Annotated in this window: 49 protein-coding genes and 2 pseudogenes (2 of these 51 cut by a window edge); 28 read left to right on the forward strand and 23 right to left on the reverse strand. The window is 62.7% G+C overall.

The genetic code is table 11. The features are described from left to right. Nucleotides 1–552, reverse strand: the 5' portion of a protein-coding gene (locus CJD35_RS18340; protein ID WP_174703671.1) for an RES family NAD+ phosphorylase. It extends 204 nt beyond the left edge of the window; only the first 552 of its 756 coding nucleotides appear in the window; its start codon is at nt 550–552; the stop codon falls past the left edge of the window. After that, nucleotides 545–1,225: a hypothetical protein gene (locus tag CJD35_RS18345; protein WP_036530429.1), complete on the reverse strand. Its 681-nt coding sequence runs from the start codon at nt 1,223–1,225 to the stop codon at nt 545–547. The genes CJD35_RS18340 and CJD35_RS18345 overlap by 8 nt, the downstream gene beginning before the upstream one ends. Before the next feature lie 228 nt (nt 1,226–1,453). Here CJD35_RS18345 and ctrA point away from each other — a divergent pair, with 228 nt between their 5' ends. After that, on the forward strand, nt 1,454–2,155 hold the full coding sequence (gene ctrA / locus CJD35_RS18350; protein ID WP_095687359.1) for a response regulator transcription factor CtrA: 702 nt from the start codon (nt 1,454–1,456) through the stop codon (nt 2,153–2,155). Nucleotides 2,156–2,293: 138 nt separating this feature from the next. On the opposite strand, the gene mreB is transcribed toward ctrA, so the two are convergent. The 5 genes from mreB to rnk form a co-directional block, all read right to left on the reverse strand. Then, complete coding sequence (gene mreB, locus CJD35_RS18355) at nt 2,294–3,295, reverse strand: rod shape-determining protein (RefSeq protein ID WP_095687360.1); 1,002 nt, start codon at nt 3,293–3,295, stop codon at nt 2,294–2,296. Between the two features lie 232 nt (nt 3,296–3,527). Then, nucleotides 3,528–4,877 carry an NADP-specific glutamate dehydrogenase gene (gdhA, locus tag CJD35_RS18360; protein ID WP_095687361.1) on the reverse strand — a complete coding sequence of 450 codons (1,350 nt, stop codon included), beginning with the start codon at nt 4,875–4,877 and terminating at the stop codon, nt 3,528–3,530. A 153-nt stretch (nt 4,878–5,030) separates the two neighbouring features. Next, nucleotides 5,031–5,510, reverse strand: a complete 480-nt coding sequence (locus CJD35_RS18365) for a hypothetical protein (protein WP_095687362.1) — start codon at nt 5,508–5,510, stop codon at nt 5,031–5,033. Nucleotides 5,511–5,710: 200 nt separating this feature from the next. Continuing rightward, the gene (locus tag CJD35_RS22765) at nt 5,711–5,884 is read right to left on the reverse strand and encodes a hypothetical protein (protein ID WP_174703672.1); all 174 of its coding nucleotides are present in this window, start codon (nt 5,882–5,884) and stop codon (nt 5,711–5,713) included. 53 nt (nt 5,885–5,937) lie between these two features. Beyond that, nucleotides 5,938–6,363: a nucleoside diphosphate kinase regulator gene (rnk, locus tag CJD35_RS18370; RefSeq protein ID WP_095687363.1), complete on the reverse strand. Its 426-nt coding sequence runs from the start codon at nt 6,361–6,363 to the stop codon at nt 5,938–5,940. A 334-nt stretch (nt 6,364–6,697) separates the two neighbouring features. Here rnk and CJD35_RS18375 point away from each other — a divergent pair, with 334 nt between their 5' ends. From CJD35_RS18375 to CJD35_RS23665, 8 genes and pseudogenes are all read left to right on the forward strand, one after another. Continuing rightward, on the forward strand, nt 6,698–12,262 hold the full coding sequence (locus tag CJD35_RS18375; protein ID WP_244917338.1) for a protein NO VEIN domain-containing protein: 5,565 nt from the start codon (nt 6,698–6,700) through the stop codon (nt 12,260–12,262). Nucleotides 12,263–12,466: 204 nt separating this feature from the next. Further along, on the forward strand, nt 12,467–12,682 hold the full coding sequence (locus CJD35_RS18380; RefSeq protein WP_011950600.1) for a cold-shock protein: 216 nt from the start codon (nt 12,467–12,469) through the stop codon (nt 12,680–12,682). Nucleotides 12,683–12,738: 56 nt separating this feature from the next. Further along, nucleotides 12,739–12,960 (forward strand): hypothetical protein, encoded by a 222-nt coding sequence (locus CJD35_RS18385; protein WP_095687365.1) that lies wholly within the window; start codon nt 12,739–12,741, stop codon nt 12,958–12,960. A 597-nt stretch (nt 12,961–13,557) separates the two neighbouring features. Next, the gene (locus CJD35_RS23175; protein ID WP_244917339.1) at nt 13,558–13,896 is read left to right on the forward strand and encodes a hypothetical protein; all 339 of its coding nucleotides are present in this window, start codon (nt 13,558–13,560) and stop codon (nt 13,894–13,896) included. Between the two features lie 193 nt (nt 13,897–14,089). Further along, on the forward strand, nt 14,090–15,925 hold the full coding sequence (locus tag CJD35_RS18395; protein WP_244917340.1) for a hypothetical protein: 1,836 nt from the start codon (nt 14,090–14,092) through the stop codon (nt 15,923–15,925). 2 nt (nt 15,926–15,927) lie between these two features. Then, nucleotides 15,928–17,469: a methylation-associated defense system protein MAD7 family protein gene (locus tag CJD35_RS18400; RefSeq protein WP_095687367.1), complete on the forward strand. Its 1,542-nt coding sequence runs from the start codon at nt 15,928–15,930 to the stop codon at nt 17,467–17,469. Then, nucleotides 17,466–21,434, forward strand: coding sequence for an FtsK/SpoIIIE domain-containing protein (locus CJD35_RS18405; RefSeq protein ID WP_478219206.1), 3,969 nt, complete (start codon nt 17,466–17,468; stop codon nt 21,432–21,434). The genes CJD35_RS18400 and CJD35_RS18405 overlap by 4 nt, the downstream gene beginning before the upstream one ends. Before the next feature lie 314 nt (nt 21,435–21,748). After that, nucleotides 21,749–22,882: pseudogene (locus CJD35_RS23665) on the forward strand (FtsK/SpoIIIE domain-containing protein); the annotation flags it as partial. A 99-nt stretch (nt 22,883–22,981) separates the two neighbouring features. Here CJD35_RS23665 and CJD35_RS18410 read toward each other — a convergent pair. Genes CJD35_RS18410 through CJD35_RS18425 form a run of 4 tightly spaced genes read right to left on the reverse strand, consistent with a single transcriptional unit; the run spans nt 22,982 to nt 29,225 of the window. After that, the gene (locus CJD35_RS18410) at nt 22,982–23,821 is read right to left on the reverse strand and encodes a phosphoadenosine phosphosulfate reductase family protein (protein WP_095687368.1); all 840 of its coding nucleotides are present in this window, start codon (nt 23,819–23,821) and stop codon (nt 22,982–22,984) included. Beyond that, nucleotides 23,818–27,126: an ATP-binding protein gene (locus CJD35_RS18415; protein WP_095687369.1), complete on the reverse strand. Its 3,309-nt coding sequence runs from the start codon at nt 27,124–27,126 to the stop codon at nt 23,818–23,820. The genes CJD35_RS18410 and CJD35_RS18415 overlap by 4 nt, the downstream gene beginning before the upstream one ends. Further along, nucleotides 27,123–28,046 carry a DUF4007 family protein gene (locus CJD35_RS18420; RefSeq protein ID WP_244917341.1) on the reverse strand — a complete coding sequence of 308 codons (924 nt, stop codon included), beginning with the start codon at nt 28,044–28,046 and terminating at the stop codon, nt 27,123–27,125. Before CJD35_RS18420 ends, CJD35_RS18415 begins: the two co-directional genes overlap by 4 nt. Before the next feature lie 9 nt (nt 28,047–28,055). Further along, a complete protein-coding gene (locus CJD35_RS18425) occupies nt 28,056–29,225 on the reverse strand; it encodes a cysteine desulfurase family protein (RefSeq protein WP_095687371.1) in 1,170 nt (389 codons plus the stop codon). Nucleotides 29,226–29,423: 198 nt separating this feature from the next. On the opposite strand from CJD35_RS18425, the gene CJD35_RS18430 reads away from it, so the two are divergent. Continuing rightward, a complete protein-coding gene (locus CJD35_RS18430) occupies nt 29,424–31,754 on the forward strand; it encodes a DUF262 domain-containing protein (protein WP_244917348.1) in 2,331 nt (776 codons plus the stop codon). A gap of 103 nt (nt 31,755–31,857) precedes the next feature. Here CJD35_RS18430 and CJD35_RS18435 read toward each other — a convergent pair whose 3' ends face one another. From CJD35_RS18435 to CJD35_RS18450, 4 genes are all read right to left on the reverse strand, one after another. After that, nucleotides 31,858–32,409, reverse strand: a complete 552-nt coding sequence (locus CJD35_RS18435; RefSeq protein ID WP_095687373.1) for a DUF1003 domain-containing protein — start codon at nt 32,407–32,409, stop codon at nt 31,858–31,860. Between the two features lie 156 nt (nt 32,410–32,565). Beyond that, nucleotides 32,566–32,715, reverse strand: coding sequence for a hypothetical protein (locus CJD35_RS18440; RefSeq protein ID WP_244917342.1), 150 nt, complete (start codon nt 32,713–32,715; stop codon nt 32,566–32,568). A gap of 561 nt (nt 32,716–33,276) precedes the next feature. Further along, nucleotides 33,277–34,164 carry a hypothetical protein gene (locus tag CJD35_RS18445; RefSeq protein ID WP_095687488.1) on the reverse strand — a complete coding sequence of 296 codons (888 nt, stop codon included), beginning with the start codon at nt 34,162–34,164 and terminating at the stop codon, nt 33,277–33,279. Nucleotides 34,165–34,264: 100 nt separating this feature from the next. After that, nucleotides 34,265–34,825 (reverse strand): PRC-barrel domain containing protein, encoded by a 561-nt coding sequence (locus CJD35_RS18450; RefSeq protein ID WP_095687374.1) that lies wholly within the window; start codon nt 34,823–34,825, stop codon nt 34,265–34,267. Nucleotides 34,826–34,982: 157 nt separating this feature from the next. Between CJD35_RS18450 and CJD35_RS18455 the strand changes: the two genes are divergently transcribed. Together CJD35_RS18455 and CJD35_RS18460 are read left to right on the forward strand one after the other, a co-directional pair. Continuing rightward, entirely contained in the window at nt 34,983–35,546 is a 564-nt protein-coding gene (locus tag CJD35_RS18455) for an SRPBCC family protein (RefSeq protein ID WP_008832003.1), read from the forward strand. A 5-nt stretch (nt 35,547–35,551) separates the two neighbouring features. Further along, on the forward strand, nt 35,552–36,751 hold the full coding sequence (locus CJD35_RS18460; protein ID WP_095687375.1) for a zinc-dependent alcohol dehydrogenase: 1,200 nt from the start codon (nt 35,552–35,554) through the stop codon (nt 36,749–36,751). A 19-nt stretch (nt 36,752–36,770) separates the two neighbouring features. Here the strand turns inward: CJD35_RS18460 and CJD35_RS18465 are convergent, their stop codons facing one another. Both CJD35_RS18465 and CJD35_RS18470 read right to left on the reverse strand, forming a co-directional pair. After that, nucleotides 36,771–37,127, reverse strand: a complete 357-nt coding sequence (locus CJD35_RS18465) for a response regulator (RefSeq protein ID WP_008832005.1) — start codon at nt 37,125–37,127, stop codon at nt 36,771–36,773. Between the two features lie 145 nt (nt 37,128–37,272). Beyond that, the gene (locus CJD35_RS18470) at nt 37,273–37,695 is read right to left on the reverse strand and encodes a DUF3597 domain-containing protein (RefSeq protein ID WP_095687376.1); all 423 of its coding nucleotides are present in this window, start codon (nt 37,693–37,695) and stop codon (nt 37,273–37,275) included. A gap of 138 nt (nt 37,696–37,833) precedes the next feature. On the opposite strand from CJD35_RS18470, the gene CJD35_RS18475 reads away from it, so the two are divergent. Further along, nucleotides 37,834–38,388 (forward strand): DUF4142 domain-containing protein, encoded by a 555-nt coding sequence (locus CJD35_RS18475; protein ID WP_095687377.1) that lies wholly within the window; start codon nt 37,834–37,836, stop codon nt 38,386–38,388. Between the two features lie 91 nt (nt 38,389–38,479). Here the strand turns inward: CJD35_RS18475 and CJD35_RS18480 are convergent, their stop codons facing one another. Next, a complete protein-coding gene (locus CJD35_RS18480; RefSeq protein WP_095687378.1) occupies nt 38,480–38,896 on the reverse strand; it encodes a low affinity iron permease family protein in 417 nt (138 codons plus the stop codon). A 208-nt stretch (nt 38,897–39,104) separates the two neighbouring features. Between CJD35_RS18480 and CJD35_RS18485 the strand changes: the two genes are divergently transcribed. The 8 genes from CJD35_RS18485 (at nt 39,105) to CJD35_RS18515 (ending at nt 48,735) form a co-directional block, all read left to right on the forward strand. Continuing rightward, the gene (locus tag CJD35_RS18485) at nt 39,105–39,290 is read left to right on the forward strand and encodes a YdcH family protein (RefSeq protein WP_095687489.1); all 186 of its coding nucleotides are present in this window, start codon (nt 39,105–39,107) and stop codon (nt 39,288–39,290) included. A 623-nt stretch (nt 39,291–39,913) separates the two neighbouring features. Further along, nucleotides 39,914–41,806 carry a molecular chaperone HtpG gene (gene htpG / locus CJD35_RS18490; RefSeq protein ID WP_095687379.1) on the forward strand — a complete coding sequence of 631 codons (1,893 nt, stop codon included), beginning with the start codon at nt 39,914–39,916 and terminating at the stop codon, nt 41,804–41,806. A gap of 259 nt (nt 41,807–42,065) precedes the next feature. Next, entirely contained in the window at nt 42,066–42,221 is a 156-nt protein-coding gene (locus tag CJD35_RS22520; protein WP_157742339.1) for a hypothetical protein, read from the forward strand. 140 nt (nt 42,222–42,361) lie between these two features. Next, nucleotides 42,362–42,646 (forward strand): DUF167 domain-containing protein, encoded by a 285-nt coding sequence (locus tag CJD35_RS18495; protein WP_095687380.1) that lies wholly within the window; start codon nt 42,362–42,364, stop codon nt 42,644–42,646. A gap of 123 nt (nt 42,647–42,769) precedes the next feature. Further along, entirely contained in the window at nt 42,770–46,198 is a 3,429-nt protein-coding gene (locus tag CJD35_RS18500) for a response regulator (protein WP_095687490.1), read from the forward strand. A gap of 10 nt (nt 46,199–46,208) precedes the next feature. Then, complete coding sequence (locus CJD35_RS18505; protein WP_095687381.1) at nt 46,209–47,033, forward strand: CheR family methyltransferase; 825 nt, start codon at nt 46,209–46,211, stop codon at nt 47,031–47,033. Continuing rightward, nucleotides 47,030–47,605: a chemotaxis protein CheB gene (locus tag CJD35_RS18510; protein WP_095687382.1), complete on the forward strand. Its 576-nt coding sequence runs from the start codon at nt 47,030–47,032 to the stop codon at nt 47,603–47,605. The genes CJD35_RS18505 and CJD35_RS18510 overlap by 4 nt, the downstream gene beginning before the upstream one ends. Continuing rightward, complete coding sequence (locus tag CJD35_RS18515) at nt 47,602–48,735, forward strand: hybrid sensor histidine kinase/response regulator (RefSeq protein ID WP_095687383.1); 1,134 nt, start codon at nt 47,602–47,604, stop codon at nt 48,733–48,735. Before CJD35_RS18510 ends, CJD35_RS18515 begins: the two co-directional genes overlap by 4 nt. 15 nt (nt 48,736–48,750) lie before the next feature. Here the strand turns inward: CJD35_RS18515 and CJD35_RS18520 are convergent, their stop codons facing one another. Both CJD35_RS18520 and CJD35_RS18525 read right to left on the reverse strand, forming a co-directional pair. Further along, nucleotides 48,751–49,254, reverse strand: coding sequence for a DUF983 domain-containing protein (locus tag CJD35_RS18520; protein WP_244917343.1), 504 nt, complete (start codon nt 49,252–49,254; stop codon nt 48,751–48,753). 139 nt (nt 49,255–49,393) lie between these two features. After that, a complete protein-coding gene (locus CJD35_RS18525; protein ID WP_244917344.1) occupies nt 49,394–49,732 on the reverse strand; it encodes a hypothetical protein in 339 nt (112 codons plus the stop codon). A 166-nt stretch (nt 49,733–49,898) separates the two neighbouring features. On the opposite strand from CJD35_RS18525, the gene CJD35_RS18530 reads away from it, so the two are divergent. Then, on the forward strand, nt 49,899–50,168 hold the full coding sequence (locus CJD35_RS18530; RefSeq protein WP_095687384.1) for a hypothetical protein: 270 nt from the start codon (nt 49,899–49,901) through the stop codon (nt 50,166–50,168). Between the two features lie 46 nt (nt 50,169–50,214). On the opposite strand, the pseudogene CJD35_RS18535 reads toward CJD35_RS18530, so the two are convergent. Next, nucleotides 50,215–51,509: pseudogene (locus tag CJD35_RS18535) on the reverse strand (hypothetical protein). A 110-nt stretch (nt 51,510–51,619) separates the two neighbouring features. On the opposite strand from CJD35_RS18535, the gene CJD35_RS18540 reads away from it, so the two are divergent. Beyond that, nucleotides 51,620–52,621, forward strand: coding sequence for a lytic transglycosylase domain-containing protein (locus tag CJD35_RS18540; RefSeq protein WP_095687385.1), 1,002 nt, complete (start codon nt 51,620–51,622; stop codon nt 52,619–52,621). 54 nt (nt 52,622–52,675) lie between these two features. On the opposite strand, the gene CJD35_RS18545 is transcribed toward CJD35_RS18540, so the two are convergent. Both CJD35_RS18545 and CJD35_RS18550 read right to left on the reverse strand, forming a co-directional pair. Continuing rightward, a complete protein-coding gene (locus CJD35_RS18545; protein WP_008832024.1) occupies nt 52,676–53,224 on the reverse strand; it encodes a hypothetical protein in 549 nt (182 codons plus the stop codon). Nucleotides 53,225–53,319: 95 nt separating this feature from the next. Then, nucleotides 53,320–53,832 carry a hypothetical protein gene (locus tag CJD35_RS18550; protein ID WP_095687386.1) on the reverse strand — a complete coding sequence of 171 codons (513 nt, stop codon included), beginning with the start codon at nt 53,830–53,832 and terminating at the stop codon, nt 53,320–53,322. A 360-nt stretch (nt 53,833–54,192) separates the two neighbouring features. On the opposite strand from CJD35_RS18550, the gene CJD35_RS18555 reads away from it, so the two are divergent. The 5 genes in view from CJD35_RS18555 to CJD35_RS18575 are tightly spaced (at most 55 nt apart) and all read left to right on the forward strand, a layout consistent with a single transcriptional unit that may run on beyond the window. Then, the gene (locus tag CJD35_RS18555; protein ID WP_041380237.1) at nt 54,193–54,513 is read left to right on the forward strand and encodes a TrbC/VirB2 family protein; all 321 of its coding nucleotides are present in this window, start codon (nt 54,193–54,195) and stop codon (nt 54,511–54,513) included. Between the two features lie 55 nt (nt 54,514–54,568). Continuing rightward, complete coding sequence (traL, locus tag CJD35_RS18560) at nt 54,569–54,859, forward strand: type IV conjugative transfer system protein TraL (protein WP_008832027.1); 291 nt, start codon at nt 54,569–54,571, stop codon at nt 54,857–54,859. A gap of 1 nt (nt 54,860) precedes the next feature. Beyond that, nucleotides 54,861–55,427: a type IV conjugative transfer system protein TraE gene (locus CJD35_RS18565; RefSeq protein ID WP_095687387.1), complete on the forward strand. Its 567-nt coding sequence runs from the start codon at nt 54,861–54,863 to the stop codon at nt 55,425–55,427. Further along, nucleotides 55,424–56,227, forward strand: a complete 804-nt coding sequence (locus tag CJD35_RS18570) for a type-F conjugative transfer system secretin TraK (RefSeq protein WP_095687388.1) — start codon at nt 55,424–55,426, stop codon at nt 56,225–56,227. Before CJD35_RS18565 ends, CJD35_RS18570 begins: the two co-directional genes overlap by 4 nt. Nucleotides 56,228–56,231: 4 nt before the next feature. Next, a protein-coding gene (locus tag CJD35_RS18575) for a TraB/VirB10 family protein (protein ID WP_095687389.1) crosses the window boundary here: on the forward strand, nt 56,232–57,008 show its 5' portion. The gene runs 555 nt beyond the window's last position; the window shows 777 of its 1,332 coding nt (coding positions 1–777); it begins with the start codon at nt 56,232–56,234; its stop codon lies off the right edge, out of view.

Raw genomic sequence — 57,008 nt, forward strand, 5'->3', positions numbered from 1 at the left:
ATGGATGGCCTCCGCCCAGGCGCGGGTCTGTGGATAGATATCCTTGTCGCTCTCGATGAGATCGACCCGCGGAATGCCAAGCTTGCGCAGCGCTGTGCTGCTGAGATCGGCAAGCCTGAGGTCCGCGGCGGGTTGCAATCTGGAATAATGATGCTTCCTGAGCTTGCGTTTCGCGACGGTCTTCAGTCCCGGCGCATGAGGCACATCGTGGAAGACCGTTTCCATGGCGGCGCATTCGAGCGTCGTGCCACCATAGAGGGTAGGGATCGCATTGCCGGCGGCATTGCGGAGCGGACTGAAACGCGCGTTGCCGTGTGGACCGGGGTTGAAGGCATCCGGGGCATATTCATCGGGGTGAATGCGATGGATGGTCTGGCTCGCTGACCAGCTCGTTCGTTTAACGAGCGCATCGAGGTTGTCGGGCGGCGAGGCGATCGTGCGCGAAGGGATCGCTCCGGCAGGGGCGGGAGCCGGAGCGACAGGCGCCTTCTTGCGCGTTCGTGGCTTAGCTGGATCGGCACCTGCGTCGCGGGGTTTGGCTCGTTTAGCCATGACGCACGCCGGCGACCTCGTCGTGCGCGGCCGCGAGTACGCGCTCGGGATCGCTGACGAGGAGATCCTGTGGCAGAGCGCCGCCCAGGAACCCGTTGGCGGACGCGAACCAGATCGCGATGTCCCAGGCATCGAGCTCATCCCCGAAAACCTGGAGAATGGGAGTGAGACCCTTTACCGGCCGATATTGCGCCTCCGGGTCGAGCGCATAAGCTGGGTAGAGATCATTGCCATCATGGCGCAGCGCGAAGATCCTACCTTCGCGCTTCCATTTATTTGGCTGGGCGCTCGAGTTCAGCCCAGTAAACCCTGCGATTCCGGACAATTTGGCCGCAGTGAGCCATTCCGCGCTTTCCAGCACAGCCTTGCGGGCTTCGGCGTTCATACGAGCCTGGGTGAGCAGATGTTCGGGCGGCGAAACGGCGGGGACGAGCGCGTCGACCAGCTTTTCGAGAGTTGCGGTCTCACGGTCCGCGAGGTTGCGAAGGATCATCGGCGCGATCAGACGCACCGCCTCCGCGAAGGCCGTGGCTGCCGCTTCTCCAGCATGTTCCAGCTGAAAGGCGATGATGGGGCCGTCCTTGTCCTTCAGACGCGCGCGCACGTCCCGCGCGGAGCCGGTAAGAGGTTTGATACGGACGTCCGAAAAATCCGGCGCTGTTGCGGTGGCCATGATCGCCTCACTGGATATGATGGATATCCATATAGCATGATATCCTAAATAATCAATGAGAGGTCGAATTCAATCAACATGTGCCGCGCTTTGTGCCGCGCGGCACATTCTCGCTTCGACAAGTGAGTTGATCGCCAGCATGCCCGCCTCGAAAGAAGGGCGGAGCGAAGCTTGTTAACCAAGCCATGTCATAGCGCTTTAACCAGGCTATCGAGGTAGGGACATTGCATGCGGGTTTTGTTGATCGAAGACGACACTACGGTCGCGAGTGCCCTCGAGCTGATGCTGAGTGCCGAGGGGTTCAATGTCTACTCGACCGACTTGGGCGAGGAGGGCCTCGATCTCGGCAAATCCTATGATTACGATCTCATCTGTCTCGACCTCAACCTGCCGGACGTGCACGGGTTCGACGTCCTCAAGAAGCTGCGGATGGGCCGAGTCGACACTCCGGTGCTGATCCTCTCGGGGATTTCGGAACTGGATTCCAAGGTCCGTGCCTTCGCCATGGGCGCGGACGAGTATCTGACCAAACCCTTCCATAAGATCGAGCTGGTCGCGCGGATCAACGCTGTCGTCCGCCGGTCGAAGGGTCATGCCGAGTCCGTCATACGTATCGGCAAGATTGCCGTGAACCTTGATGGGAAGGTCGCCGAAGTCGACGGGGCCCGCATACATCTGACAGGCAAGGAATATGCGATGCTCGAGCTGCTGGCCCTGCGCCAAGGCTCAACGCTCACCAAGGAAATGTTCCTGAACCATCTTTATGGCGGCATTGACGAACCGGAGCTCAAGATCATCGATGTTTTCATCTGCAAGCTACGAAAGAAACTGACCCTCGCATGCGGCGGCGAAAACTATATCGAAACGGTGTGGGGCCGCGGCTACATGCTCCGGGCGCCAGGCGAAGAGGCCTTTGAGCAAGCGGCCTAAAGCTTTGGGTGCTCCACACGCCTCGTATCTTTCGGCAGGGTGGATGTGCTGATGCCGTCCCTTTGAGCGCGGCAGTCCGCGCTTTCCCCTTGGGTGCTCCGCTCGGCTCTGACTAGATCGGCCTCAGGCTTCGTCCCATCAAGCTTCGAGCAGTCGTTCGAGGCCCTTGGCGACGCATTGCGCGGGCTCATCGGCCGTCATGACCTCAAGACCCGTTGCGTCTGCGATCATGGTGCGCATCAAGGGCACCAACGCGCTGCCGCCGGTCAGCAGGATGCCCTTGTCGTGGATGTCCTGACTGAGGTCTGGCGCGGTCTGCCCGAGCACGTCGCGCACGACCTTTACGATCTGGGCCACATGTTTTTCGACGACCCGGTCGAGATCGGCCATGTTGATCGCAATCGTCTTGGGCAGGCCGGTGCGCAGGCAGCGTCCGCTGACGGGTATCGCATCGCCTTGCGCGCTGCGTGACCCCTTATGCGCGACATAGTCGAGCTTGAGCTGTTCCGCCGAGCGATCGCCGATGAGGAATTTGTGCTGGAGATGGACCTGGTCGGCGAGCGCGCGATTGAGCGTGTCGCCGCCGATCCGCACCGATCCGGTGCCGCAAATCCCGCCAAGCGAGAAAACAGCAACCTCGGTCGTTCCCGCGCCGCATTCCACGATCATCGATCCGGCGGGCTCATCGACGGCAAGCCCGGCCCCGATGGCGGCGGCGAGCGGCTCGGTCAAAAGCGTGATCGGGCCGAGCCCGGCGTCGGCGGCGGCGGTGAGCATCGCTCCGCGCTCAGCCTGGGTCGCATCGGCGGGGACGCCAATGATGGCGGCGGGTGTGCGCCAGCGGCTCCGGCCCCTGGACTTCGACAGGGCATAGCGGAGCACCCGTTTCGCGGCATCGATGTCCTGCAGGACCCCGCGACATAGCGGCCGCGCAATGCGCAGGGCCGCTGGCGTGCGGTCGATCATCGCATAGGCCTCGCGGCCGGCGGCAAGCAGGCTGGTCATGTTATGCTTGCCCGCGACACAGCATAGCGACGGCTCGTCGAAAACGAGGCCGTCGCCGCGACGCAGAATGCGGATGTTCGCGGTCCCGAAATCGATTGCGATCTCCGGTCGCCGCTGTGGCAGGAAGGACGTCATAGGATCGTCCTACCCGTCCCTGGCCACATTGTCTTCCATCTTGGCCTCGTTCGAAGCCATGCAGCTCACGGCCGGCTGAAAACCGCGCTGCGGAACTTATAGATGCAACGCGCGGGAACGGCTCATCGGCTTGACGACCACGTCCCCGCGCCCGGAGCACGAACCGGAATTGTGCTATTGGTGGGCGGCGACGAAGAGACCATTGGGCCGCGGGCCGTAGGCACAGGCCGGCCTATATGACGCCAAGCGCCCGCATTGCCTCGGCCACGCGGACGAAGCCGGCGATGTTCGCGCCAAGGACATAGTCGCCCGGCGTTCCGAACTCGTCGGCGGTCGATGCGCAGGTGTCATGAATGCGGCGCATGATATCGGCAAGGCGCTGCTCGGTCTGCTCGAACGTCCAGCTGTCGCGCGACGCGTTCTGCTGCATCTCCAGGGCCGAGGTCGCCACGCCGCCTGCATTGGCGGCCTTGCCGGGCGCGAAGAGGACGCCCGCCTCCCTGAAGAAGCGTACGGCTTCCGGCGTCGAGGGCATGTTCGCGCCTTCGCCAACGGCGATCACGCCGTTCTGGATGAGCGCTTTGGCGTCGCGGCCAGTGAGCTCGTTCTGGGTGGCGGATGGCATCGCGATTTCGCAGGGGACGTCCCAGATGGAGCCGGTATCGGAGAAACGCGCTCCGTCGCCCTTGAGCCTGGCATATTCCGAAATGCGTTCCCGGCGGCTTTCCTTGACCTCTTTGAGGAGTGCGAGATCGATGCCGGCCTCATCGACCACATAGCCGCTCGAGTCCGAGCAGGCGACGACCTTGCCCCCGAATTCGGTTATCTTTTCGGCGGTGTAGATGGCGACATTACCCGAGCCCGACACCACCACGCGGCGATTATCGAAGGTGAGCTGCTTGGTCGCGAGCATGCGCTCGACGAAGTAGACCGCGCCGTAGCCGGTTGCTTCGGTCCGGGCGCGCGAGCCGCCGTAGACCAGGCCCTTTCCGGTAAGGACGCCGGCTTCGTAGCGATTGGTCAGGCGCTTGTACTGGCCGAACAGATAGCCGATTTCCCGGCCGCCCACGCCGATGTCGCCGGCGGGGACGTCGGTATATTCGCCCAGGTGCCGGTGAAGCTCGGTCATGTAGGACTGGCAGAAGCGCATGATCTCGCCGTCCGATCGGCCGCGCGGATCGAAGTCGGAGCCGCCCTTGCCGCCACCGATCGGAAGGCCGGTGAGCGCGTTCTTGAACGTCTGCTCGAAGCCGAGAAATTTGATGATGCCGACGTTCACCGACGGATGGAAGCGCAGGCCGCCCTTATAGGGGCCGAGTGCCGAGTTGAACTGTACGCGAAAGCCGCGGTTGATGTGGACCTGGCCCCGGTCGTCGACCCAGGGGACGCGGAAGATGATCTGGCGCTCGGGCTCGCAGATCCGCTCGATGAGGGCGTTCTCGAGATAGCTGGGATATTTCGCGACGACGCGGCCCAGGCTTTCGAGGACCTCGGTCACGGCCTGGTGAAATTCGAGCTCTCCTGCATTCCGGCGCAGGACCTGATCGAGCACGGGCTCGAGCTTCTCATCGATCTTCGACATGATTTCTCCCAAGGGCGAACACCCTCAAGCGCTTAATGCGAGGCTGTACGAAAGGCCATCGCGGTGTCTTCGGTGAGAGCGGTGGGGGTGGCAGGCGCGCTCTTCGCGCAGATGCGGTCGGCTAGCAGGTCATTGGGGGCCATCGCCTTTGGCTCAGGCGTTCGGCTTGTCGGCGAGTGCTGCGCAGATGGCGCTGGGGGTCCATCCGGTTTCGGTCGCGGTTTGGACGATCGTATTATAGGTAAGATCCTTGAGATCGGCGACTATGCGCGCACACTCCTCGTCGAACCAGGGATCGAGCTCCTCCATATATTCCCGGAGCGCCGCTTTCACGAGCAGCATATTGACCGAAAGGGAGAAGGCTAGGCCCTCCGGCCTTTGGTGCTCATTCCAGACGGCGATGAGAGGCATGTCTGCCTGGGCCGCTTTGAAAGCCTTCTCAGACTGCAGATCGAAGCAGTAGACGGGCTTCAGGCCATGGACGTCGGCCAGATGATTGAGCGTTGCCTGGCGGAAAGCCGCTCGAAGTTCGTCATCGGAGATGACCAGGGCGGCTGTCTTTGTTTGCCCGGGCAGTTTCACCACCTTCGCGGACGGAGCACTGCGCAATTGCTGCTTCAGCCGTTTGAACATGCGCAATGCTCCGGGTTGTGTGGTCCGATGCAAGTTACAGCAGGGCTGCCTGCGAGGAAAAGCTTTCAATTGTCGCAGTTCGGTGTTCCTGCAGGTTGCGATTGATTGATGAAGGTCCCGGCCATGCTATCGTTGCAGGTGGCTATTTCGGCGACGCAATACGGTCGACGATCTGCGGCGAGCGATCAGGCCGGGACTGACTATATCGATTTTGCCGGGTGTGGGGCCTTCGCTTCCTCGTCGCCGGCGGCGCCACGATCGATGATGAATATGCCATTCTCCAGCCGGGCAGCCCTGCGCATAGCCTGCCATGTTCCGTATTTGGCTTTGACGTAACGCGCCAATTTCATAGATTTGGCGGTGTTTACACGCATTCAGGCCTCCCGTGCAGGAACGGTTCGAGCGGCGCCCGGCTAGACCAACGCAGTCATTGGCTAAGCGGCAGCGGCAGCGGCTCGCGGCTTACCTTCGCGATGGTGAGCAGGCGTTCATGACCATCGCGGTCGGGCCAGAGGATCGACTGTCCGGCGCGCAGGCCGATGAGCCCGGCACCGACCGGGGTAAGGATGGATATCCGTCCTTCGGCGATGTCGGCGTCCTTGGGAAAGACGAGCTGGTAGCGATGTTCCTTGCCACTCGCTGCGTCCGTGAACTGGACCACGCTGTGCATTGTGACAATGTCGGCGGGAATTCGATCAGCCTTGTGGATGGTGGCGCGTCCCAGTTCTTCCAGCAGCAACTGGCTGACCTGGGGCAGGCGGGTGGCGGCGCTGGTGGCGAGATCGGCCAGGATATCGGCTTCGCTGTCGATCATATGGATGGGCGGCCGGCGGGCCGCTTTGGTCTTGGTCATGGCTATGGCTTTCCGGAATAGAGACAAGGCGCACCAATCCAAGTGGTGCGTCACATTGTACTGATCGAGCCCCGGGCTCGGGGCAGGATGCGCCGGAACCCGGGGCTAAATGCCCGCGAGAAGCTGTCCCCCGTGGTGGCGGAACCGGAAGTGATGACGCAGCATCTGCATCGGGTAATGATGTCCCCCTTGCGCCCCCAAGTCAAACCCGATGCCAAGCCATCCGCCGAGATGCCGCTCGCTGGCCTTGCGTGCGGCACAGCGCATGGGCAACGTGCGCGGAGGGGGAAAGCCGATCGCAACCGTAAGTGACCCAGACCGCAGCCCAGCTGCCTTGTCCGAGCGCGCCAGTCTTTTGGCGGCGTTGCCGCCGCGCGCCCATATCGAGCGCATCGCAAGCCGGAAGATCAAGGGTTTCTGCGGAACGATCGACGAGGACGGCGTCTATTACGACCCCGTCCACAAGCAGAACCAGAGCCTTTCCCAGCACATTATCGCGGACTATCACGGCCGCTTCCTGATCGAACTCATTCAGAACGGGCACGACGCCCATGACCGGGCGCGACGGGATGGGGAGATCGCTGTCCTGCTCGCGGGTGATGAAGGCGACAGCGGCACGCTTTACGTCGCCAATCGAGGGCAACCTTTTGCGTCCAGGAATGTCGACGCGCTTTGCGAAATGGGTTTGTCGAGCAAGCCGCCGGGCGAGGCGGTCGGCAACAAGGGCCTCGGCTTTCGCAGTGTCCGGCACGTCAGCGATATTCCGCAAATCTATTCGCGCCTGACCGAGGACAGTCCGGGCGATCTCTTCGACGGCTATCGCTTCACCTTCGCCCGCGGCAGCGAACTTGATCCGCTGCTTCCCGACGAGGCCACGCGGGCGCTCGCGCGCACCGACCTTCCAGCCTTTTACATCCCTCGCTGGCTGGACCGGACGCCGGACACGGTGAAGGAATTCGCGCGCAAGGGATTTTCGAGCGTGATCCGATTGCCGCTGCGCAACCAGGCTGCCCTCGATGTGGTTCGCGCCGAGATATTGAGCCTGGCCAAGGCCGAAGCGCCGATGCTGCTGTTCCTGCGCCGAATTGCGACGCTGCGCGCAGAAATCCAGGGTGACCGGATCAAGGAGGATGCGCTCAACCTGAAACTCTCCCGGAGCGAGACGCCGCTCGAAGACGATCAAGGTCCAGCTTTGGTCGATTTGGGCGAAAACGGCTCCTTCTGGGTCGCCCGGGCGGAAATCCCCGAGAGCGACATGCAGGCGGCGGTTGCAGAGGGCCTTGAAAGTGGCGCACTGCCGGAGAGCTGGAAGGGGTGGAAAGGCAGCGGCGAGGTAGCGGTTGCTGTCCCTATCGGCGAGACGATGCCGGACTTTCACCCTCGTCTTTACACCTTCTTGCCAATGGGGCGCGGCGCCACGTCTCCGTTCCGCGGCCATTTGCACGGCAGCTTTTTTCCGAGTTCGAACCGGACGAGCCTCGACCCTGCTGTGCGGGTCAATGCCCTGGTGCTCGATCATGCGGTAAAGCTAGCGTCCGCGACGGCGGCCTGGCTGCAGCGACGTGGCTCTGCGCAATTGGAGGCGAAGGTCCCGGTCCTCACCGCTGTGCGGGCGGCTGTCGACCTCTTGCTCTGGAATACGCCGACCAGCCTGCTGCAGGGCGAGAGTGATGGCGAGGGCGAGGAGGCGATTGACCTCGGCACCGCGATGACCGCTGCGATTGTTCGGCAGTGGGGGGCATCCTCGCTGGCGGAGGCGGACTTCGTTCCATGCCTGGCCGATTGGACCGGGGATGCGCTCGCCCGGCCCCCCTTCGGGCCGGTTGCCTTTGTCAGTCCGGCGGGCTCGCGCCGTGTGCAGGGCGCCGACACGTCCTTCTCGCTCGACGTGATCGCGCGACACGGGAAGTCCGCAGACCTCGCGCCCTTCTGGCCGGGGCTTGGCGAGCAGCGCAGCGAGAAGTTGGCGCTGTTTCTGCGCAGCCATGCCGGCGGCCATTTCAGGGATCGCATGACCGCATCGGAGCGGGCCATCATTGTCGAGGGGCTGGCGAGGGCGATCGCGAAGCCGCGCAGGCCTGATTGGGCGCGCTGGACCGCCTTTTATCGCGACCTGTCCGACTTCATGGGAGGCGATGCCTCGGCACTGGCGGGCAAGGCGATTCTGATTTGCCAGGATGGCTCGCTGCGCGCCACGCGATCGCAAGCGCGACCCGAGCCGTCGCGGGGGGAGACGCCCAAGCGCCGGACGCGCCGCGCGCCGCGCGAAGCTTCGGTGTTTGTGCCGCCAAGGCGCGGCGATGCCGAAGACAGCATTGGCGAGGATTTCTATCCGCCAGCCCCGCTGCGCGAATTCTTCGCCTTCCTGCACGACAGACTGCCCTGGTATGGCGAGCTCGCCGCCGCTCGTCAGTTCCTGGAGAAGGATCTGGCGACGGCATTCGAAAGCGAGGCGCTGCTCACCCGCATTTCGCAGATTCTCGAGCGGGACGAGACGAAGAAGGTCAGGGCAGCGGGACTGCGCTGGGCCTTTGCCATCTGGCGCCGCTCGGTTGCGATCATGCGAGCTGTCACGCTGTCTTCCGCTTATCGCCTCTTCGTGCCGACGATCGATGGCGAATTCATCCGCGCGTCGGAGGCGGTCTTCTCCTCGGCCTGGCCCGACCGCACCCTTGGCTATGACCTGCAGCAATTTCTCGAGCTCGCGCCTGCGGGATCCGCCGATCTGGCCGAGGTGCGTGCCCGCCGGCTGGCCGCGCCGTCCGCCGCCGTGTTTGGAACGCGGTTCGTGGACGATTGGACGGATTTTCTGATCGGAATTGGAGTGCAGCGAGGCCTCGAGCCGCGGACGAAGGAGCTTCAGCATTATGTCAGCGCCGGACGGGTGACGAGCTTCGATTTCCTCAAGGACCTCGGTCTCCCGGACAGTTTCGGATCTCTGTTGAAAAAGGACATCGCGACCCGGCCGGGAGTTTCGGTTGGGCTGCCGACATCGACCGATTATGATGTCGGGGCGCTATGGTGGATGCCAGGGCAAGCAGATGTCGAGGCCTTCAGCGACGAGGCGCTCGACGCCTATGCCAAGCTCATTCTTGCCTGGATCGGGCGTGCAGCGCACCGGCATCTCTGGATGTCGGTCAAGCATCGATACAATCATCGCTCGGACAATCGCGATTGGCCCACGCCGCTAGCGGCTTTTCTGCGATCGACGGCATGGCTGCCCTGCGAAGAGCCGGGCGCCGATGGCCTGAAGCGGTCGCGGCACGAAGGTTCCAAGGTCTGGCTTCCGCGCGGAAGTGATCGCTTTCCGCCGTTCCTTCGCCGCTTGTCCTACAAGCTCGCCCGGGCGCTGGACCGAACGCCCGACGCCGTCGCCGATACCCTTCGTAAGCATGCCGGGCTCAAGACCTTCAATGCGACCGACACGTTGCTCGAACAGGCAGGCTTTCTGGCCGAACAATTCGCCCAAGGCTGCGTCCGCCGGTTTCATGAGCGCGAACTCATCAACATCTATGCGCGCTGCTGGGCCCGGCTTGCCGAGAGACATGGGGCGCAAGATGCTGCCGTGCCGCCGGGCAAGCCGCCCGCGACGCTGTTGGTGCGCAGGCGCGGCCAGCTTGGCGTCGCGACATTGGGGGCCGGTGCCGCCGAGACAATCTATGTTCGAGACAGCACGGATCTGATCGCGACGAGCCTGGTCGAGGTGCTTGGCGATCCGCTGCTCGACGTTCGCGGGGCCGAGCCGGAGCGCCTGGGCGTGCTCCTTCACAAGCTGTACGGCAACGGTGTGCGGCGAACCTCGCAGCTCGCCTACGCGATCGAGGTCGATGGATCGCCTCTCGAAGAGCTTAGCCTGGGCCCCAAGTTGGTAAGCTGCTGCCCCTGGCTCCGCTTGATGCTCGCTGTGGCGCTCGAGGCCCTCGACAGTGTCGATCTCAATCGCTTGCCGGCGGACCGTGCCGCCATTTTGCAAACGCTGGATCGGCTCGAGCTTCATCAGACCGCTGCGCTTCGCTTCTTGCTCAACGGCCAGGATGTAACACCGCCCACTGCGCGCGGAGCCTATCAGTTCGAGCGGGCCGAGGGCGAGCCACTGCTTGTCGTCATGGGAACCGGCCCGCTCGACTGGGCCAAGATCGAAGCGGCGTTGCCGGCGATCGGCGAGGCTATCCGGCATCCGGCCGTTGTCCCGCATATGAAGCTGCTGGCTCGCCAGCTGTTGCTCGATGATGTGGCGGTCGACGATCAGCCTTCAGGTCAAGGAGACCTGCTGCGTCTGTGCCGCGCGCTGGAACTCACCGAACAGGCGGGCGAAGCCGCGCGCGACGCGCTGGGTGAAAGGCTGGACCGGTTGGCACCATGGTTTCGTGCGGTGGTCTTCTACCATGGCGGGGAAAGCGCATTCGAGACCTGGATGCAAGACGAGGCTGCCGCGCTGGAGGATGCGGGCGTAGCAACCGAGCAGTTGCGATCCCTGTTGCCGGCGGTGAGCAGCGTGGAAGAGATCGTGGCGGCGGCTCGGGCTTCGCTTTCGACTGGGGAGTTGCGCGAACGGCTGGGCCTGGAGTTCGAGAGTTTCAATGCCAGCCTGATCGCAACGGGGAGCGAGCCGGACATCGACCCGGAGGGACAGCAGCAACAGCTCGACTTCTACGTGGCGGACAATCGCATTCTGATCGTCGACGCGCTTCGCAATCTGACAGCGCCGACGCTGCTCGCGTTCACGCCTGACCCGAGGTACAAGGCGGCCATCGAAGCCTTGGGGGCCCTCAAGCCCAATCCCGATTGGCTCCTGCGATATGAGCGGATACCCGAGCCGCTCCTGGCCGGTCATGTTGCGGCATGGTTGGCGGCGACGGGCGCGCCGGCAATCGGCACGAATCCGGAAGGGCTGGGCGATCTCGCGGCCGTTCGCACCGGCAACGCCACTATCCTGCGTCAGGTCGCTCGTACAGCGCCGCCGCTCGTGCGCGCCTGGGGTGTGCAGCATTCAGTTTCGGTGGGTGATCTGTGGCGCGACGCCGGGCAGGTGGAGACGGAGCTTCGCCGCCGGCTCGACGATGCAGGCGCGTTCGACTGCCGCCTGTGGGATGAAGCCGAGCTCCTGATATGGCTGGAGAAGCTCGGCGCCTGGCCCTCCGGCATGAAGCACAGCCTTGATCGCGCTGTGCTCGGCGTTCCTGAAACCGACATTGAAGCGGCGGCGCAAAAGGCGAGGGAGGAGCGGGAGAGACGCAGTCGCGAAGCGCGATCGGTGCGGCTCAATGGGACGCTGCGCGATCCGCTCGAGGTGGACTGGCTCAGTCTTTCCGCCGAGCTGGCCGGCAGCCTGTCAAAGAAGCTTCTGAACCGGCCGATCGGCAGCTTTGCACAGCTGGCCGCCGGGGGAGGCGGACGCGGCTGGCGCCGGGGATCGGGATCCGGCGGCGGGGGCAGTGGCGGCGCCTATAGCGGAATACCGCAAGAGAAGAAGGATATGATCGGCCGGCTGGGCGAGCTTACGGTCTATCACTGGCTGAAGGCTCGGCAACCTGGTCAGGATATCGACCGATGCTGGGTGTCGGGTAATTCCGGGCCGTTCGTTGGCAAGGAAGGACGGGACAATCTTGGCTATGATTTCCGGATCAGCTTCAACAAGCAAGTCTGGTATATCGAGGTGAAGGCGAGCACCGAAGATCCTTGCCAGTTTGAGATGGGAGAGACCGAGGTACGGTGGGCGCGAGACATTGCCCGCTCTCGAGCGGCTGACCGCTATGTGATCGCCTATGTGGCTAATGTGGGGCAAACCGGCGCCACGACCATCGATATCCTGCCCAATCCGCTCGGCCCTGAGGCTGACGGCGTGGTGAACATCGCGGGCGATAGCATTCGCTACACGTTCGACCGCCGCCGCCGCTAGGACAGCGAGCGGGTTCTGCGCCGCCTGTTCGTCGTCGGGAATGGCGGGCTTGTTTTTGCGTGATCAGGCCCCATATCTTGCCTGCTACAGTCGCAAATAGACGGTCTTTCGGTGCTTTGCGGCTCTGCTCTTCCTTCTTTCCCTGCCCCTCGCAGCACGAGGGTTCCCGATCTCCGGGAGCCCGATCCTAGAAGGATATCTTACATGAGCACCATCACTGGCACCGTCAAATTCTTCAACGCCGACAAGGGTTATGGCTTCATCGCCCCCGAAACCGGCGGACAGGATGCGTTCGTCCACATCTCGGCAGTCGAGCGCGCAGGCTTTAACACGCTCAACCAGAACCAGCGGCTCAGCTATGAACTGGAAACCGACCGCCGCGGCAAGACCAGCGCGGTCAACCTGCAAACGCAGGACTGAGACACAAGGAGGGCGGCATGAAGTGCCGCCCTTTTTTTTATTCGAAAGGATTGTCCATGGCGAATGACGCCGAGCATTATCGCGGGCTGGCGGCCCGCGCCCAGGCCGAAGCTGACGCGGCGACCCTCAGCAATGCCCGCGACCGCGCTCTGAGATCCGTCGCGGCCTTCGAGACCATGGCGCTTCAGCACGAACATACCGCCAAGCGCCGAGCGGAGCGCGAGGTCTCCACTGCGGCGGACCGATTGGTCGCGCTCGGCTCGCCTCTATTGCAATAGCTGGCCGCCTGGCGCCCGCCCCGTTTTGCAAGCCAGCCCTTCCCTTGCTTCCCCATCCGCGTAACGATTGCCTTCAGAGAGGCGGTTGCAATGGCGGATGATAGGGCCTGGCAGCCACGAGCAGCCAATTTGCTTCGAAGAGATCGTCTGCCGGCCCACTGGCTGATACCTGCTTGCCTGCGATTGATCAGTTAGCGCCGGATTGGCAGTACCACATTGCTTTAGTCCGCAATTCTCCCCTATGACGATACGGTCTGCGGAGACGCGGATGGAGGCGTGGAAACCTTCTTATGTGAGAGCCGGCGAGCTTAGGCTACCGGGCAGCGGACGCGTATGTCCAAGGCCTGGCCCAAAGGCGTTCGCGCCTGACTCACATCAGGTTTCCAATGCCCGGTTTCCGGGCTGCACGCTTCCCTACCAGGCAGCGTGCTGTCGGCTGTCTGCGGCAGATCGACCTACGCAAAGCGGAGAATGTTTGACCATATCATCGGGGGGCGGAAATGAGAAAAACAGCGGATACTGACGTTCCAGTGGGACGAGCTTGTGGCGACTGAACCGACTTCGCACTCGCGCGCCGCGTCACTCATACGTCAGGCTTTGGCTATACTGGATGAGAGCGGTGAGAGCACTGCGGCCGCCTATCTGCAGCACGCCTTGGACATCCTGCCTGAAGGGCCGATGGATGATGGCGGGGAGTCGAGGCTGCGCTCCCATATCCCGGTGATCCGCGCCATGGGCGGTGCGCTTGCCCTCGTTGCTACAATGATCGGGCGCGGCGGTGATGTGTCATTGGACGAATTTTCGCGCCTTCTGGGCATTTACGCGGTCGCCACTTCGGAGAGTGCCAATGATGAAGGGATGGTTCTAGCTTATTGGGCGAGCATGGTGCGGGATGTGGCAGAGGCTCAGCCCGGTAGTCCGGCGGGGCCCGCTTAGACAGAAGGCGCGAGTAGGACGGAGCGTCCGCCGCCGTAGAGGTCTATTGCGATCAGCCTGTGCCGCCCAGGTTCTTGTGCGCGCGTTAAATTATATCCCAGAATTCCTGACAATTCTCTCGCGTAGCTCGGCACTTTCCATTGATCGTGCGCGCCCTTTCAGTAGAAGCAACAGGTCGGCAGAGGGGGGAAATTTGTCAATTCATGCGACTGCAGCGGCTTGGGTGCGTTTTTTACGCAACTACGGCCCGATCCCAACCAACGATAATATGTACGATGAATCGATTCAGCGCGCGTTGAAGCGACATAAGATCGTGCCTATCACGCTGCCGGCTCCTCTGGTGAAGCGTTTAGTGGAGAACTTCCGGGCGGAGATGCCCGCCTCGCACATCATCACTGGGACGGCAGGCGACGGAAAAACTTATCATTGCCGTGAGGTGTGGACCGCGCTCGGTGGGGATCCCGCAGTCTGGAACGAAGGCGCAAAGATCCAGACGCTGGCGATAGGCAGTCGCTCCCTTGTCATCGTTAAGGACCTCAGCGAACTGCGCGACGAGGAAAGTGCCGGCTTGATCGCCGACTTCGCGCGTGACGTGGCGAATCCCGCAACTTCGACCTTCTATCTTCTGGCGGCTAACCACGGCCAGCTCCTGGAAAAGCTCAAGTCCGCGCCGCCAACAGATGAGATCGAGCGGGTTACCACCGTTATCGAGGAACTCCTTGTCACGGGCAATAATCCGGATTCGGCTATCGCCATCGACCTTGACGATCTCAGCCGATCGCCTGCCGCTGAAACGGTGATGACCATCATTGATGAAGTCACGCAGCATGATGGTTGGGACGGGTGCGGTAGTTGTGCCGCCAATGCGGGCGATGCCATCTGTCCGATCTACGAGAACCGGCGGCGTCTGATAGGGGAGGGCGAGGGAGACGCCTTTAAGCGCCGCATCGCGGCGCTCATCGAATTGAGCGAGCGCAATGGAAACCACTTTCCCGTGCGCCAGCTCCTCGCCCTCATTGCCAATAGCCTGCTAGGCCATCCCGATGCGCGCGATGGATTGATGAGTTGCGCGGAGGTGCCGCGGATCGTCCAGGAAGGCAGAACTGATCTCGCGAGCATCTACCGGAATATCTTTGGCGAAAACCTGAGGCCGAGCAAAGCGGAGAAAACCGAACTCTTCCGCAAGCTCAATGTCTTCGGGATCGGCGCCGAGACAAGTAACCGTGTCGACAATCTGTTAGTCTACGGTGCGGACGATCCTGCCTATCGGGGAGATTACGAGCGGCTGGTTCTTGTCGATCCCATCTACGGGGCGACCCCGGCCTATTCGGCAGCGCAGCGTGCCTATCTCGAAGGGGTCGAAACAACAGATCGCACGGCGTTTCTGGCGAGCCTGAGATCCCAGCGCCAGCGGCTCTTCTTCACCTTGCCCGATGAACTCGCAGTCGATTATGACCTGTGGGATTTGACGGTCTTCCGATACGCCGGCCTCTATCTCGAGGTGGCGGAGAAACTTGCAGCCAAGCAACCGGTCCCCCGGCAGGCCATCACGATGATAGTGCGGGGCCTCAACCGTATCTTTACCGGGATGCTCGTCCAGAACCAGGACGAGCTGGTTCTCGCCACCTCTGGCAGTTATTCCCAGTCCAAGCGCAGCCCCCTTCTCGATGAACTTATCTCCGTCCCGCGGCAGGGCGGTGAGGAAGTCGCCATAGTGAGCGACGGGACAGGCGGCTTCTCTGTGTCGGTACGGTTGGTCCGCGGGTCGGACATTCCTCTCGTCACCCTCGCACTCTCGCCGACACGGTTCGAATTTCTCGGCCGCGTCGCCGAAGGCGCGCTGCCCAGCAGCTTTTCGCTAGAATGCCATGAAGACCTCCTGGCCTTCAAGGCGCGGCTTCTGCGGGAGACCGAGAACCGCCGGAAGCTCGATGGCGACGAGATTGTGGATGGAGAGTTGATGCTCCGCTTTATTGATCTTGGCAACGACGGACGCGCGGTGGCGCGCCGCGTAATCGTGCGGGTTTAACAATGGAAATTCTTGCCCGCCCGACGAGTTTTGATGATCGCACCGGCCCCGATTTCTGGATCGACGAGGCTATCTGGGGACATCGTTTGTACGATGAGCAGACCCCGTGGCTGACCTTTCTTGAGTTCATGACGGTGCTGCTTGCCGAGCACCGAGCGGGACGAGCGTTGCGTGAGGACGCGCTCAACAGCCTGTCCTATCGACCGCAGCTTCAGCTACGGCTGCGTAACCTTGTTTTCAACAATCCGCACATCATGACCGTTCTGGCCGAGGATCGCGCTGACGATGCCGCCTGGAGTATTTGGCTCACTAAGATGGCTGAGACCGCAGGCGGTATCGAAGAGCGGGATTTCTCCTATCTTCGCGACCGCTTCGAGACTTTCCAAGACTTCGCAGCGGTGATCAGCTTCCTGCAGGGATCGGCGATCGAAGGATCGAGCAACAAGCGTTGGAGCTCGAAATTCGTTTTCCCGTTTGGGCCGAACGCGCTCTATGAGGACGCCAACGTCAATCCTCGCGGGGGCGTATCAAACGATCGACGCTTTTTCGCCCGAACAGGCGAGTTGCTCTACCTCATGCTCTGTAGGAGCAGGGATGCCGATGCGCTGCGGGGCCTGCTAATCTCGCGCTTTCTGGAAAATCCCGCACCTTATGATCGGATGGCGGCCGCCCTGCAGGGCGAGCCCCATTTCTCCAAGGTCGAGCGAGCGGGGGCCTATCTTCCCTGTTCAAGCCATAGCCTGTTCGACCGTCTGGCCGAAGATTGGCTCGCCATCCTTCAACTGCCGATTCCGGCCTATGACGCCATCCCGCATCTCGTGACGATGACGGGCCTGAACCTCATCCTTTACCAACTCGAGCGTGCGCGTGAGGTGTTGGAAAATGAGCCGGTGCAACTGGTCTGCGAAATCGTATCGCCGAAGAAGTCGGTGGTGCGGGATCTTTCGGCCGATTCCTATCAACGCAACAATGGACTTCCCCAGCAGGCGGTGGAGCGCTTCGTGAGGCGCGTTGGAGAGACTGAGGAATGGGCGAGGGCGCTTCGCTCCGATGAACCTGTCCTGTTCGCCGCGGACATTCTGAAGAAGAATTTCGGCTGGCCTGATACTGAGGAAGAGGAAGCGGCAACAGACCCACAGGCCCTCATCAACCAGCTCGCCGACAAGGGGATCAGCCGTCACAAGCAGCACATCGGTAAGATCCATATGAGCTGGGCAAGAGCGATAGGGCTGTCATCGCGGCGGTCTAGCCGGCGTGTGCGTTATGCGCCCACCGATCGGCTGCTTAAGACATTGGTCGCCTGCTGTGTCGAAAAGCGCTTGGAATTCAGAGATTTTCTGGCGCTTTTGCACGATCGCTACGGGATCGTCATCGGCGACGCCCAAGCGCGTACCTTTATCGAAAGCGGTGATGCCGATCAGGAGGATTTCTCCGATAATGCCCGGCGCCTGGAGGAGCGCCTTGCTAGCCTCGGGCTGCTGAAGCGTCTCTCCGATTCTTGCGCCTATGTCGAAAACCCGTTTCAGCGAGCCCAAGCCGCGTGACTCCATCAGATCTTATCGGTGCCGCTGGCGCCGCCTCAATTCGCCAGCGCCTTGCCAATCTTGCCGATGCCGAGGGCGTCGCGCGCTATCTTCTGGACCGCCTGACGGGAGAGCAGGTCGCGGCGATCACGCGCGCACTCCTTGAGGATTCTGCGACCGATGCCCTGCTCAAGATTGCATTGCCGCGTACTTTGATCGGCAACTTTGAGCTTCCGGCTCACGTCGTGACCGACGAACGCACGGTCGCGATCCGCCATGCGGATTGCGATCGTCCAGCTCTTCTCATCGCGAACACTGACGACGACCAGGGCGCATCGCTCGGCGACGTGACGCTCATCGGCGCAAAGCAGCTGACCGAGGACGCGGAGCCGTGGGTGGAGGCCGCTGCCGCCGGGCTTGGGCTTCCCGACAGCCAGATCGGCGCGTGGAAAGCCGCTCTTAAAGGTCTGAATGCGGCCGACGATTGGACGCTCCATCAGATCTCGAATTATGTGGCTCTGACACGCGAGCGGATCGCGGCAGAATCGGCCGCGGTTCCGGACGCCTTGGGATGGGCTTTACCCGCGCTGCACCTGCCGCGCGACAGTGGCTATTTTCTCGCGATCCGCGACAAGGAGCTTGAGCAGTCGCGACGCTGGAAGCGCCTGTTTGAAAAGCTCGTATCGGATCGAAAACCGCTCCTCGCCAAGCAGAAGCCCAATCGCCAGATTATTGAGAGCGATGAGTTGCGGTCGCAGTTCGAGGCTGTGCAGGAAGATATTCCGGCCGAGGTTCATAGCGCGATCGAGGACTTCATAGGCTCCACGCCGGGTTGGAACGAGGCCGCCGATGCGCTGTCGCAATTCGAATGGGAATCCCAGAGTGTCCTCCAGCTATTTTCGGGCATCAAGCTCAAGAAGACCACCCTGCCGCAGGAAACGCTGGCCTTTTTCGAATTCACGCTGCCCGATAGGCTGAGCCTATCCGACCTCGACTATCTCGAGGCGCTGAAGGGGCGCTCACTCAAGGAAACGCGCGATGATGATCGCGACTTCTTCGAGGCGCATCGCGACGATCTGGGCCAGGACAAGGCGCTGCGGGTCAAGTGGGAACGTTTCATCTTTGGGCGCCCAATCGAGTGCAACGATTTCCTTGAGGGCTTGCTACGCGCTTTCGAGCGCCTGTTTGGGCAGGTGAACCTCGCAGCGGGCAAACGCACCCTCAAGATTCGCGCCGCGCGAAAAAGCCGTTCGCAGCTCCTCGATATCAATGCCGACGTGGGGCTCGCTTTCGGCCTTCGCTATCGCGGACTACCGGCGCTGACTGGAACCGCGGTCGAATGGGAAGTGCCCTATCTCTTCGACTATGAGGAACTTCTCGACCGCGCGAAAAAGCGCAAGAAGTATCGGCGCAATGAGTCCACCTCGCGGGCGGCGCTACAGATCAAGTTCGACGTCATCCTTGAATGCGGATCGGAGCGGGCGACCGTTCAGCTGATCTGGATTGCGCAGCCCAATGCGATCGGACTGGAGTTGCCCAAGGATCTAGGTCGTCTCGTTAAGCGCCCGCTGACCCGCAGCAGCGTAGCGCGTTTGCCGGTCAGCCGTAAGGGTGCTCTGCAATCGGTCTCGCTTGGAGATGTGGGCACACTCCAACCTGCCTTTGGGCAGGACGCGGGGTCGCTCATTCCCCGCACCACTCTCGGCGAGGATCTAGCCAGGGCCTTTCCCAAGGCGCTCAAGCTCGCGGGGCAGGGGGGGCGCATTGATCCGGCAGGTATCGCCGCGATCGAGGCCGCATGGTCTGAGTTTGTCGGAAAATATATCGAGGCCATTGCCGCCTTGCAGGTATCGGGCTTTGCCTCGCCCATATTCCTGGCACAGGCCGAAGCGTTCGGCAGTCTGCTGCGCACGCTTGCGCTTCACGCGCCAGGCGATCTCAATCGTCGTGATCTGTGGGAGCCGGTCCTGAGCTTGGGTGTGATCCCGGTGACCGGAAGCGCACCTTCCGCGATCGTGGCGCCCTGGCATCCGCTCCGGCTTGCCGCGGGAGCGATCCGAATGCGCTCGGTGGCAGGTCTGGCGGACTATCTCCTTTCCGATGTGGACGTGAATTTCGGAGATTCTCGCCTGTTCTTCTCTGATCTGCGCGATGAACTTGCCCATCCGCTCTATCCCGAAATCGCGGTAGGTTATGACGGGACGGAGCCCGTGCTGCTCGCCGAGACGGGGACGATCAACGATTACAGCCTGCTTGAGCGGCCGGTGCGCGATCCTTCGGAGGCGACGACTGACGTCGATCCCGGTGAGGCCTCACGACAAATCCGCGGGCTGCTGGAGCGCTATCTGGACCTCCAGCCGCATGAACGCTCAAATCTCAGCATCATGCTGTTTAATTGCGATGCGGCCGGACTTCCTCTCGCAACCGTAAACAGTCTGAGTTCAGTGCAGGACCAGGAAGAGGTGCATTGCAATGTCCTCGTCCGTCACCGCGATCGATCGCGCCTCTCGCGGGTCTATGGCGAGTTGCTCGACCGATCGGAGGGCGATCCCGATGCCGTTGTGGTGAGCGAGACGTCGCGCAACTTCATGTCCAAGCTGCGGATCGGCGTAATGCTCGACAGCGGCGCGCTCCGCCCCGGCAATGCCGCGCGCGAAATCGATGTAGCATTCCTGCATGACGTAGTGTCGCGCCAGGCGCGGGAGCAGTGGTTTTCGGTCCCCGCCGCGGAGACGAACCCATCCCTGCTAGAGCACGTGCCCGCCCGCTGGTCCTACCGGCGCGTGACGGCGGAAGATGAGCTGAAGGCAACGGTCTATCTCACCTGTCCGCGTCAGCCCGATGCTGGCTGGGCCTATGTCGATGCGGTGGCCAATGTGATCCGGCGCCAGGCCCATGGCAGCCACGAGCATTACCTCCCTGCAAGACAGATTTCGTTTCAGGATTCGGGCCTCAAGGCGATGTTCGACGAGGTTCATGAGCTTGCCGAATGGGTCGCGACCTATGACGACCTTCTCGACAAGCGGCAGCTTGCGGCGCAGGGGATCAATGTCATCCGGTACCGGCGACAGCGGACCCATGGCCGTAACATGGTGGTTTCCTCCACGTCGGAGCTGCGCATTCTCAATGTCCTGGTGCGTCGTCGGCTGAACGAACTGTCGCTAGGTCTCGATGAGGATCGTCTCTCGAAACTGGCGCGACGGCTTATCGAGGATGCCAACTCTATTTCGGGTGATATCGTACTGCGGGCCGCGAAACGGGGCGTGTCCGCGGGGGAACTTATTGGCCTGGTTCTCAGCCGTGCCCTCGTTGCCGAGGAGCTCGGCGCCCAGCCTGCGGTCGCCTGGTTCCTGCTCGATGACTATGCCGAGTGGCTGGGGCAACGCGAGGAGGGGATCGCCGACATTCTGGGCTTGTGCCTGGTCGGAAGCGAGAGCGAAGCACCGCGCCTCCGCGCAATCGTTACCGAAGCCAAGTATGTCGAGCAGAGCGGGTCGGCCGAAGCGAGCCGGAAGTCGCGGCAACAATTACGGCAGACAGTTGCGCGCATCGATGACGCGCTGTTCGGCGATCCGGGGCGACTCGATCGCGACCTCTGGCTTTCCCGCATTGCCGATCTCCTGCTCGACGGCACCGCCGCACTGGGTCAGGCCAACTTGCTGGAGCAAGTCCGGGACGGCATCCGGCGAGGTGGTGTACCGATCGATTTACGCGGCTATTCCCACATTTTCATCACGGGACCGGCAACCGATGGCAGTTCGCTTGGAGAACAGGAGCGCATCACTGACGTGAGCGGGGGGCTCCAGGAGACCTTCTCGCGCGAAGGCCTGCGGCAGCTTCTCAAGGCCTATGAAGGCGGTCAGCCGCTAAAGCCAATCCGCGCTGGACTTGGTGAGGCAGATAGCTGGGATCGTCCCAGTTATCGTGACCCTGCCCCCGCGTCGACTGGACTAAGGACGTCACGGCCGAACCCAAGGCGGCAATAGCGGCCCAGGTCGTGGCCCATGACTATGATGACGATGATTTCGAGGAAGAGCCGACGGCGTCTCCAGAACGTGTCGCGGCAGACCTATTGCCGGCTGCGATTGAGTCGACAACGATCGATGTCGATGTCGATGTCGACGGGCCGGGACAGACGGCAGCGGCCGTTGCCGAGGTGGTCCCACAATATCCAGCGCACATCCCGCCGGCGATCGACGCGCCCACCGGGGCAGTGGCGGCTGCGCGGATGGCACCGAAGGCACCGGCAGGATCGACATCTTTTAGCGCACTCGTAGCGGCGCGCGCTGAACGCGCACAGGACGATTCTGCCGACGATCAGGCGTGGCTCGAAGCGACCTCACAGAAGCTGCGTTCCGCGCTGATGGGGTATAATCTTCAGGCCAAGGTTCTAGGGACGCGCCTGACGCCCAATGCCGCTCTCATCCGGTTCATGGGCAGTGATCGACTTCGGGTTGAGGACATCGAGGCGAAGCAATCGGCACTGCTTACCACGCACGGACTGCGTCTCATCTCGGTTTCGCCTCATCCCGGAGAGATTGTCGTCGGCGTGGCACGACCACAGCGGCAGATCGTGTCTCTATGGGATGTCTGGGGACGCCGGGAACTGAACCGCAACGCGGCGGGCGTGAATGCGTCGTTCGTGCTGGGCCTGAAGGAAATGGACGGTGAAATACTTTATCTCAACCTGGGAGGACCCTTTGCCGGCGGGCAACAGCATGAGCCGCACACGCTCGTTGCCGGCGCGACCGGTTCGGGGAAGTCAGTCCTGATCCAGGCCCTGCTCCTTGATATCGCGGCGACCAATCCGAGTAGCTTGGCGCACATCCATCTCATCGATCCGAAAATGGGGGTAGACTACGCGGCGATTGAGCGACTGCCGCATCTGCAAGGCGGCGTGATCGTTGATCAGACGCGCGCGATCAAGGTGATGGAATCCCTCGTCGCCGAGATGGAGCGCCGCTACGAACAATTTCGTGTCGCCGGCGCGCGCGATATCCGGGCCTATAATACCAAGGTCGGTCCGGCGGAGCGTTTGCCTTACGTGTTTCTTGTCCATGACGAATTTGCTGAATGGATGCTCACCGACGACTATAAGACGGCCGTCACCTCGAATGTGTCGCGCCTGGGCGTGAAGGCGCGCGCGGCGGGCATGCATCTTATCTTTGCAGCGCAGCGTCCGGACGCGAACGTCATGCCGATGCAGCTGCGCGATAATCTCGGCAATAGGCTCATTCTGAAAGTTGCAAGCGTTGGAACTTCCGAGATCGCCTTGGGGGTCAAAGGGGCGGAGCAACTGCTCGGTCTGGGGCATCTTGCAGCGCGGCTGAGCGGCGAGCCCGCGATCATCTATGCGCAGGCCCCTTTCCTTTCGGACGAAGATATAGATGCCGCGGTGGATGCCATTATCCGCAGCGAGAACCAGACCGCATAGGGATCGCACAAAGCTCGACGCGCTTGGAGACTATACAAGCGCGTCGGCTGCTTTCCCTGTTTCTCGCGGCAACGGCCATTGTGCGTTTAGACGCTCGGTTCACTTATGGCAGATCACACAACTGCTCGAGCCCTCATCGACACCATAAATATCATCCAAAGTGGGAGCAGGTTTGGCGGATAGAGGATTGACCCGGCGGTTGCGCAACAGGCGCTCACGCCGCTTTTGATAGTCGTCCTTGATCTGATCGACGCGTTTCGGTTCGATCAGTTCGGTCAAACTCTCCCCCTGCGTCCAGGTAAAGGGAGACCCGTCCCTCAGCGCAGTTTTTTCATAGTCGACCGCTTCCTGGAACCGGGCGGGATGCTCCTCGAAAAGGCGAACCCATTCGATCTTTTGCTGGAAGAAGCAAAAGGTACAGCCGGATCGCGAACGCCACTGATAATATTCGGGTTCGCCCACGTCTGAGTGCTGAAGTATTTCAAGCACGCCAGCGCGATCTATACCAGCGTTCCGCAGCGGCAGGTGGACCCGCATATTGGGATGGGTAGCTTGATAACCTTCCCGGCTCGGCTCATCCGCGCGAATAGCTACATAGGAATGGACGATCGTGCCCGCATCAAGATCTTGACGGAGCCAATGCTCAAGCGGGCGAAGCTTGAGCTGGCGCGTACACCAGCGCGTGCGGGGCGACGGTAGGAAATTGCCATATTCCTTGAGCCAGAAGTCGAAGTCGCGATCGGGATTGAGCCGCGCGATCGAACGCCCGAGAAAACCCTCAAGCTTGTCGAGGAACTTGTAGACTTCGGGAAGTTCCTTGCCAGTATCGGTGAAGAAATATTCAAGTGGCAGATCGGAATGATGCTGGCGCATATAGACGGCAAGGGCCGCGCTATCGCGGCCGCCGGAGAGGCCGAGGATGTGTCGTTCCTTGGTCATGCCGCTTCCACTTCGTCATCGGCTTCGGCAGCAAGCATTGCCACCGCGCGCGCGAGCGCTGCGAGCCTCAGGCGGCCCGATTTGTCATCGGATCGCAGTTCGGCAACAACGCGATCCGCAAGGGTCGCAGCGGCTTTCTTTTCCTTCTCGCTCAACACAAAACTGCGCATCAGGGGCGGAGTCTTGGGGTCAAGCCCGACCACAAGCGCGAGCGCCTCAGTGTGGGATTGCCGGTCGCGCACCACGGCAAGAGCCTCGAGCTCGCGGAAGCGGCGGCCAAAGCGAGCGATCCCGGTCAGTGCCTCTTCCCGGTCGCGGTCCGACCAGTTGCGTGCGGGCTTGTGGAGCAGGACGCTGACGAGGCTCTCAAGATCGCCGGTTCCTTGCTCGATCGCTCCGGCACGATCAGCGAAGGCATCGAAGGCATAATCGTTGGTGAGACCCTTGATCGTGGCGGCGCGCTCCGAAATGCCGCCAAAGCTTTCGATATCAATGCCAAGGGCACGGGCAAGCGCTTGGCGCAATTCCGTCAGCAGCTCAGGGTAGCTGGCCTCGCATCCAAGGAGCCCTTGATAAACGAGTTCAGGGGAAAGCCGTTGGCCGAAAGCCTCTGGCAAGGCATCGAATAGCAGCGCTTCGGGATCTTCCGCCTTCGTCACGACGGCACGGACTTTGCGTGCATCGTCTGCCAATCGCTGGGTGCGTAAGGCATAGTCCGGCAACGCCTCGAAGCGCTGGAACAGCGCAGCCGCAACGGGAAGGGAACCTTCGCTTGACGCCGTGCCGAGGAGTTCTCCCAGACCGCTGAGGAATGCAGTCTCCCGCACCGAACGATCAATTCGCCGCAGACGGAAGTCGGCGGGCCGCTGTAGCAGCTTGTCGACAACCACGTCGTTGATGGCGGTCTGGTAGACGCCGTCGATGTAGATGGCGACGCTGTCCCGACGGGCGAGCATATAGGCAAGCGCCAGGACGGGCATGACGCCCGCCTTAAGGCCGTAAGGAGCTCGTGCCCACTGGCTGAATACTGTGTCGAGTCCCTCTGAGCCAGCGGCGTCGATCAGGTCCCAGGCAGGCTGGAGCGAGCGGCCTTCCGGACTGTCATCGGGATCGTAAAAAGCATAGTTGCCCGCAGGCGTTTGCCGATGGAGTCCGAACGGCTTGAGGACCGTCAGATATAGCCCGAGCTCTGCCGGGTAGCCCGTGATACCCAAATCGGCTTCCGCGGAGCGGCTGACCATTGCGTGTGCAAGGTCGCGCGATGCGGCCATGGCGTTTGATGAGGGCTTGTCGCGCTGCAGCAGCTCGCTCTTGAGGATCGGTGCTGAGGGATACCCTGCGTCGGCCAGCGCGCTTGCAACGACGGCGAGTGGCTCGCGCAGCCCCTTTGCTGGCGCGGGCGCGAGGAACCAGCGCGCGGTCTCGAGAGCGGCTTCGAGACTGCGATGGAGTTCATCAACGCACAGGGACTGGCGCGCTGCGATCTCGCGCCGCGCGATCCTGTCGCCCTCAAGTTGTGGGTGGTCGCGAATGACTCTCTCGACCGCGAGCAGTTCCGAGGCGGACGATCGGAGGGCGAAACTGTCCGCGGCAGCTCCGACCGCGATTACTCGACCTTTGCGTTTCAGGAGCTTTGCGGTCGCTTTTGCCAAAGCATCAAGCTCGGCAGGCTGCACTGAACCATCGCCAAGGACCAAGACCAAAAGGCCACTACCTCGTTCGCTGCGGGCAAGAAGCGCGGTGGAGAGAGACTGTGCGCTCTCCTCGGCTCCAACGATATGGAGAGCGATCTCGAACGTACGTAGAGCGCCGGTGAGGAAATAATGCCGCTTCGCGGTCGCAAATCCAAACCCTGCGCGTTGGGGGATGGGATCGAGCTGCCGGTTGTCGATCGGCATGATCGCGCGGCTGACGGCATCTTCCAGATCGAAATCGCTGCCAGCAAACAGGGCGTAACCGCCGAGGCGGGGTTGGCGGATGAGAACGGCCCAGTCGAGGAGATCCTTGATGGCAGCTTCCCGCTCGGCCTCTGCTGCCATGGGATGGGCCGCGGTCAGAAAATCGTCGGCGAGGGCAACGCCTGAGCCATTGCGGAAGAATTCGATGACGGCGGCGGACTTTGTCAATGCTACGTGCAGCGGCCCACCCTTGGCGCTGGCGCGTTCGATGGCCTCAAAGGCAAGGCTAAAGCGACTACCATCGGGGCCGCTGGCAAGCGCCATGCCGAAGTTGGCAGAAAGATAGTCCCAAAGCATCGAGGGATCATACGTCCCTGCTCCAACCTTGGTGGCTGTGAGGAATTGCTGAAAACCGGCAGGTTCGGCCGAACTCAGAAAGCCGAACACGCTGCGCTCGTTCTGCGCGAAGCGCGCGCGAGAAACGGGTCCGAGAAGCAGGGCGGTCACAGGATTGAGGGGCCATGTGTCCGCCAGGGCCTGCGCGAGACTGGCGATTTCGGTAGGCCGGCGCTGGGCGACGGCCGTCGCGACGTGACCGGCATTCTCGAGGGCTTCGGCCGGCGGCGTGCTCGCGATCGCGCGGCCAAGCAGGGCAACGGTCTCGTCCGCACCACTGAGAAACGCGATGTCCTGATAACGACCCTGGACCTTTGCCCATTCCTGGCGGGCATCGCGTGCAGCGCGCGCGGCATATTGTTCAAAAGACTGGTGAAGAATGCCGATGACGACCAAACGGCCGTCGCTACGTGACGCGCGCTCGGCGAGATCCTGCAGGAGATGGACATCGCCGCCCTCGAGCGCCTCATGCTCAAGCATCTTGCCAAGCTCGTCGAGGATCAGGAGCGTCCCGCTGCTGCGCGGCGCTGGGCCAGACAGGAGCGCTTCAATCAGGCGGTCATCGCTGGAGCCATGACGGTTTCGGGCTTGCTCGTCCCAGCCAAAGCTGCTTGCGGCTGCTTCGGCGATTGCCTCTCGCAAGCGTACCCGCCCACCTGTAACCGCGACGACTTTCCAGTCACCACCACGCTTGGGAAAAGCTTTGGCATAAAGCTCGCTCAGCGCCTCGCCCGCGATCTCCCGCGCGATCTTACGGTTCGCTTTGGGCCCCGCGACGAGGTTGGCGAGGAGAAGCGCCGCACTTGACTTGCCGCCGCCGTAAGGGCCGGTCCAGGTGAATGCACCCTGTTGGCTCTCGATCTGGCTCTCAGCAAGTTGCGTCAGCGCCTTGCGGACCGTCGCCTGGAGCACGTAGCCCACAAGTGGCGGAGTACCGTTGAGGTCAGCATCCAGGCGCGCGGAACGCGCGAAGCGGCGATCGATAGCGACATGCGCTGCGAGCGACTTCATGCCGCGACCTTCCAGCCCGGAGCAGCGCTATACGCCGCGGGGACCAGTCGCCTAGCGTCGATTTCCTCAATTTTCTGCACCTGTCGCAAACCTGCGGTATCGACCCACTGCCAGGCGCCTTCAGTCACGTCGTCAATGCGCATCAGGCGCGTGATGACGCTGTCCTCATCAAGTTTGAACACGCGCCCAGGCGAGCCTGGCGCGTAGCAGATCTGCTCGGCCGTGAGCGTGGTCGCGCCGCCGGACCGGTCCCAGAATGTTCCCAGGGCATAGGCGAAGATTGCATCATGCAGGGTGGGCTTGGGGCCGCGAACAAATTCATACCAGCCACCAAGACGGGCTTCGCGGATGAGAGCGAGCTCGGCGAGGAGCGGCTCGGCCGCGTCTTCGCTGAATGTCTCCCCCTTGCGCACGTAGCTGCGCAGAAAAACTTCGATGTCGCGCTTCAATGTGCCGCGGGTTGCGCGCCAGCCTTGCGCTGCAACTAGCGCGCTGAGTTCCTCCAGGAGATTGGTCGGATCGAACTCGATCGCGTTGAGCACGTTGAACGCGTAAAAGGCTGTGGTCGCCTTGGTCTGGACACTCGCGATATGCCAGTGCACGAGCCAGATCGTTGCCGCCTGCTCGAGGAAGGGATCGAGCCCGTCATCAGCAAGAATGGCATGGCCCAGCGTGGTGGGGCGGATGATCCGATCCGCCTCGTCGAAAAGTCCCGAGGCATTCGCCCAGTAGCGCATCGAATTCGCCATGTTGCGCCCGACGCCGAAGCGGGCAATGGCTTCCTGTTCCTGGAATGTTCCTATAGGGGCTTCCACGCCGACTGCGTCGTACGCCTTCTTCAACCACAGCAGTCGGAGCGGGAACGTCTCGTGTCCCGTGAACTGCACCTTCGAATCAATTTTCAAACCATCCCTAGCCATGCGAAAACGCTACTGGCGAACTTCTCCAGTAGCAAGGGCGCATCGTGAGGCAGCAGCGACAATATGATCCGTCGCCGAAAGAATTTCCCCTTCGGTATTGTAGCGATTGCAGAAAACGCGGATCACAGATCGTGCCTCCTGCTCGGAAAGTCCAATGGCTTCAAGAACATGGGATATTCTGATCTGGCCGGACGTGCAAGCTGAGCCTGTCGAAATCGCTACTTGCGAGCCAAGCAGCGCGCTCAGGGTGTCGCCGTCCATCCCGGCGATCGCAATCGCGGCGCCGCCCGGGACCCTGTCGGCGTCGCCGCTCACGAGTGTAACGCGTAGCTGACGTTCGCGCAGACTATCGAGAAGGCGTGAAAGCAGGCGTTCGCCATGCAAGGGATCCGTACCGAGCGCCGAATGCGCGAGCCGCGCGGCTTCTGCGAACCCGGCAATGAGAGCAACAGGCTCAGTACCTGATCGCAGGCCATTTTGCTGGTTGCCGCCGACCAACAGCGCATCGGGCTTTATGGCGCCGGCGGAGACGTACAGCGCGCCGATCCCCATAGGGCCGTAGCATTTATGCGCAGAAAGGCTGAGATAGTCGACGTCGAGATCGAACACGTCGACCGGGATCTTTCCGAGAGCTTGCGCGGCGTCACAATGAATAGATCCGCCCGCCTCATGAATGATCGCTGCCGCTTCACCGACAGGTTGGATCGTGCCGAGCTCGTTGTTCACGAGCATGAACGAGGCGAGCAATATATCGCTGCCGGCAAGCGCGCGAAGAGCTTCGAGATCAATCGTGCCGGTGGGGGTTACAGGCACGATGGTAACGCTGCAGCCTTCAGCTTCTAGACTACGGACGGGTTCGATCACCGCCTTGTGCTCGATTGCCGACATCAGGATGCGACGCCGTCCTGGATGGATACGGGCGAGCGCGCGCGCTGCGCCGACGACCGCGAGATTGTTCGCCTCGGTCGCACCTGAAGTGAATATGATCTCGTCAGGCGCGGCGCCGATCAGGGCGGCGATCGCCGCTCTGCCATCCGCAATGATCCGGGCGGCCCGCTCTCCCGCAGCATTAGGCGAACCCGCATTACCTGGCCTCGACCACGCGTCGAGGATCGCCGCCTGTGCCTCGGGCGCAAGGGGAAGCGTGGCAAAGCCATCAAGATAGATAGGATCGTTCATTCAGGCCGGTCTTAGTCCATTTTGGCGTTGGCGACGCATGAAAGTCTCGAAAGCGACAGTATCGGAACGAATAGAGAACATCAACAGGCCGGCAATTTTCTCCCCGCAATTTATGATGGATGACGCAGATGAAGCGCTTGGCTACTGGGTAGATTTCGCCGCAGCGGGATAATGGGGAAGGGGAACCCGGATTTGCCGATGAATATCTCGCAAATTTTCAGCGCCGAATCCGAGAGCGTTCATGATTTTCTGACACGGGAGGGGCAGGGTTGCTTCATTCCTGCCTACCAGCGTGGCTATGCGTGGGACAGTGGTCATGTCGGACGCTTGCTCGAGGATGCGACGCTCGGACTCGAACGGCTGATCAGCGATAGCTCTTCAGTGCGATTTCTGGGCTCTATCATCACGGTGCGCGGCAATGCCTTGGTGGCGGCGGCACCGCCATTCGACCGAGAACTTCCCCGCCACGTGATGACGATCATCGACGGCCAGCAGCGGCTCTGTACGATCGTCATCCTCAACATCATTTTCCACGAGCTTTTGCGCCGTCTTGTCCGATCGATGGAGGATGCCGACGAAGCAGGCGTCATAGCACTGAGGGACGATGCCGCCGATTTCCTCGATGACCTCGCCAAGACGATCCGCTTCGAACGGTCGCGATTACCGGATCTCCATCGCTTCTACCCGCGCATTGTGCGCGCGATAGACGACAGTTGGTCACGAAACGCAGTGACCGCCCGCTACGAGTCCCCCATTGCCCGCGCAATCTGGAGCTATGTCGAACATATCCAGGACGATGAAGCCGGAGAATTTGAATATACCGGAACTGACGCGGATGGTGACATCCTCGAAGGTCATGAGGCGCTCGTCGACGCGATGGCAAACCTCGCCGAACAGGTCGACCAGCTTGCCGCGGACCAGCATGCGATCCTGTCTCTGCCGCCAGTCGATGCCTTGATCGCGGGGGCTTCGCATGTGCTTGCGGAATTGTGGCCGCACGTCTTGTCGGCACCGGCACGTGCCTTCCTGTTGGGAGATGACGACGAACCGTTTTTTGTCGAGGCGACCCAGACGATGCGCCTCTTGGCGCTGGCACGCTACGTGAACCTCAGGATGGCCGCGACGGTGATCGATGCGAGCAACGAAGATTATGCCTTCGATATGTTCGAATCGCTAAACACCACGGGGCAGCCGCTTACTGCGTTCGAAACGTTCAAACCCAAGGTTGTCGAATCCGAGACGCCGGCCGCTTACCCGGCATCCCCATCCAAGGTTTCGATCGACAAGGTTCAGCAGTTCCTGGATCGGTTCAAGAATGCGGAGCAGCGGCTCGGAGCGACCGCGTCCCTTCTCATTCCGTTTGCCCTCGCCGAGAACGGTCAACGCCTGGAAAAACATCTCAGTCACCAGAGACGTTATCTTCGAGACCAATACGCGGCGGCAAACACGCGAAATGCCAAGCGGAACTTCGTGAAGCATCTTGCCACTACTTCGGATTTCGTAAGTTCGGCGTGGCGCCCCCACGGCCGGCGCGCCCCGCAACTCCTTCCTGACCCAGCGCGTTCGGATGACGTAGCTGAATTCTGTTTCGAGGTCTTGCGGGCGATCCGGCACGAAATTGTTTTGGCGCCGTTATCGCGCTTCTACGCCGCCTTTTGTGACGCCGCCCCTGCCGGCCGCGACCGGGCGGCGGAAGAGTTCTTTGGGGCGATCAAGGCCGTAACGGCCTTTTCGATGCTGTGGCGAGCTGCGAAGGGCGGCACAGCCAACATCGACAGCGTCTATAGGGAACTGATGGCGCGAGGCATCGGTGGGGGCGCAGCCTTGGGGCGGCAGAATGGCGGGGCAGTCTCGCTGGCTAATCTGCGCGCGGCGCTCCTGGCGAAGCTCGATGCAGAGCACCTCGATCGCGCGACATGGGTTGCCGACACGAGTGTATCCGCGATCTACAAGACGGGCCAATCGATCACGCGGTTTCTGCTACTGACGGCTTCGCACAATGCCGTACCGGACGATGATGTGCCGGGGATGATTGTGCGAGGGCGTCGGGGTTCAAATCCACTTTTAAGTCGCTCCCAGTGGCTGGATGACGAAATGCTCACGGTCGAGCACGTCGCACCGGACGCCGCCCACAGTCCGGGTTGGCCGAGGGATGTTTATGCCGAGCGCCGGACGGTGCAACGCCTTGGCAATTTCGTCCTCATTCCCGAGGTCGAGAATAACCTCCTCGCAAACAGGCCATGGGTCCAGAAGCGCATTCTTTATCGGGTGTTCGGGGCCGACACTGCGGCGAAGGCGAGGAGGGCGATTGCCGCAGGCCGGGAGTTCGGCTTCAATCCTGGCCGACGAGCGGAAGACCTCGTCGAGGAGTCGTCGGTTTTGCCGATGTGCCAGGCCATCAGCGCGTTCGAAGGTCCGTGGGACGAAGCGTTTATCGCGGCGCGCTCGGTCCGTCTGGCAGAATTGGCCTGGGACACAGTCCATCCTTGGTTGCAACCACCCCCGCCAAGACGTCGCGTTCGCCGCTGATGGGGCGAAGCGTCAGTCAGGACACGGACCGGGCCATGCGCACGGCCCATCTCCAGCGATCTGCGATGGCGACAAATCCCAATCTGGCTTCCACGCCCGGGAATCAACGGTCCGGGCGTGTCACGCCGAGATGCGCAAACAGCGCCTCCTGCCCGGCCTTCAGTTCGTCCAGGCGGGCCATGATCAGGTCATCGAGTTTTTCGTGGATGCGCATGATCTCGAGCTCCGCACGCAGATTGACCTCATAATCCAGGCTAGCTCCCAATCGGTCCTTTGCCGCCTGCCGGTTCTGGCTCATCATGATGATCGGCGCCTGCACGGCCGCCAGCATCGAGAGCATCAGGTTGAGGAAGATATAGGGATAGGGATCGAAGGCGAGATGGAAATGGCCGAGAATATCGGTGTTTAGGATCATCCATCCGAACAGGACGAGCGCGAAACCGATGATGAATCCCCATGACCCGCCGATGGCGGCGACCCGGTCCGCTAGCCGCTCTCCCACGGTCGCACGTTCATCGGCCGCATCCGCGACGTCCTGGCTGGTCGGCAGCTGGTCGCGAATGTCGATAAGGACATTGGCTTCTTCGGGCTCGAGCGCGTCGGCCGACTTGCCAAGGAGGGAATGAGCGAGCCGGTGGAGGTCCGTGTCGGTCATGCTGCGCCTCGTCTCTGCGGGTGAGTTTCTGTTCAGGAACGATAACAGCCAGCCGCCCGTGTGAGCAACGAACCTCGGGACGTCGGAATCGAACGGGAAACGATGGCCTTCGCAGTCTCATCCCGGTGCCGGGGCACTGCGCGCAGCCCGGCGCGCTTAGCTGTCGAGGGGCATGGCGGCGATAAGCGCCGCGCTTCTGGGATCAATATCCTCAAACCCGCCTTTGGCGAGCGCGGTGTCGATGGCATGCTGAAGCCTCGCGATCACCATATCGTCGTCGATCTCGTCGAGGAAAGTCAACGCCATGCGCATCAGGCCAACTGCCACCGCCGGGCCCCGTGTGTCACTCGCATTCATTGCCTGACCTTCCTGTCAAACTGTCGAAGCGAAAGCGTAAGGAGCGATCTCCCGAACTCCCGCGCACTGGACGCGGGAGCCGCCGGAGCTGCTAACATGCGAACACACATGCGCCGCCACCTTTAACCCTGAGGTCTGGACATGCGCAGCGGCACCCCGGGAACCGATGGTTCCGAGTTGCTCGCGTTCGCGGGATTAGCAGTCCCGGCGCCGCCCTTTTCGCAGCGCGTTGGCGGTCTACCAAAGCTGGCCGATAAGGCCAAGCCATGATGCCTGGCGGCGCCCTCATGAACGATATCGCTATGTCATCTTAGGGCGTCTGGCGAACAAACGCGTCTGGGCAGGAAGGGAGCCTCCAGGAATGCTCCGCCTTTAGCTCATTGGTAACGGTGGTCCTCTATGTATCGGGAAGACAGAGCGGGGGGCTCAAGCGGCTCGCGGCGCCGGCCAGCGCTGCGGGCCGCACTCACCGGCTCTCCTGTTCGTGTGATCCAGAAAGACCCTTCCGCGTCATTCGCCGTTCGCCGCGCCATTTTTGCCGATTTCCCGCTCAAGCCAGGCGACGAAGCGCCCATCCTCGAAATTCGCTGGCGTCAGGGCATACGCCCCGTCCTCGGCCATCGCAGCCCCCATCTCCCCATCCTCCGCGATCCCCGCGTCCCCTGGAAGCACGATCCGCAGCTGGCCGATTATCGTCTCCTCGCGCCGCAGGCCGACTTTCCATTGGCGGGCGAGGCCGTCCTCGCCAAGGTCCCGCATGATCATGCAGTCCACACCGTGACGGTCGAGTTTGTCGCGGAGCGCGATGAGCGCCTCGAGCGCGTCCCGCTCGAAGGCCGATCCCACCGGCATGAAGCAGCGCGCGCTCTTGATGGCTTGCGCATAACCGCGCCGCGCCACCGCCTTGCCTGTCGGATCGACCGTACAGACGAGCAGCACGAGATGAGGACCTGGGAGGTCCAAATCACCCTCGATGCCGAGTTCCACGACCAGCGGCGAGGCATGGCCGAAAAGGACGGCGCGCGGCGTGACCGCCTGGGCGAGTAGCAGAAGAAAGCCCTGCCGCGCCTGCTGCAGGATGAGCGTGCGGGCTAGCGCGCCGTTCCAGTAGGGGCCGCTGCGGGTCCAGAGGAGTTCGCTCAGGCGGTGGCCGCTGGTGAGAACCACCTGGCCGGCAGCCTCCACGAGCGCATCGAGCTCGTCCGTGAGGCCAAGTTCGCTTCTGTGGGCGGGCCCCGGCAACACGTTGCGGCCGGCGCGCGCCATCAGCGACCACAGGCCGCGCCCAAGATCCGAGGCGATCCGCTCAGGCTTCTCGCCGGGCAGCGGCGGAAGCGCGTTGTCCAGGGAGATGGAAAGAAATTCGGGCGCGGAGATCCGCGCAAAGCCGTCCTGCATGATCGTCGCCCCCTCCTGCAAGTCTGCCGTCTCTCTCCTCGTTCAGCAAGGCATGGTGACTACCGAGAGTCGAACCACGACGCTGTGACCACTCGACCGTCTAGCTGCGTGCGTGCGTCGTGCCCGCCGCCTGGGGCGCCGCGGGCCAGTCGCCATCGGCGAGCTCAGGCAGCGCCTCGAACCATGTCCTCTCATGATGCAGGGTGAAGCCCTTGCAGCCAAAGTCGAGATCGCTGCGAGCGACTGCGCGCAGGGTCTCGCCGATGCCGCCCACGCCGCCTGAGCGTATGACCACGTAGCTCACGGTGCCGTCCGCGCAGGTCACCAGGGCCTCGACCACGGTGCCGACCACCTCGCCATCCGATGCCGTGACGGGGAGGCCCGTGATCCCGGTGGCCGTAAAGAGCGTGGGCAGCGCCGAGCGTCGGCTCGCTTCGCTGGCGGACTGGCCGCCATCTTCATAGGCGCGTTGCCGGCCTAGCCAGCGCCAGATGCCAATCAGGTTGACCAGCGTCAGGAAGCCGTTGGTCGCCAGCAGATTTGTCTGCCCGGTCGAGAGCCCGACCACGGACCAACAGATCGAGCCTAGCGTAAAGACGACGAAGCCCCAGCCGGTGACGCGAGCACCGAGATTGGCGGCTGTCATCATGGCGGCGATCATCGTCGCGATCGGGGCGATCCATCCGGCGGCGTCTTCCAGCTTGCTCTCCTATCGCTTGGCCAGACGTCCGATCGGTCGTTTGGGAGGTCCGTGATCCTGGCATCGATCGGAACCCCCGCTCCGCGGTGACGTTCCCGAACGAAGGAGATCCGCAGCCATGACAGATTCTGAAACGCGCAGCCGAACCGCCGGACAGGATGACGCCCCCGTCACCGCGTCGAAAACCGCCGATCCCGATCGCAAGCTACTGGCCGAGGCGGTCACGATCAACCGACCGGCGCGCGAGCTCTATGATTTCTGGCGCGATCCCACGAACCTGGTTTCATTCATGGACAATATCGTCTCGATCGAGCCGATCGACCGCGATCGGTCGCGCTGGACCGTGAAGGCACCGGCGGGCCGCGAAGTGTCCTGGGAGTCGGTCATCACCAAGGACGTCCCGGGCGAGGAAATAACATGGCAGTCTGCCGAGGGCGCCGACGTCGCCAATAGCGGCCGGATCGAGTTTCGCGATGCTGGGCGGCGCGGCACCGTCGTGCGCGCCGTGATCGCCTATGATCCGCCCGGCGGCGTGATCGGCGAACTGGTCGCCAAGCTCTTCCAGCGCGAGCCAAGGATCCAGACGCGGCGCGACCTGCGCCGGTTCAAGCAGCTTATGGAAACCGGCGAAATCGCTACCAACGCGCGTAATCCGCGCATCCTCGCAGAAGAAGGAAAGTAAGCGCGATGAAGGCGATCACCTGGCACGGCAAGCACGACGTGCGCTGCGATACCGTCGACGATCCCGCGATCGTCAATCCGCGCGATGCGATCATCCGCGTGACCTCCACCGCGATCTGCGGGTCGGACTTGCATCTTTACGACGGCTATATCCCGACGATGCAGAAGGGCGACATTCTCGGCCACGAGTTCATGGGCGAAGTCGTCGAGGCCGGGCCCAAGAGCAGCCTTAAGGCCGGACAGCGCGTCGTCGTGCCGTTCACCATCTCGTGCGGCAGCTGCTACCACTGTTCGAAGACGCAATATTCGGCCTGCGAGAATGCGAACCCGGCCGACAACCAGGATATCGGGCGCGAGGGCTATGGCCATCCGATGCCCGGCCTGTTCGGCTACAGCCACATGACCGGAGGCTATGCCGGCGGGCAGGCCGAATATGTCCGCGTGCCCTTCTCTGATGTCGGCCCGCTCGTCATCCCCGACGAGAGCATCCCGGACGACAAGGTGCTGTTCCTCTCGGACATTCTCCCGACGGGCTGGATGGCAGCAGAGAATGCCGAGATCGAGCCGGGCGACACGGTCGCTGTCTGGGGCTGCGGTCCGGTCGGCCTGTTCGCAGTGCAGTCGGCCTTCCTGATGGGCGCCGAGCGGGTCATCGCGATCGATCATTTCCCCCGCCGCCTGGAACTTGCGCGCAAATTCGGTGCCGAGACCATCAATTTCGAGGAGAGCAAGGTCTACGAGGCGCTGATGGAGATGACGGGCGGGATCGGCCCCGACGCGGCGATCGATTGCGTGGGCCTTGAGGCGCACGGCGCCTTTGCCGACAATATCATTGACCAGATCAAGGCTTCCACCTTCCTGGGGACCGATCGCATCCACGCCATCCGGCAGGTGATCCTGGCGACCCGCAAGGGCGGGCGTGTCTCGATGCCCGCCGTCTATGGCGGCTTCGTCGACAAGTTCCCCTTGGGCGCGCTGATGGAGAAGGGCCTGACCCTCAAGACCGGCCAGACGCATGTGCAGCGCTATCTGCAGCCTCTCTATGCCGCGATCGCGGAGGACAAGATCGATTCAACCTTCCTTATCAGCCACCGCATGGCGCTCGAGGATGGGCCACTCGGCTATCAGAAATTCCACGACGAGCAGGACAGCTACACGAAGATCGTCCTGAAGCCAGGGCAGGCGGCGGGCGCGACGGCGGCCTGACGCCGCGCATGCGGCTTTCTCACACGCCCGCGAGCGCGTCGATCGAAGCTTGAACGTTTTCGTAAGTATAGGGCTTGGTCAGGGTCCGGGCGCCGGCATGGCGCTCGGACGGCGCCTGGAGGTTGCCACCCGTGGCAAGGACGAACGGGATGCCGCGATCCTGAAGCGCGTCGGCGACCGGCCAGGAGGTTTCCTTGCCCAGGTTGAGGTCGAGGATGGCGAGGTCAAAGCTCTGCGCTTCGATCTCGGCGAGCGCGTCGGCGACGCTTCCTACGGCCGCGCCGATCCGATGACCCATCATGTCGATGAAATCCTCGAGCATCATGGCGATGAGCGGTTCGTCCTCCACGACAAGAATGTTGCGTGTGTTTGTCATGGGGTCGGCAATATGCCTCCCTTGTAGGCGCGCCAAGCTTTATCCGGCCTGCCCCGCCTGCACGCCTCCGCAGCCGTCGTCACTCGCTGGATCGTCGTTGCGGCAATGCGGCTGCTCCGTTGGAACAGCCGCGATGCGCAACCGCCTAATTGCGCATGTCGTCGGGAACAATGCCGCCATTTTCGGCAAGCTTATCCATGACGGCGCGGTGAAGCGCGATATTCTGTTCGGCTGAACCGGGTTCGCCGGCATTCACCCCGAGTTCCTCGGCCAGCTCCTTTCGGGCGGTGAGACTGGAATCGAGATCGAGAAGCTTCAGGAGATCGACGATCGAGGTCTTGTAGTTGCCGCCATGATCGTCCTTCATAGCGGCCATAGCCTCCAGGACGGGCCCGACGTCGACCGATGTTTGCGCCGGTGCAGCGGCGGCGGGGGCCGGAGCAGGGGTCGTGGGGGCTGGGGCGGGACTTGGCGCGGCAGGCGCGGCGGAGGGCGCAGGACTCGCGGGCGCGGCCTTGGCCGCGTTCGGGTGGAAGATCTTGCTCAGAATGTTGCCGAAGATGCTCATCGTCTCGTCTCCTTGGGTCTCATGCCGCGCGGCAGGCGGGCAGGGGTGAAACGTCCCGCGTTCGAAAAGGTCCGATGCCGGAACGATGAAGCCTGGTCCGCGTTGAGCAGGCGTCCTGCTCGAATGGGGGAGTTATTCATGAAACCGCTTCTTTTGGTATCTCTTTCGGCCGCCGCGCTCTGCCTTTCCGCTTGCGGCAAGAAGGCCGAGCCTGTCGAGAATACGGCAGCGACCTCCGCGGCCGAACCTGCCGCGCCGGCACCTGCGGTCCTGAGCCCGGGACAGGCCTTTGCAAACACGGCGGCAGCAAGCGACGCTTTCGAGATCGAGACGTCAAAACTCGCGGCGAGCAAGGCGCAGTCCGCAAAGATCAAGTCCTTCGCCCAGCAGATGATCAAGGCCCACACGGACTCGACTGCCAAGCTCAAAACGGCGGCCGCGGCCGCGACGCCGGCGATCGCGCCTGATGCGGCGTTGACCCCGGCCCAGCAGCAGGAGCTCGCCGATCTGCAAACCAAGTCGGGCGCCGAGTTTGATCGCGCCTATGCGCGCCTTCAGGCCGATGGCCACCAGAAGACATTGGATGCGCTCAAGGCCTATGCGGCAAGCGGGGACGTTGCGCCCCTCAAGGCTTTCGCGTCCGAGCTCGTACCGATCGTCACTGCGCACCTCAATATGGCCAAGGGCCTCTAACGCCAGCCAGCTTCACGAACCGGGTGTCTGGTGGACGCCCTGACCTGCGCATCATGAGGCGCCAGCGCTCCGAACGGGCGCTGTGCGCTCGTCAGTAGCGTTTGAGCAGAGTTTCCACGGTGCGGGTGACGGTCCGATCCTTGTCGTCGTCTGCTTCATTGCGGATATCGTTTTCCAGGGCTTCCCGAATTTTGGCGATCTGGGCGTCGGTCAGATGCTCGATGCCCACGAACTCGACGCGCGCCTTGTCGAGCGCGCGGATGATTTCGTCGAGCTTGGCCTGCATCGCGGCGCCATCGCGGTTCTGGCTGTTCTGGATGAGGAAAACGGCGAGAAATGTCAGGACGGTCGTCGCGGTGTTCACGATGAGGTGCCAGGTGTCGGAGTAATTCAGGAATGGTCCGCTGACGGCCCAGAGGATGATGAACAGGGTCGAGAGAATGAAAGCCAGCGGCTGGCCCATGATCGTGGCGGAACGTGTGGCGATGGCGGTGAAGAAACGATCCATGGGAGATTTTCCAAATCTTTGCTGAGACGATGGCGGTGCTTTGACGACCAGGCGGTGTGTTGCTGTACGATTGCTGGGGCGCCAGACCAAGACCATCCTGATGTCGACCACAGGCCTCGGGAATCACTGGAAAAAGAAAGGGCGCGCACCTATTCTCAGGCTGTGCGCGAGCACGCGCACATAGTCACAACCTGGCATGGAGAAGACGATGTCCGACCATTATCTGAACCATCTGCGCGAGGAGCACGCCCGTCTGGAGGCACAGATCGAGCAGGAACTGCGGCGGCCTGTACCCGACCAGCTTCTGGTCGCCCGCCTCAAGAAGCTCAAGCTCGCCGCTAAGGATCGACTGACGGCCATGGATCGCGGTCGCGACCAGAGCTCGGCGGCCTGACGACAGGACGGCGGAGCCGAGAACGTCGGTTCCGCCTTTCCGCTGAAGCGGGCATGACAAGTACCTTGGGCTATTGCGGTGGGAATTGACTCGCGGGTGCTACAAATGTCCCGTCGATCGCGTTAGACGTGGACCATGTATGTGCGTTGTCTTCTGGGTCGGCATAAGCCGTCTTCCGCTTCCATAGCGCGCGACAAGCAGGGCCAGTACAAAGCGTTCTGCGAGCGATGCGATTTGCCGATCGAAATGGATCACAAAGGCGCCTGGCGCGTGCCGCCCCCCATTTACGACCGGCCCCAAGAGAAAGACAGCGTCGCAGCTGACGATTAGCTGCGGGCTGCGGGCTGCGGGCTGGATTACTGCGCAAGCAGCAGGTCCGCCTTGGCAGCGCTAAGCAGTACCCATCCTACTGAATCGGCAACGCCGAGCGCGAGGGCCGACCATTGCAGGGACAAGCAACGCGCCGCCTGCCGGGCCCCCGCGACGGATTTGAGGCTCATCATCCCGCCGAACTGGTGCGTCACTTGGGTCCCGCCCCGCGATCACGCCTGTTCCCCGGGTTGAAAAACCGGGCGGTGCCAACCAGATTTCGCCCGCCATTCTAAGGAGAGCGAAATATAGCGATGAGCACGATTACCGACGCTTCCCCCGACACGCGGTCCTTTGAGGCCGATGTCGCCAGGCTGCTGCACCTCATGGTGCACTCCGTCTATTCGGACAAGGATGTCTTCCTTCGCGAACTGGTGTCCAACGCCGCCGACGCCTGCGAAAAGCTGCGCTACGAAGCGATAGCCGCGCCGGCACTGCTGGGAGACGACCCTCAGCCGCGGATCATGATCACGCTCGATCCCGATGCGCGCCAGTTGACCATTGAGGACAATGGCATCGGCATGACCCAGGCCGAAATGGCCGAGGCGCTCGGCACGATCGCCCGCTCAGGCACCAAGGCCTTCATGGAACAGATCGCCGCCAAGAAGGATGGCGAGGGCGGCCAGCTCATCGGCCAGTTTGGCGTCGGCTTCTATTCCGCCTTCATGGTCGCAGACAAGGTCGACGTGCTATCGCGCCGCGCTGGCGAGGAGGGTGCTGGCCTGTGGACGTCGGATGGTTTGGGCACCTACTCAATCGGGGATGCTGATCCGGCCGAGGCTCCGGCGCGCGGAACGCGCGTCATTCTTCATCTCAAGGAAGATGCGGCCGACTATACCCGGCGCTTCAGCGTGGAGCCCAAGATCAAGGCGCAGTCGGGCCATGTCCCGGTCCCGATCGTCCTCAAGGACAAGCCCGATGCGGAGCCGGCGCAGATTGCCGATGGAGCGGCGCTGTGGACGCGGTCCAAGTCCGAGATCAGCGAGGAAGACTATACTGACTTCTATAGGACCAACGCCGGACAGTTCGACACGCCGGCACTGACGCTGCACTACCGCGCCGAGGGCGTGCACGAATATAATGTGCTCGCTTTTGTGCCTGAGATGCGACCCTTCGACCTGTTCGACCCCGATCGGGCGGGGCGGATGAAGCTCTATGTCCGCCGGGTGTTCATCACGGGCGAGGCGCAGATCCTGCCCCGCTACCTGCGCTTTGTGCGCGGACTGGTCGACTCGCAGGACTTGCCGCTCAACGTCTCGCGCGAGATGATCCAGGAGAGCCCGGTTCTGGCCGCCATCCAGAAGGGTGTGTCCAACCGCGTGCTGAGCGAATTGGAAAAGCTCTCGAACAGCGATGGCGACAAGTATCTCAAGATCTGGGATAATTTCGGGTCCGTCCTGAAGGAGGGTCTCTACGAGGATTACGCCCGGCGCGAGACGCTGCTGGGGCTCGCCCGCTTCAAGACCAGCACGTCGAACAATGAATGGCGTTCGCTCAAGGACTATGCTGCCGATCTGAAAGAGAACCAGACCGCCATCTATTATGCGGTGGGTTCCGACATCGAGCGGCTCGCCTCCTCGCCGCAGCTCGAAGGCTTCCGCGCGCGCGGCATCGAAGTGCTCCTGCTTACCGATCAGATCGACGGCTTCTGGGTGACCGGAGCGCCGGATTTCGAAGGCAAGCCGTTCAAGTCGGTGACGCAGGGGATGTCGGATCTGGGTCTCATCCCCCTTGCCGATGGAGAACAGCCGCCGGCGGAAACATCGGACGAGGTCGCCGGCTTCATCGACTTCGTCAAGGCGACGTTGGGCGACGTGGTGTCCGATGTCCGCGCGTCGGAACGGCTGACCGACAGCCCTGTCTGCCTGGTCGCGCCCGAACATGGCATGGACCGTCAGATGGAGCGGCTCCTGGCGGGCGCGGGGCAGCTTGCGCAGGTGAGCAAGCCGGTCCTCGAGATCAATCCCCGGCATGCGCTCGTTACCCGGCTCAGCGCGGTAGGCGCAGAGCAGGCGGATCTGCGCGAGGATGCAGCGCATCTGCTGTTCGACGAGGCCCGCATCGCCGACGGGGAACTGCCGCTCGATCCGCGCGCCTTTTCTGAACGGCTTGGCCGGGTCCTGCTCCGCGGCAGCGGCCCGATCTGAAGGCCCGGTTGGGGCGTCTCTCAGCCGGCCGCTCATGCCAAGGTAAGATTTACTGCCCGGGTCCGCTTCGCAGTGGGTCCGGGCCATACCGCATTCTTCGGCTCCCGCCCCCTGCTGATGTATAGAACATCAAATCTCTATATTCACAGCCTCTATCGACAGATGGTACATGTATGAGCGAGGCATGATGCCTCTGCGGGCGCAAGGCTGATCTCGCAGGGAGCTGGCCCGACGGAATCCAAAAGGGCCGGCACGCATTATGATCATCGCAGCGATCGTCATCATTTCCCTGATCCTGATGGTGCTGTTCTTCGCCGTGACCGTGGCCGGAGGCCGCGCCCATGATCGGCAGAACAGGGAAGCGGCGCGTCGAGCTGACCAGCAGCCCAGTGCGGCCGGGGATCGCCGGTCATGACGTGTCGCTCTCTGGCTGTCTCGCGCCGAGCGCCGCTGTGCGTAAGCGGGCCGGTGTGACGCGGGGGCGGGCAGCCAGCAATGTCCAGGTCAAGGCTGGCTTCGGGCCCAATTTCAAACGCAACACGGCTTTGCGCGGCCATGGCGCGGCCTAAAGTGTCCTGTCCGCCACGGGCAGATATTCTGGCGCTCGTCGATGGCGCGGGCCGGCTTCCCGTTCGTGTGACGCCCAATGCCTCCGCCGATGCTATCACCCTGGCGACCGCGGACGGTATCTTGCATGTCCGGACGACAGCGACGCCTGAAGGTGGCAAGGCCAACGAGGCCGTGCTCAAGCTTTTGGCAGCAGCGCTCGGTCAACCGGTTTCTGCACTGGAACTGCTGCGCGGATCGACGGGCCGAAACAAGATCGTCCGGGTGATCTAGCTCCGCGCGGGGCTGCAGCGGGGCGCGGCGAGTAAATTCGCCAAATCCTTTCACGGGCTGGAAAAAAGGGTATGACAGCCACCTTTGGCGCGGTCGGGACAGGATACGGGGTTGGCGGAAATGATGGGGAATAAGAGCACGGCCGTTGGCACGCTGCGGCGGAAGAATAACGGGCTCATTGCCGGTCTGATCTTGGGGCTGGCTTTCTTCCTGATCAGTACCTGGCTTGCCTATTCGAATATCCAGGCGCTGCGCGAGGCCGACAAGGCCATTCGTCATACCCATGAAGTCCTGATCGCACTCGACGAAGTTCTTTCCACCGCCAAAGACGCAGAGACGGGCCAGCGCGGCTATCTGCTGACCGGGACCAACGCTTATCTCGAGCCCTACCGGACCGCAGTCGCCGCCTTGCCCGCGCGGCTCGCGGCGCTGAAGGCGCTGACCGCCGACAATCCGGTGCAGCAAGCGAGCCTGGGACCGCTCAACCGCCATATCGATGCCAAGTTGGCTGAATTGCGCGAGACGATCGAATTGCGGCGCACGCAGGGCCTGACCGCTGCCATGGGGATCGTGACAAGCGACCGCGGCAAGGGCGAGATGGACGCTATCCGCGCCCAGCTTGACGGCATGGCTCGCGAGGAAGTGCGCCTGCGGGAAGAGCGCATGGGCGACATGACGGACGCGGCGCGCGCGGCGATCACCAGTGGCGTTGTTTCGGGTCTGCTGGGCTCCGCACTCACCATCGCGATCTTCGTGCTGCTGCTCCGTAATGGACGGGCGCGCGCGGGGCAGGAATGGCTGCAGTCCGGCGAAGTCGGCCTCTCCGAGGCGATGCGCGGGGACAAGTCCGTCGAACAGCTTGGCGAGGACATCTTGGCGTTCCTGGCCGAGCATACAGGGCTCTCGGGCGGCGCCCTGTTCAAGGGCGAGAGCGGCCACTTTAGGCGGGCGGCCGTGGTCGGGGTTCCGGCCGACGCCAATATGCCCTCCTCCTTCAACATCAAGGAGGGTTTGCTGGGCAAGGTCGCAGTCGATGGCAAGGCGCTGGTCCTGGAAGACGTGCCGGAGGGCTATCTGACGATCGGCTCGGCTTTCGGTCGCGACAAGCCGCGCCATCTGGTCATCGTACCGGCCAAGGCGGACGCGCAGGTCAATGCGGTCCTGGAGCTCGGCTTCTTCAAGCCGGTCGATCCCTTGGTGCTCGATCTCCTGGAGCGTGTCTCGCCGGCGATCGGCATCGCCCTGCGCTCGGCGCGCTTCCGGGCCCGGCTCCAGGACGCGCTCGAGGAAACGCAGCGCCAGGCCGGCGAGCTTCAGGCCCAGAGCGAGGAACTGCGCGTCTCCAACGAAGAACTCGAAGAGCAGGGGCGGGCGCTACGGGAATCCCAGGTTCGTCTGGAGCAGCAGCAGGTCGAACTCGAACAGACCAACAGCCAGCTTGAGGAACAGGCGCAGACGCTGGAAACCCAGCGGGACGAACTTGAGCGGGCCGGCGCGGCGCTGGGCGCCAAGGCGCACGAACTTGAGCAGGCCAGCCAGTATAAGTCGGATTTCCTGGCCAATATGAGCCACGAATTGCGCACGCCGCTCAATTCGCTGCTGATCCTCTCCAAGCTGCTGGGAGACAATTCGCAGGGCAACCTCTCCGACGAGCAGATCAAATATGCCAATACGATCGAGTCTTCTGGCAATGACCTGCTGACCCTCATCAACGACATTCTTGATCTGTCCAAGATCGAGGCAGGGCACATCGAGATCCGTCCCGAAACCGTCGCGCTGCAGCGGCTGACGGGCGACCTGCGGCGGACCTTCGACCCGCTTGCCGAGAAGAAGGGCCTTGGTTTCGACATCAGGCTTTCCGATGACTGTGCCCGCACGATCGAGAGCGACCGGATGCGGCTCGAGCAGATCCTCAAGAATCTCCTGTCCAACGCCTTCAAATTCACCGAGCGCGGACAGGTGAGCCTCGCCATTGAGCGCGTGGATGATGAGTCCATCCGCTTCGCCGTCAGCGACACGGGCATCGGCATTTCGGCGGAGCAGCAGGCCTCGATCTTCGAGGCCTTCCACCAGGCCGACGCGACGATCAGCCGGAAATTCGGCGGGACGGGCCTTGGCCTTTCCATCTCTCGCGAGCTCGCGCGCCTACTCGGCGGCCGGATTGCGCTGGAGAGCCGCCCTGGCGAAGGCAGCACCTTCACGCTCACCATTCCACTGGCCTATGAGACCGTCGCCCAGCCGACCCGGCGGCGTTCCGACCCGGGTCCCGCGCCGGTCGCGGCGGCCCCCGCCATCCCCCTGCGTCCGGCGCCCGCGTCATCGGCATGGAGCCTGGAAGACGACCGGGCGAGCCTGACCGAGGGCAACCGGGTCCTGCTCGTCATCGAAGATGATGCGGTGTTCGCACAGATCGTGTGCGAGCTTTCACGCGAACTCGGCTTCCAATGCGTCATCGCCGGCAATGCGGAGGACGCGATCAAACATGCTCACGAGTTCAAGCCGAGCGCGATTGTTCTCGACCTGGGTCTGCCGGACCAGTCCGGGCTTACCGTCCTTGACCGGCTGAAGCATGACGATGAAACGCGCCATATTCCGATCCATGTGATTTCGGCGGCCGACCAGAGCCAGACCGCGCTGTCGCTCGGTGCGGTCGGCTACCACATCAAGCCGGTCAAGCGCGAAGAACTCGCGCAGGTGCTCGAGGGCCTGCAGGCGAAGCTTGCCTCGCGCATGCGCCGGGTCCTCATCGTCGAGGACGATGCGGTTCAGCGCGACGCAGTGGGTAAGCTTTTGGGCTCGGACGATGTCGAGACGATCGGCGTGGGCACGGCCGCCGAATGCCTGGAACAGCTGCGGCGCGAGACGTTCGACTGCATGGTGCTAGACCTGACCCTGCCGGACACCTCGGGGTTCGATCTGCTGGAAACGCTGAGCCAGGAGGGCGATCATGGCTTCCCGCCGGTCATCGTCTATACCGGGCACGACCTCTCCGCCGACGACGAGCAGCGGCTGCGGCGCTATTCGAGTTCGATCATCATCAAGGGCGCCAAATCCCCTGAGCGGTTGCTCGACGAGGTTTCCCTGTTCCTCCACCAGGTCGTCTCCGAGCTGCCGCCCGAGCGGCGGCGCATGATCGAAAAGGCGCGTCACCGCGATGCCGCGCTCGAGGGTCGGCGCATCCTCATCGTCGAGGATGATGTCCGTAACGTCTATTCCCTGTCGAGCGTGCTCGAGCCGCGCGGCGCGATCGTCCAGATCGCCCGCAACGGGCAGGAGGCGATCGATGCGCTCGCCCAAGCCGGGGACGATGTGAAGAAGGCCGTCGACCTTGTGCTCATGGACGTCATGATGCCGGTCATGGACGGGCTGACCGCGACGCGCGAGATCCGGGCCGATCCGCGCTGGACGAAGCTGCCGATCGTGATGCTGACCGCGCAGGCCATGCCGGACGATCAGCAACGCTGCCTGGAAGCGGGCGCCAACGACTATATGGCCAAGCCCATAGACGTCGATAAACTTTTGTCGTTGGTGCGCGTCTGGATGCCCCGATGAGGAGATCTCGGTGACAGGCGGCCTCGAGGATCTGGAGATCGGCCTCCTGCTGGAGGCGCTCTACCAGCGCTATCATTATGATTTTCGCCCCTATGCGCGCGCCTCGATCAAGCGGCGCCTGGTGCAGGCGCGGAGCCAGTTGGGCTTTGCGAGTTTTTCGGCGATGCAGGAAAGCCTGCTCCATGAAGAACAGACGCTACCGCGCCTGCTCAATTACCTGACCGTGCAGGTCAGCGAGATGTTTCGTGACCCGGCCTACTATAAGGCGCTGCGCGAACGCGTTATCCCGCACCTCAGAACCTATCCCTCGCTCAAGGTCTGGGTGGCGGGCTGCAGCAATGGCGAGGAGCTCTATTCGCTTTCCATCCTCTTCCGCGAGGAGGGGCTCGGCGCGCGGACGATCTTCTATGCGACCGATATCAATCCCGATGCCTTACGGGCGGCGCAGGCGGGAATCTATCCGCTCGACCAGATGCAGAAATATACGGCCAATCACCAGAAGTCGGGCGCGCGCTCGTCGCTGTCGGACTATTATACGGCCGATTACGGGCATGCCGTGTTCGACAAGACACTCAGGAGCCAGGTCGTCTTTTCCGACCATAGCCTGGTGACCGACGCGGTGTTTGCGGAGATGCATCTCATCTCGTGCCGCAACGTGCTCATCTATTTCGATCGCGAGCTCCAGGATCGCGCCATCGGACTGTTCCGCGATTCCCTCGCCCGTAAGGGATTTCTGGGGCTCGGCTCGAAGGAGAGCCTGCGCTTTTCCCGGCACGCGGCGGCCTTTGCCGATTTCGATACAGCAGAGAAGATCTATCAGCGGGTGGACGGATGAGCCGGGATCCGATCAGGGCGGTCGTCATCGGCGCCTCGGTCGGCGCGGTGCAGGTCCTGCTGGAAATCCTGCCCGCGCTCCCGCCAACGTTCCCCGTCCCGATCTTCATCGTCGTGCATATCCCGCCGGATCGCACCAACGCCCTCACCACCCTTTTCGCGGATCGCTGCGGGCTGCCAGTCAAGGAGGCGGAAGACAAGGAGACTCCTGTCCCGGGCACGGTCTATTTCGCGCCGGCCGATTATCATCTGCTGATAGAACAGGATGGGCGCGTGGCCCTGGCGATGGACGAGCCGGTTCATCATTCGCGGCCAGCGATCGACGTCCTCTTCGAGACCGCGGCCGACGCCTTCGGCCCCAATCTCGTCGCCATCGTTCTGACCGGTGCGAACGAGGATGGCGCCGCGGGCCTGCGAGCCGTCGGGGAGGCGGGCGGCCTGACCCTTGTCGAAGACCCGACTTGTGCTTCGAGTTCCACCATGCCGGCCGCCGCGCTTGCGGCGTGGCCCCAAGCGCGGACTCAGGATGTGCCCGGCATCCTCGCTTACCTTCAGACCCTGGTGGCTCCATGACGAGTGAGAACCCTCTGCCTAACTGCCTTCTGGTCGATGACCTGGAAGAAAATCTTCTGGCGCTCGAGGCGCTTCTGGGCGACCAGGGTGTGTCGATCCTCAAGGCCCGATCCGGGGAGGAGGCGCTCGAGCTTCTTCTCCAGCACGACGTGGCGCTCGCCCTGCTCGACGTACAGATGCCCGGCATGGACGGCTTCGAGCTTGCCGAGTTCATGCGCGCAAGCGAGCGGGCGCGTGATGTTCCGATCATCTTCCTGACCGCGGGCAGCGCCGACCAGCAACGCCGCTTCCGGGGCTATGAGGCGGGCGCGGTGGACTTCCTCCAGAAGCCGATCGAGGCCGATATCCTTCGCTCCAAGGCGCGCATCTTCTTCGACCTCTATCGTCAGCGCCAGAAGATCGGGGCGCAGCGTGATGCGCTTGAGGAGCTGACCGGTGTGCTGCAGACCGCAGATCGCCGCAAGAATGAGTTTCTGGCGGTTCTCGCCCATGAATTGCGCAATCCCATCATGGCAATGGGGGCGGGGCTGCACCTGATGGAACGCAGGCCCGATCCCGAGACCGCCACGATGGTGCGCGGGCAAATGAGCAAATATGTGCGGCATCTCGGCAGCCTGGTCGAGGACCTGCTCGACATCGCACGCATCGACCAAGGCAAGATCGCGCTCAAGAAGGAGCGTCTGCTGCTCCAGGACTTGCTTAGCTTTGCCGTCGAAGGATCACGCCATCACATCGACGCAGCCAGCCATGAGCTGATCCAGGATGTCGCGCCTGAGCCGATCTGGCTGGAGGCCGATCATGCCCGGCTTGCGCAGGTCGTCGGCAATCTCCTCACCAACGCCGCCAAATACACGCCTGCGGGCGGAGAAATTCGTCTCTCCGCGAGGCGCGAGGAGGATCAGGTCCGCATCGAGGTCGCCGATACGGGCGTCGGCATCCCGGCCGAGATGCAGGCCCGGATCTTCGATCTGTTTGCCCAGATCGATGGGTCCAACCAGCGCACGCAGGAAGGACTTGGGATCGGACTCGCGCTCGTCAAACAGCTGGTCGAGCTCCACGGCGGGACGATCGCGCTCAAGCGTAGCGCGCCGGGAGAGGGCAGCGTGTTCGAGGTCGTATTGCCGCTCTGAGGCGGGCCGCGACCTCTACGGTCCATCGTCCCCAGGCTCGGCCACTCCTGTTGTTCGCTCCTTTTCGAACCCGTGCATGCCCCACCACCACTGCAGCGCGATGATCGCGCCTTTGGCGGGCTGCAGCAGGCCGAGAAGCAGAACAAGCGCCAGCGGTACAATGATTGCCATCATCGCGGTGACCGAGAGCGCGAAATCGCGGGCCAGCGCGATGATGAGGGGCGCCATGAGGTGACCTGTGACGATGATCGCCACATAGGCCGGGAAATCGTCCGCGCGTTGATGGCTCCAGTCCTGGCCGCAGTGCGCGCAGATGGTCACAGGTTTGAGGAATCGGTGGAATAGGTGCGCGTCGCCGCACCTTGGACAGCGGCCGCGCACGCCGCGTAGCGCGGCGGTACCCAGCGTTTCGGGCAGAGCGCAGTCTCGACGCTTCGGCCCGATGAACTGGGCAGGCGGGGCGCCGGCCGGACGATCACGGCGATCGAATGGCGTTCGGGTGAAATCAGGCAAGATCATCTCGCTGCTATCGAAGAGAGAGGCAAGGCTGGACGGCAGACAGCCCCAGGAATCATATGGCTTTTACACTCAAATGTGAAGGCGCAGTTATGATGTATAAAACACCATTCCGACGTCCGAAGTGTGCGGTCGAACTTGCTTATAACGGCGAGCCGAGAGCCTGCGCTGCGTCGCCCAGGTCCGCCTCCGCGATGACATAGCTGTCGCCCTCTCCGGCAAAGAAGAGGTTCAGTTGCGCCTCGCTCCGGGCTTCTGGCGTGGGACCATGGTGCGCCTCGTCCCAATGCGCCTCGACGAAGCTCCACAAGGCCGCGCTGGCCGCTGGCTGATCGTCATAGATGCCTACCTTCTCCGTCCCCTGGAAGACGATCACCAATACCGTAGCCAGCACAGCCTTCTTCGCCCTTGAACCGTTGCCTTTCATGGGATTCCGCACGAACCCGCGACGCTTCAGGCACCCCGTGCGGCTTTCATTCACGCTCCGGGCAAGATGGGCAAAGAATGAGCGGGTTCAACAGGCTGAATTAAGACCATTTTGGAGCTAAACCATTTGCCAATATGCTTGTGCTAGGAAGTGTCGAACGCGCGGGAACAGGTGTCGTCTCAAGCGCGTACTGGACATGGCAAGAAAGACATAGAGACTCATGGCGCAGTTGACGCAGATGGAAATTGCCAATTGGCTTGCGATTTACGTTGGCGTCGGCCTGTGCTGCGCGCTCGCGGTTTCGCTGTCGGTCGCCGTGCTTCTCGGACAGCTGGTTCAAGAGCGTGCCTGGCGCCAGATCCACGATGTGCGTGGAGCGGCATTGTTCCTGCCGCGGACCTGGTGGCGCTGGCAGAAACTCTATTTGCTGTCGACGCCGGTCACCTTGTGCATCGTGGCGTGGTTTGCCGCGACGCTCCGCTGGTCCTGAGCAGAGGGGCGCGCTAGCCGCATCACAATTGTCAGATGCGCCGGACTCACAGGCCTAAGGCGGTTCGCACGATATCCGGTACGGCACCGCTTTCGAGCGCGTCGGGCCCCAGGCTTATCAGCGGCGCGATCGTCTCGAGGCGCGGATGGATGGCGGCTTTCACCGCCAGATAGTTCTCGTCGAGCGGGCTCTGCGCCGCAACGACCAGCTGCCGGATCTCGCCGGTCTCTCTCGATAGCGCTTCAAGCAGGAAGTCGGGCCGACACGGGCCTTGCGGGGTCAACTGGTCGAAGAGCGGCTTTTCGATCACCAGGTCGATGCCGAGACGATCGAGCGCGCGTCGCGCGTCGAGCAGGCTGCGATAAAGAGATCGCTCGAATTCGGAGGCAACCGGGACGAAACGCTGGCCTGACACGATGGGCTGCGCATAGGCGCGCAGCGCTGCATAGCCGTCGGCTTCGGGATATTCACCGACCACGACCAGCACCAGGTAAGGACCTTTGATCGGGTTGCCGCGGATCGATGGCGACTGCACCCGATTGGCGAGCACCAGCGGCTCGGCGCCCGCGACATGGATGGTCGCACCCTGCACCGCCGTTGCGTAGAGCGCGAGGAACGCCTGCGGTGCGTGACCCGGTGGCCACTGATGGGATAGCGCGCGCAGGCCTGCGAAAACGCGATTGCTGTGAAAGGGACGGGCGTGTGTCCATAAGGCGCGGCCTAGCTCGATGCCGGGTGCAAGCTCGATCCGCGCGGCTGCCGCGCTCAAGGCTCTGAATTCTTTCGCAATGGAGCGTTCGGGCGGCTCCGCCCCAAGCGGCGGCGTGCGCTGGACACCGGCCAGGGTCATAAGCCGCCAGAGAAGGCGGGCGAGACGCGGCACCGTCGCATTGCGCGTCCTGTCGTCAATGCTGTCGGCCTGCGGCTTCTGCGCGAGCTTCTCAGGGGCTGGGCGCAGCACTTCGAAATAGCCTTCCGGGGATCGGCCGGTGAATGGGGCGTGCGGATCTCCGAAATGCGATTGGTCGCCTGCTCGCGGAAGAAGGGGCATTGCGGACGATGCTCGGGCCGGTCGGCGCCCGTCAGGCGCCGCAGATAATAGGTTTCAGCTTCTGACAGAAAGGCAGGGGTCAGGACCGGCGGCCGGGTGTCGGGCCCCAGGCAGTCGCATGCGATCCACTTGGCGCCGATCCGAGCTTGCTGGACAAGCGCGATCCCTGCCTCTTCATCGCCGCGCGAGCCTTCGCCCATATACCAGCGCACCAGTGCGGATCGCACCAGGTCGGGAAGGGGGATGCGACGACCTTTCTGTCCGTCGCCCTGCCGGTCGATAAGCCACATGGAGGAGCCCTTTTGGAGCGCAATGGGCAAAGTCTGACCAGGCACCGCGGGATTGACAACGGGATTTGGGTTGACCTCCACTCGGGCAAGGACAGGTTTCGGGAGGTTTTATGAAGACCGCGCTCCTTACTGCACCGCTGCTCACCATCACCCTCGCAGCCCCGCTTGCCGCCGCCAGCACGCAAGGTTCGCCGCGCACCGTTCAGCTCATCACGATGGGCGTGCCGGCGCCGCCACGCCTGCCGGCCGCTGCGGGCCCAGATGGCACAGACCGCCCGGACAAGCCGGCGGTGGACGAAGGAGCACCACCCGCCGCGGCACGTCCAGCCGCACTTCCAGCCTCGTTCAGCGTCCATGATCTCAGCCGCAAATGGGTGCAGTTCCAGATGGCGCAGACTTATGGGCAAGCGGCCGTGGCCACCGGCGAGACCTCGCCGGTCGACGTGTCGGCTTCCGGGGCGGCGCCGCCGGTTGCGGCCCCGCCCGGCGTTTCTGCCGAGCCGACGCTGGAGTGGATACCCGTTCCTGCGTGGATGCGCGGCGGACTGGCCTTTGCCAGCGCCGCAACCCGCTACACGCCAGGATGCTATGCCGCAGGCTATCGGCCAGCCGGCTTTCTCAGTGCGCAGGCGGAGACCCGCCGGGCGGGCTATTACGGAATGATGAGCGCGATCGCGTGCCAATATGGCATCCCGGTCGGCCTTTTCGACGCCATGATCATTCGGGAAAGCCGCTACAATGACCGGGCCGTTTCGCCGAAAAACGCCTATGGATTGACGCAGCTCATGCCCGGCACGGCCGCGGGGCTGGGCGTAGATCGCTACGATATCGAGCAGAATCTGCACGGCGGCGCGCGCTATCTGCGCAGCCAGCTCGATCGCTTCGGTCAGGTCCATCTGGCGTTGGCGGCCTATAATGCCGGGCCGGGACGGGTGCGGGGCGGCCAGGTGCCGCGCATCGCTGAGACCCGGGCCTATGTCGACGACATTCTCCTCAACTGGCGGCGCCTTAGCGGCTTCACGCGGACGGCCAGTGTCACCGGCCCATCGTTACCGCCGGCTCCAACATCTCCGCGTTTCAATGGACGCAGCGCGGTCGTTTCGCGCTTCTGAGGCGAGACCCGAGGCACCCAGGTCGGTGCGAACCGCGCGGACGGCGTCCGACGATCAATCCAGGCGGAAGCTCTGCTCCATGCGGGCGCGACGCTCGATGATCGCTATGACCTCGCGTACCACCCGGTCAACGACGCCGTCGCGCAAGGGACCTGCCCATTCGCGGCGGATTTCGGTGCCATCCATGCCTTCCACTTCGTTGAGCGCATGGACAAGCGAGAGCGGCAGGCTCGCGAACACCTCGGAAATCATCTGCATCATCGTAGAGAATCGGCCGTCATGGAGAAGATCCAGATCGCGAAGAGTTTCGACACCGAGAACGGCCTGGATGAACCCGATTTGAAGGACATGAAGGATCGTCTGAAACTCGACGAGCGTCATGCTCTCACGGGTGGAAGGATCGGCGGTGGGCCGCAGAAGATTAGACAGGCGGTTACGTCTGATGCCGGTCTTGAGCGCCAGTTTCCGCACGCTCACATTTTGATCCGACATCGCCTGAAGAATGTAAGGAATATAGTCCCTGAAGGGGATCGCAGCGCTCTCTTCAGCGGACTTGCTTTCGTCCGTCGAGGAAGGTGCCCCGCTGCTGGCAAGGGATGTCATGAACCGGCCCCCTGATCCTGCTCCGTAAGAGCACCAAATCACAGCGGGAAACGCTTTGCAACAACCTCTGAGCTGAATTTCTTTATAGGTATCGGCTAAGCCATTGGAACGGATGGACTTACCTGTTGCGAATCGCTCGCAATTTTTCCGGTGGCCTGGGTAGGCGGTAAATCGAGCCCCTGTTCGCGCAGCTTCGCTACGACGGCCTTCGCCTTCTGCTCGACGATATAGTCGAACAGGAGAAGCGACAGCATGTCGCCGGCGGACATGCCCTGCCCGAGTTGCTTGGCCAGAATATGCTGGGCCTCGCTGAGGTTCTCGGCGCTGCTCGCGGTAACGCGCAGTTTGATACGAATGCCGCCTTCGGTGGGGATCTTGTCCAGATGCGAGCGAAGCACATCGGAATCATGATCCATGGCCGCGGCGGAGGCGGCGCGCGCATTCACCAGCGTCGCGAGCGTCTGGTAAGAATGGGTTTCGTTCGAGCGGAGCCGCACGCTTTCGGTGGTGAGGCGGAAGAAGTGCTCGGAAATATCGATGCTGACCTGTCGGGGAAAACCCACTCCCGCCGCGTCCTGTCCCTGTGACGTTTTGTAACCCTGCCCCACTCGACCCCCCTGGAGTGCCGGATCCCGCGTCCTTGCTACGGGCACGAACCTCATGCCGATTCCACGGTAGAACTTAACCGTTAACCAATCTTATCGCAAATTTTCGCGAGTCGCGCGGGTGGCTCGGATTTCGGGCCAGCGTGGCGCGCGCTGTTGACCGCCCTGGTCTGCCCGGCGAGCCACCCCGGCCCGCAGCGCGTACCGAAGCGGTTCGCGCGCAGCGCCAAGCGACTCGGGCGGGAAGAAAAATTCATGCCTCCCGCAACGCGCCGAGCCGGGGAAGGTTGCCCGGCCGGCGAGCGAGGGGACAGCCTTCGATTGGGCGCGGAACCGCCGCGTCTCAATCGGAAGGAAATGCTCATGCAACAGGTACTGAAGCATGGCGGCCGGGCGGAGCTTGCGATCCTCGTGATCGCGGCGCTGGCCTTCGCGCTGCTCATGTTTGCCGGACCGGCCTTCGCCGGCGCCGACACCACCTTCGACACCGCGCTCACCAAGTTCACCGACTTCCTCGAGGGATCGGGCGGCAAGATCATCACCGTGCTCAGCCTCGCCGGCGGCGTGGTGGCGCTCGCCTCGGGCCGCTTCTCGATGGGTCAGATCGCCATCCCGGTGGGCGTCGGCGTGGGTGCCGGCACCGGCGTGCCGATCGTCACCTCGACTGTCACCGCAACGATCTGACGTGGTTCGGGCCGGCGGCGTAGCAGCGCCGGCGGTCCAAATGGAGGGTGGTGCGATGTCTGCGGACAAATATGTCATTCCAACTCATCTGGATGATCCAGAACTGATCGGGCTGTGGACCCTGGATGAGTTCCTCGCGATGGTGATTCCGTTCACCTGGGGGATCCTGTCTCAGCATATCCTTATCGGCATTTTGCTCGCTGGAGCAGGCTGGTGGGGCTTGAAGCGCGCTAAGGCGGGACGGGCGGCATCCTGGCTGCTGCACATGGCCTATTGGCATCTTCCGGCCGGGTTTACCGGCATGAAGGCGACACCGCCCTCCTACCTTCGACTGATGGCCGGCTGACATGGAGATCGCCAACAGCCACGCGCAAAGCCAGCGCGTTCTCAAGCAGCGCAACCTCTTCGTCGCCATCGCCGGCGTGCTCGCAGCGCTTACCGCCATCCTCTTCCTGATGGTTGCGACCCGGGATCGGGAGATTGTCTTGCAACCGATCCTGCGGTCGCCGCTCACAGTCAGCAGCGCCGGGGTCAGCCGCGAGTATCTCGAGATGGTTACCCGCGATGCCGCGGTGCTGACCCTCGATCGATCGCCCAGCAACCTGGAATACTGGATGAAGTCGGTTCTCGATATCACGGCGCCAAGCGCACAGGGGCGGCTCAAGGCGGACCTTCTCAAGATCGTCAACGAGCAGCGCGGTTCCTCGATCGCGCAGTTCTTCGCGATCCAGTCGATGAAGCTCGATCCGGACAATCTGACCTCGGACGTGACGGGCGACCTGCACACGATCGTAGGCAGCAAGGTCATCTCCAAGGACCGCCGGACCTTCCGCTTCAAATGGAAATATTCGGGCGTCTCGCTGCAGCTCGTCGGCTTCGGGATGGTGTCCAAAGCCGAGGAAGGAGATCAATGATGAGTGCTATCGCCATCGGCAGCACGGCTGCCGGCGCCGCCTTGTGCTCCCGATATTATTGCCACGCGAGCCGTTTCATGGGCGCGGGTTTGGTCGCGGTCGGCCTGCTCCTGATCGCCGAGCCCGCCTGGGCGGATCAGACGATCATGGCGTCCGACAGCAGCCAGGTCGACTGCCAGGCGTCGGCCAAGGACCTGACCCGCATCAGCCTCGTCGAGGACGAGTTCGCCAGCGTCTCGAAGATCTCCACCGGCAATCCGACGGACGATTTCAGCGTCGTCAACGAACCGGTGCGCGGCGACATCTATCTGTCGGTACCCGAGGGTTTCGGGCGGCCCGCGCTCTCCTTCTTCGGCACGACCAAGCGCGGCTATGTCTACAAGTTCGTTTGCCGCATTGGCGGCGAGCAGGCGGCGCAGGTCTTCGTTTCGAATCCGGCGATCGCGAAAGATCGGTCGGGTGAGGCGGTCGCCGCCACGATCAATGCCGGCCCGCAGGATGCAGCCGTCGAACTCGTTCAGGCGATGTATTCCAACAGCATAGTCGATGGCTACGAGATGCGGCAGCGCACTTTGCGCCCGGTCTTCGTCGGCGGGCTCAAAGTCCAGATGATCGCGGAATATCGGGGGCAGGAGCTTACCGGCAAGGTTCTGCGCATCGAGAATATGAGTAACGCGCCGATCGCGCTCAACGAAGGCGCGGTCGCGCCGCGCAGCGCGCTCGCCGTCTCCATCGCCGAGTCGACGCTCGCGCCCGGCAAGGTCACCACGGCCTATCTCGTCTCGCAGATCGGGAGGTAGTCATATGGCACTCGCGGACATTTTCTCGCGCACCCGTCGAACCCTGGACGGTCCCGATGAAGAGACAGAGAATGTTTCTCCCGTAACCGGCGAAATCGGCAGCAACGAGGCGACCCGCAAGAAGCAGCGGTTGCTGCTCGCGGGCGTTGCCGGCGCGGGGCTGGTGCTCTCTTCCTTCTGGATCTTCGGGGGCAACGACAAGGACGCGGCCGAAGACGACGACGGCGAAAAGGTCGAGGTGTCGACCAAGGATCTCGTGAACCGCAACCTCTCCCAACAGGAGTGGATGGGGATGTCCGAGAACCAGTTCCAGTCGATGGAAAACCAGCTGAAGTCGGTGAATGCGCAGCAGAACCGCGTCGACGCACTGGCAGCCCAGGTCGAAGCGCTGAAAGGGCAGAACCAGGCCCTTCAGGCTGATGGCCAGCGGGTCTTCTCCGCCTACCAGGCCGAGAACGAACGGCTCAAGCGCGAGGCGGCGCAGCAGCGGGCGGCACCGCCGCCCCAGCCTGGACCAGCCGCGCTCTACGGACCGGGCGGGACCCAGGCCTATCGGCGGCCCGATGGCACGCCGGGGGCAACCGGGCCCGCCGGCGCGCCGATGGGCGGCGCGGAGGTCAAGATGGTGAACTTCCAGACCGCCGAAACCGGCAATGCCTCGCGCGTTGCCAAGGGCAACACGGTCTACACCGACAGCGTCAATTACCTGCCGCCCAACAGCTTCGCGTCTGCCAAAGTGATCGTTGGCGTCGATGCAAGTGCCGGCGTCAACAGCCAGTCC

Source organism: Sphingobium xenophagum, from assembly GCF_002288285.1.
Classification (GTDB): Bacteria; Pseudomonadota; Alphaproteobacteria; order Sphingomonadales; family Sphingomonadaceae; genus Sphingobium; species Sphingobium xenophagum.

What these genes read in the sequence shown, in the direction of transcription:
- CJD35_RS18470 (WP_095687376.1), bottom strand. Translation starts at nt 37,695, where the DNA reads ATGAGCATCTTCGGCAACATTCTGAGCAAGATCTTCCACCCGAACGCG.
- CJD35_RS18400 (WP_095687367.1), top strand. Translation starts at nt 15,928, where the DNA reads ATGGAAATTCTTGCCCGCCCGACGAGTTTTGATGATCGCACCGGCCCC.
- mreB (WP_095687360.1), bottom strand. Translation starts at nt 3,295, where the DNA reads ATGACGTCCTTCCTGCCACAGCGGCGACCGGAGATCGCAATCGATTTC.
- CJD35_RS22520 (WP_157742339.1), top strand. Translation starts at nt 42,066, where the DNA reads ATGATCATCGCAGCGATCGTCATCATTTCCCTGATCCTGATGGTGCTG.
- CJD35_RS18445 (WP_095687488.1), bottom strand. Translation starts at nt 34,164, where the DNA reads ATGCAGGACGGCTTTGCGCGGATCTCCGCGCCCGAATTTCTTTCCATC.
- CJD35_RS18555 (WP_041380237.1), top strand. Translation starts at nt 54,193, where the DNA reads ATGCAACAGGTACTGAAGCATGGCGGCCGGGCGGAGCTTGCGATCCTC.
- CJD35_RS18480 (WP_095687378.1), bottom strand. Translation starts at nt 38,896, where the DNA reads ATGGATCGTTTCTTCACCGCCATCGCCACACGTTCCGCCACGATCATG.
- gdhA (WP_095687361.1), bottom strand. Translation starts at nt 4,877, where the DNA reads ATGTCGAAGATCGATGAGAAGCTCGAGCCCGTGCTCGATCAGGTCCTG.
- CJD35_RS18495 (WP_095687380.1), top strand. Translation starts at nt 42,362, where the DNA reads ATGGCGCGGCCTAAAGTGTCCTGTCCGCCACGGGCAGATATTCTGGCG.
- CJD35_RS18415 (WP_095687369.1), bottom strand. Translation starts at nt 27,126, where the DNA reads ATGAAGTCGCTCGCAGCGCATGTCGCTATCGATCGCCGCTTCGCGCGT.
- CJD35_RS18475 (WP_095687377.1), top strand. Translation starts at nt 37,834, where the DNA reads ATGAAACCGCTTCTTTTGGTATCTCTTTCGGCCGCCGCGCTCTGCCTT.
- CJD35_RS18570 (WP_095687388.1), top strand. Translation starts at nt 55,424, where the DNA reads ATGATGAGTGCTATCGCCATCGGCAGCACGGCTGCCGGCGCCGCCTTG.
- CJD35_RS18365 (WP_095687362.1), bottom strand. Translation starts at nt 5,510, where the DNA reads ATGTTCAAACGGCTGAAGCAGCAATTGCGCAGTGCTCCGTCCGCGAAG.
- CJD35_RS18460 (WP_095687375.1), top strand. Translation starts at nt 35,552, where the DNA reads ATGAAGGCGATCACCTGGCACGGCAAGCACGACGTGCGCTGCGATACC.
- CJD35_RS18485 (WP_095687489.1), top strand. Translation starts at nt 39,105, where the DNA reads ATGTCCGACCATTATCTGAACCATCTGCGCGAGGAGCACGCCCGTCTG.
- htpG (WP_095687379.1), top strand. Translation starts at nt 39,914, where the DNA reads ATGAGCACGATTACCGACGCTTCCCCCGACACGCGGTCCTTTGAGGCC.
- CJD35_RS18345 (WP_036530429.1), bottom strand. Translation starts at nt 1,225, where the DNA reads ATGGCCACCGCAACAGCGCCGGATTTTTCGGACGTCCGTATCAAACCT.
- CJD35_RS18430 (WP_244917348.1), top strand. Translation starts at nt 29,424, where the DNA reads ATGAATATCTCGCAAATTTTCAGCGCCGAATCCGAGAGCGTTCATGAT.
- CJD35_RS18540 (WP_095687385.1), top strand. Translation starts at nt 51,620, where the DNA reads ATGAAGACCGCGCTCCTTACTGCACCGCTGCTCACCATCACCCTCGCA.
- traL (WP_008832027.1), top strand. Translation starts at nt 54,569, where the DNA reads ATGTCTGCGGACAAATATGTCATTCCAACTCATCTGGATGATCCAGAA.
- CJD35_RS18385 (WP_095687365.1), top strand. Translation starts at nt 12,739, where the DNA reads ATGGCGAATGACGCCGAGCATTATCGCGGGCTGGCGGCCCGCGCCCAG.
- ctrA (WP_095687359.1), top strand. Translation starts at nt 1,454, where the DNA reads ATGCGGGTTTTGTTGATCGAAGACGACACTACGGTCGCGAGTGCCCTC.
- CJD35_RS18380 (WP_011950600.1), top strand. Translation starts at nt 12,467, where the DNA reads ATGAGCACCATCACTGGCACCGTCAAATTCTTCAACGCCGACAAGGGT.
- CJD35_RS18515 (WP_095687383.1), top strand. Translation starts at nt 47,602, where the DNA reads ATGACGAGTGAGAACCCTCTGCCTAACTGCCTTCTGGTCGATGACCTG.
- CJD35_RS18545 (WP_008832024.1), bottom strand. Translation starts at nt 53,224, where the DNA reads ATGACATCCCTTGCCAGCAGCGGGGCACCTTCCTCGACGGACGAAAGC.
- CJD35_RS18435 (WP_095687373.1), bottom strand. Translation starts at nt 32,409, where the DNA reads ATGACCGACACGGACCTCCACCGGCTCGCTCATTCCCTCCTTGGCAAG.
- CJD35_RS18530 (WP_095687384.1), top strand. Translation starts at nt 49,899, where the DNA reads ATGGCGCAGTTGACGCAGATGGAAATTGCCAATTGGCTTGCGATTTAC.
- CJD35_RS22765 (WP_174703672.1), bottom strand. Translation starts at nt 5,884, where the DNA reads ATGCGTGTAAACACCGCCAAATCTATGAAATTGGCGCGTTACGTCAAA.
- CJD35_RS18510 (WP_095687382.1), top strand. Translation starts at nt 47,030, where the DNA reads ATGAGCCGGGATCCGATCAGGGCGGTCGTCATCGGCGCCTCGGTCGGC.
- CJD35_RS18425 (WP_095687371.1), bottom strand. Translation starts at nt 29,225, where the DNA reads ATGAACGATCCTATCTATCTTGATGGCTTTGCCACGCTTCCCCTTGCG.
- CJD35_RS18500 (WP_095687490.1), top strand. Translation starts at nt 42,770, where the DNA reads ATGGGGAATAAGAGCACGGCCGTTGGCACGCTGCGGCGGAAGAATAAC.
- CJD35_RS18455 (WP_008832003.1), top strand. Translation starts at nt 34,983, where the DNA reads ATGACAGATTCTGAAACGCGCAGCCGAACCGCCGGACAGGATGACGCC.
- CJD35_RS18420 (WP_244917341.1), bottom strand. Translation starts at nt 28,046, where the DNA reads ATGGCTAGGGATGGTTTGAAAATTGATTCGAAGGTGCAGTTCACGGGA.
- rnk (WP_095687363.1), bottom strand. Translation starts at nt 6,363, where the DNA reads ATGACCAAGACCAAAGCGGCCCGCCGGCCGCCCATCCATATGATCGAC.
- CJD35_RS18450 (WP_095687374.1), bottom strand. Translation starts at nt 34,825, where the DNA reads ATGATCGCCGCCATGATGACAGCCGCCAATCTCGGTGCTCGCGTCACC.
- CJD35_RS18565 (WP_095687387.1), top strand. Translation starts at nt 54,861, where the DNA reads ATGGAGATCGCCAACAGCCACGCGCAAAGCCAGCGCGTTCTCAAGCAG.
- CJD35_RS18440 (WP_244917342.1), bottom strand. Translation starts at nt 32,715, where the DNA reads ATGGCGTTGACTTTCCTCGACGAGATCGACGACGATATGGTGATCGCG.
- CJD35_RS18520 (WP_244917343.1), bottom strand. Translation starts at nt 49,254, where the DNA reads ATGATCTTGCCTGATTTCACCCGAACGCCATTCGATCGCCGTGATCGT.
- CJD35_RS18465 (WP_008832005.1), bottom strand. Translation starts at nt 37,127, where the DNA reads ATGACAAACACACGCAACATTCTTGTCGTGGAGGACGAACCGCTCATC.
- CJD35_RS18410 (WP_095687368.1), bottom strand. Translation starts at nt 23,821, where the DNA reads ATGACCAAGGAACGACACATCCTCGGCCTCTCCGGCGGCCGCGATAGC.